57 protein-coding genes and 3 pseudogenes (1 of these 60 running past the window's edge) are annotated in these 55,883 nt (G+C 64.0%); 31 read left to right on the top strand and 29 right to left on the bottom strand.

All coding sequences use genetic code 11. The annotated features are described in order from the left end of the window. The 8 genes from X735_RS141050 to X735_RS141090 form a co-directional block, all read right to left on the bottom strand. A protein-coding gene (locus X735_RS141050; RefSeq protein WP_024501732.1) for a Ku protein crosses the window boundary here: on the bottom strand, positions 1-630 show its 5' portion. Its footprint begins 276 nt before the window's first position; the window shows 630 of its 906 coding nt (coding positions 1-630); the start codon lies at positions 628-630; its stop codon lies beyond the left edge, outside the window. 237 nt (positions 631-867) lie between these two features. After that, complete coding sequence (ligD, locus tag X735_RS141060; RefSeq protein ID WP_023813317.1) at positions 868-3,351, bottom strand: DNA ligase D; 2,484 nt, start codon at positions 3,349-3,351, stop codon at positions 868-870. Between the two features lie 45 nt (positions 3,352-3,396). Next, positions 3,397-3,621, bottom strand: a complete 225-nt coding sequence (locus X735_RS141065; RefSeq protein ID WP_023813316.1) for a hypothetical protein — start codon at positions 3,619-3,621, stop codon at positions 3,397-3,399. Positions 3,622-3,864: 243 nt separating this feature from the next. Continuing rightward, a complete protein-coding gene (locus tag X735_RS141070; protein ID WP_031213626.1) occupies positions 3,865-4,980 on the bottom strand; it encodes a glycosyltransferase family 9 protein in 1,116 nt (371 codons plus the stop codon). A gap of 157 nt (positions 4,981-5,137) precedes the next feature. Beyond that, positions 5,138-6,361, bottom strand: a complete 1,224-nt coding sequence (locus X735_RS141075) for a GNAT family N-acetyltransferase (RefSeq protein WP_031213625.1) — start codon at positions 6,359-6,361, stop codon at positions 5,138-5,140. A 12-nt stretch (positions 6,362-6,373) separates the two neighbouring features. Beyond that, positions 6,374-7,603, bottom strand: coding sequence for a GNAT family N-acetyltransferase (locus X735_RS141080; RefSeq protein WP_031213624.1), 1,230 nt, complete (start codon positions 7,601-7,603; stop codon positions 6,374-6,376). An 8-nt stretch (positions 7,604-7,611) separates the two neighbouring features. Next, positions 7,612-8,919, bottom strand: a complete 1,308-nt coding sequence (locus tag X735_RS141085; protein WP_031213623.1) for a hypothetical protein — start codon at positions 8,917-8,919, stop codon at positions 7,612-7,614. Beyond that, entirely contained in the window at positions 8,916-10,085 is a 1,170-nt protein-coding gene (locus X735_RS141090) for a glycosyltransferase (protein WP_023813311.1), read from the bottom strand. Before X735_RS141090 ends, X735_RS141085 begins: the two co-directional genes overlap by 4 nt. A 355-nt stretch (positions 10,086-10,440) precedes the next feature. On the opposite strand from X735_RS141090, the gene X735_RS141095 reads away from it, so the two are divergent. Next, a complete protein-coding gene (locus X735_RS141095; RefSeq protein ID WP_031213622.1) occupies positions 10,441-11,616 on the top strand; it encodes a DUF1972 domain-containing protein in 1,176 nt (391 codons plus the stop codon). Beyond that, on the top strand, positions 11,613-12,875 hold the full coding sequence (locus X735_RS141100; protein ID WP_023813309.1) for a cellulase family glycosylhydrolase: 1,263 nt from the start codon (positions 11,613-11,615) through the stop codon (positions 12,873-12,875). The genes X735_RS141095 and X735_RS141100 overlap by 4 nt, the downstream gene beginning before the upstream one ends. Here the strand turns inward: X735_RS141100 and X735_RS141105 are convergent. Then, positions 12,838-14,169 (bottom strand): VpsF family polysaccharide biosynthesis protein, encoded by a 1,332-nt coding sequence (locus tag X735_RS141105; protein WP_023813308.1) that lies wholly within the window; start codon positions 14,167-14,169, stop codon positions 12,838-12,840. The genes X735_RS141100 and X735_RS141105 overlap by 38 nt on opposite strands. A gap of 1 nt (position 14,170) precedes the next feature. Then, complete coding sequence (locus tag X735_RS141110) at positions 14,171-16,270, bottom strand: exopolysaccharide transport family protein (protein ID WP_031213619.1); 2,100 nt, start codon at positions 16,268-16,270, stop codon at positions 14,171-14,173. 249 nt (positions 16,271-16,519) lie between these two features. On the opposite strand from X735_RS141110, the gene X735_RS141115 reads away from it, so the two are divergent. The 4 genes from X735_RS141115 (at position 16,520) to X735_RS1000000168045 (ending at position 20,835) form a co-directional block, all read left to right on the top strand. After that, positions 16,520-18,034, top strand: a complete 1,515-nt coding sequence (locus X735_RS141115; protein WP_023813306.1) for a hypothetical protein — start codon at positions 16,520-16,522, stop codon at positions 18,032-18,034. A 118-nt stretch (positions 18,035-18,152) separates the two neighbouring features. After that, positions 18,153-19,337: an NAD(P)/FAD-dependent oxidoreductase gene (locus tag X735_RS141120; protein WP_023813305.1), complete on the top strand. Its 1,185-nt coding sequence runs from the start codon at positions 18,153-18,155 to the stop codon at positions 19,335-19,337. Between the two features lie 246 nt (positions 19,338-19,583). Beyond that, positions 19,584-20,615 carry a hydroxyacid dehydrogenase gene (locus X735_RS141125; RefSeq protein ID WP_023813304.1) on the top strand — a complete coding sequence of 344 codons (1,032 nt, stop codon included), beginning with the start codon at positions 19,584-19,586 and terminating at the stop codon, positions 20,613-20,615. Between the two features lie 103 nt (positions 20,616-20,718). Beyond that, on the top strand, positions 20,719-20,835 hold the full coding sequence (locus X735_RS1000000168045) for a hypothetical protein (protein ID WP_023813303.1): 117 nt from the start codon (positions 20,719-20,721) through the stop codon (positions 20,833-20,835). A 75-nt stretch (positions 20,836-20,910) separates the two neighbouring features. Here X735_RS1000000168045 and X735_RS141130 read toward each other — a convergent pair whose 3' ends face one another. Further along, positions 20,911-21,120 (bottom strand): hypothetical protein, encoded by a 210-nt coding sequence (locus X735_RS141130; RefSeq protein WP_023813302.1) that lies wholly within the window; start codon positions 21,118-21,120, stop codon positions 20,911-20,913. 655 nt (positions 21,121-21,775) lie between these two features. Between X735_RS141130 and X735_RS141140 the strand changes: the two genes are divergently transcribed. Continuing rightward, the gene (locus X735_RS141140) at positions 21,776-22,501 is read left to right on the top strand and encodes a Crp/Fnr family transcriptional regulator (RefSeq protein ID WP_031213618.1); all 726 of its coding nucleotides are present in this window, start codon (positions 21,776-21,778) and stop codon (positions 22,499-22,501) included. Here the strand turns inward: X735_RS141140 and X735_RS141145 are convergent, their stop codons facing one another. Next, complete coding sequence (locus tag X735_RS141145; protein ID WP_081734951.1) at positions 22,502-22,786, bottom strand: hypothetical protein; 285 nt, start codon at positions 22,784-22,786, stop codon at positions 22,502-22,504. 229 nt (positions 22,787-23,015) lie between these two features. On the opposite strand from X735_RS141145, the gene X735_RS141150 reads away from it, so the two are divergent. The 3 genes from X735_RS141150 (at position 23,016) to X735_RS141160 (ending at position 26,500) form a co-directional block, all read left to right on the top strand. Beyond that, positions 23,016-23,762, top strand: a complete 747-nt coding sequence (locus X735_RS141150) for a helix-turn-helix transcriptional regulator (protein ID WP_023813298.1) — start codon at positions 23,016-23,018, stop codon at positions 23,760-23,762. A gap of 163 nt (positions 23,763-23,925) precedes the next feature. Beyond that, entirely contained in the window at positions 23,926-24,231 is a 306-nt protein-coding gene (locus X735_RS141155; protein ID WP_023813297.1) for a hypothetical protein, read from the top strand. A 244-nt stretch (positions 24,232-24,475) separates the two neighbouring features. Continuing rightward, the gene (locus tag X735_RS141160) at positions 24,476-26,500 is read left to right on the top strand and encodes an acyltransferase family protein (protein WP_031213617.1); all 2,025 of its coding nucleotides are present in this window, start codon (positions 24,476-24,478) and stop codon (positions 26,498-26,500) included. Positions 26,501-26,572: 72 nt separating this feature from the next. Here the strand turns inward: X735_RS141160 and X735_RS141165 are convergent, their stop codons facing one another. Next, the gene (locus X735_RS141165) at positions 26,573-27,508 is read right to left on the bottom strand and encodes an HNH endonuclease (RefSeq protein WP_023813295.1); all 936 of its coding nucleotides are present in this window, start codon (positions 27,506-27,508) and stop codon (positions 26,573-26,575) included. A 99-nt stretch (positions 27,509-27,607) separates the two neighbouring features. Next, on the bottom strand, positions 27,608-28,201 hold the full coding sequence (locus tag X735_RS141170; protein ID WP_023813294.1) for a DUF6456 domain-containing protein: 594 nt from the start codon (positions 28,199-28,201) through the stop codon (positions 27,608-27,610). Between the two features lie 243 nt (positions 28,202-28,444). Here X735_RS141170 and X735_RS141175 point away from each other — a divergent pair, with 243 nt between their 5' ends. Together X735_RS141175 and X735_RS141180 are read left to right on the top strand one after the other, a co-directional pair. Continuing rightward, on the top strand, positions 28,445-28,726 hold the full coding sequence (locus tag X735_RS141175) for a DUF982 domain-containing protein (protein WP_023813293.1): 282 nt from the start codon (positions 28,445-28,447) through the stop codon (positions 28,724-28,726). Between the two features lie 108 nt (positions 28,727-28,834). Next, positions 28,835-29,143 (top strand): DUF982 domain-containing protein, encoded by a 309-nt coding sequence (locus tag X735_RS141180; protein WP_023813292.1) that lies wholly within the window; start codon positions 28,835-28,837, stop codon positions 29,141-29,143. 250 nt (positions 29,144-29,393) lie between these two features. On the opposite strand, the gene X735_RS141185 is transcribed toward X735_RS141180, so the two are convergent. Further along, the gene (locus X735_RS141185) at positions 29,394-30,044 is read right to left on the bottom strand and encodes a GcrA cell cycle regulator (protein ID WP_023813291.1); all 651 of its coding nucleotides are present in this window, start codon (positions 30,042-30,044) and stop codon (positions 29,394-29,396) included. 114 nt (positions 30,045-30,158) lie between these two features. Beyond that, the gene (locus tag X735_RS141190; protein ID WP_245273285.1) at positions 30,159-30,425 is read right to left on the bottom strand and encodes a hypothetical protein; all 267 of its coding nucleotides are present in this window, start codon (positions 30,423-30,425) and stop codon (positions 30,159-30,161) included. A gap of 212 nt (positions 30,426-30,637) precedes the next feature. On the opposite strand from X735_RS141190, the gene X735_RS141195 reads away from it, so the two are divergent. Further along, positions 30,638-31,342, top strand: a complete 705-nt coding sequence (locus X735_RS141195; RefSeq protein WP_023813289.1) for a helix-turn-helix transcriptional regulator — start codon at positions 30,638-30,640, stop codon at positions 31,340-31,342. 241 nt (positions 31,343-31,583) lie between these two features. Here X735_RS141195 and X735_RS141200 read toward each other — a convergent pair whose 3' ends face one another. Then, positions 31,584-31,886: a hypothetical protein gene (locus X735_RS141200; protein WP_031213614.1), complete on the bottom strand. Its 303-nt coding sequence runs from the start codon at positions 31,884-31,886 to the stop codon at positions 31,584-31,586. Between the two features lie 189 nt (positions 31,887-32,075). Here X735_RS141200 and X735_RS141205 point away from each other — a divergent pair, with 189 nt between their 5' ends. The 3 genes from X735_RS141205 to X735_RS141215 all read left to right on the top strand — a co-directional run bounded on the left by X735_RS141205 (position 32,076) and on the right by X735_RS141215 (position 33,708). Further along, a complete protein-coding gene (locus X735_RS141205) occupies positions 32,076-32,444 on the top strand; it encodes a hypothetical protein (RefSeq protein ID WP_023813287.1) in 369 nt (122 codons plus the stop codon). A gap of 89 nt (positions 32,445-32,533) precedes the next feature. Then, on the top strand, positions 32,534-33,130 hold the full coding sequence (locus X735_RS141210) for a hypothetical protein (protein ID WP_023813286.1): 597 nt from the start codon (positions 32,534-32,536) through the stop codon (positions 33,128-33,130). After that, positions 33,127-33,708, top strand: coding sequence for a hypothetical protein (locus X735_RS141215; RefSeq protein WP_023813285.1), 582 nt, complete (start codon positions 33,127-33,129; stop codon positions 33,706-33,708). Before X735_RS141210 ends, X735_RS141215 begins: the two co-directional genes overlap by 4 nt. Before the next feature lie 16 nt (positions 33,709-33,724). Here X735_RS141215 and X735_RS1000000168040 read toward each other — a convergent pair. Next, positions 33,725-34,206, bottom strand: a pseudogene (locus X735_RS1000000168040) (HIT family protein). Positions 34,207-34,327: 121 nt separating this feature from the next. Between X735_RS1000000168040 and X735_RS141225 the strand changes: the two are divergent. Beyond that, a complete protein-coding gene (locus X735_RS141225; RefSeq protein WP_023813283.1) occupies positions 34,328-34,909 on the top strand; it encodes a hypothetical protein in 582 nt (193 codons plus the stop codon). A gap of 29 nt (positions 34,910-34,938) precedes the next feature. On the opposite strand, the gene X735_RS141230 is transcribed toward X735_RS141225, so the two are convergent. The 4 genes and pseudogenes from X735_RS141230 to X735_RS141240 form a co-directional block, all read right to left on the bottom strand. Next, positions 34,939-36,225 carry a hypothetical protein gene (locus X735_RS141230; RefSeq protein ID WP_023813282.1) on the bottom strand — a complete coding sequence of 429 codons (1,287 nt, stop codon included), beginning with the start codon at positions 36,223-36,225 and terminating at the stop codon, positions 34,939-34,941. A 285-nt stretch (positions 36,226-36,510) separates the two neighbouring features. Beyond that, positions 36,511-37,532: pseudogene (locus tag X735_RS01000000166310) on the bottom strand (ABC transporter permease). Continuing rightward, positions 37,529-39,094, bottom strand: a complete 1,566-nt coding sequence (locus tag X735_RS141235) for a sugar ABC transporter ATP-binding protein (protein ID WP_023813280.1) — start codon at positions 39,092-39,094, stop codon at positions 37,529-37,531. The pseudogene X735_RS01000000166310 and the gene X735_RS141235 overlap by 4 nt, the downstream one beginning before the upstream one ends. 107 nt (positions 39,095-39,201) lie before the next feature. After that, a complete protein-coding gene (locus X735_RS141240) occupies positions 39,202-40,149 on the bottom strand; it encodes a substrate-binding domain-containing protein (RefSeq protein WP_013530574.1) in 948 nt (315 codons plus the stop codon). 346 nt (positions 40,150-40,495) lie between these two features. Between X735_RS141240 and X735_RS141245 the strand changes: the two genes are divergently transcribed. Beyond that, positions 40,496-41,194: a RibD family protein gene (locus X735_RS141245; protein WP_023813278.1), complete on the top strand. Its 699-nt coding sequence runs from the start codon at positions 40,496-40,498 to the stop codon at positions 41,192-41,194. Positions 41,195-41,280: 86 nt separating this feature from the next. Here the strand turns inward: X735_RS141245 and X735_RS01000000166305 are convergent. After that, positions 41,281-42,170 (bottom strand): annotated as a pseudogene (locus X735_RS01000000166305) (SDR family oxidoreductase). A 91-nt stretch (positions 42,171-42,261) separates the two neighbouring features. On the opposite strand from X735_RS01000000166305, the gene X735_RS141250 reads away from it, so the two are divergent. Continuing rightward, a complete protein-coding gene (locus X735_RS141250; RefSeq protein WP_023813275.1) occupies positions 42,262-43,095 on the top strand; it encodes a helix-turn-helix transcriptional regulator in 834 nt (277 codons plus the stop codon). Positions 43,096-43,132: 37 nt separating this feature from the next. On the opposite strand, the gene X735_RS0134925 is transcribed toward X735_RS141250, so the two are convergent. After that, positions 43,133-43,585: an SRPBCC domain-containing protein gene (locus tag X735_RS0134925; protein WP_031213613.1), complete on the bottom strand. Its 453-nt coding sequence runs from the start codon at positions 43,583-43,585 to the stop codon at positions 43,133-43,135. A 161-nt stretch (positions 43,586-43,746) separates the two neighbouring features. Between X735_RS0134925 and X735_RS141255 the strand changes: the two genes are divergently transcribed. After that, a complete protein-coding gene (locus X735_RS141255) occupies positions 43,747-44,499 on the top strand; it encodes a pseudouridine synthase (RefSeq protein ID WP_031213612.1) in 753 nt (250 codons plus the stop codon). Between the two features lie 128 nt (positions 44,500-44,627). Beyond that, a complete protein-coding gene (locus X735_RS141260; RefSeq protein WP_023813272.1) occupies positions 44,628-45,029 on the top strand; it encodes a VOC family protein in 402 nt (133 codons plus the stop codon). 29 nt (positions 45,030-45,058) lie between these two features. On the opposite strand, the gene X735_RS141265 is transcribed toward X735_RS141260, so the two are convergent. After that, positions 45,059-45,640, bottom strand: coding sequence for a histidine phosphatase family protein (locus X735_RS141265; RefSeq protein WP_031213611.1), 582 nt, complete (start codon positions 45,638-45,640; stop codon positions 45,059-45,061). A gap of 208 nt (positions 45,641-45,848) precedes the next feature. Between X735_RS141265 and X735_RS141270 the strand changes: the two genes are divergently transcribed. The 3 genes from X735_RS141270 to X735_RS141280 all read left to right on the top strand — a co-directional run bounded on the left by X735_RS141270 (position 45,849) and on the right by X735_RS141280 (position 47,196). Continuing rightward, positions 45,849-46,298, top strand: coding sequence for a universal stress protein (locus tag X735_RS141270; protein ID WP_023813270.1), 450 nt, complete (start codon positions 45,849-45,851; stop codon positions 46,296-46,298). Between the two features lie 107 nt (positions 46,299-46,405). Next, on the top strand, positions 46,406-46,681 hold the full coding sequence (locus X735_RS141275) for a DUF1778 domain-containing protein (RefSeq protein ID WP_023813269.1): 276 nt from the start codon (positions 46,406-46,408) through the stop codon (positions 46,679-46,681). Then, positions 46,678-47,196 (top strand): acetyltransferase, encoded by a 519-nt coding sequence (locus X735_RS141280; RefSeq protein ID WP_023813268.1) that lies wholly within the window; start codon positions 46,678-46,680, stop codon positions 47,194-47,196. Before X735_RS141275 ends, X735_RS141280 begins: the two co-directional genes overlap by 4 nt. A gap of 14 nt (positions 47,197-47,210) precedes the next feature. Here X735_RS141280 and X735_RS141285 read toward each other — a convergent pair whose 3' ends face one another. Both X735_RS141285 and X735_RS141290 read right to left on the bottom strand, forming a co-directional pair. Next, complete coding sequence (locus X735_RS141285; protein ID WP_023813267.1) at positions 47,211-47,960, bottom strand: sulfite exporter TauE/SafE family protein; 750 nt, start codon at positions 47,958-47,960, stop codon at positions 47,211-47,213. 21 nt (positions 47,961-47,981) lie between these two features. Continuing rightward, a complete protein-coding gene (locus tag X735_RS141290) occupies positions 47,982-48,188 on the bottom strand; it encodes a hypothetical protein (RefSeq protein ID WP_023813266.1) in 207 nt (68 codons plus the stop codon). A 138-nt stretch (positions 48,189-48,326) separates the two neighbouring features. Here X735_RS141290 and X735_RS141295 point away from each other — a divergent pair, with 138 nt between their 5' ends. The 7 genes from X735_RS141295 (at position 48,327) to X735_RS141325 (ending at position 54,113) form a co-directional block, all read left to right on the top strand. Beyond that, positions 48,327-49,190 (top strand): LysR substrate-binding domain-containing protein, encoded by an 864-nt coding sequence (locus X735_RS141295; RefSeq protein WP_023813264.1) that lies wholly within the window; start codon positions 48,327-48,329, stop codon positions 49,188-49,190. A gap of 132 nt (positions 49,191-49,322) precedes the next feature. Continuing rightward, positions 49,323-49,823, top strand: coding sequence for an Lrp/AsnC family transcriptional regulator (locus X735_RS141300; RefSeq protein WP_023813263.1), 501 nt, complete (start codon positions 49,323-49,325; stop codon positions 49,821-49,823). Continuing rightward, the gene (locus X735_RS141305; RefSeq protein WP_023813262.1) at positions 49,820-50,983 is read left to right on the top strand and encodes a saccharopine dehydrogenase family protein; all 1,164 of its coding nucleotides are present in this window, start codon (positions 49,820-49,822) and stop codon (positions 50,981-50,983) included. Before X735_RS141300 ends, X735_RS141305 begins: the two co-directional genes overlap by 4 nt. A gap of 109 nt (positions 50,984-51,092) precedes the next feature. Next, complete coding sequence (locus X735_RS141310) at positions 51,093-51,881, top strand: ABC transporter substrate-binding protein (RefSeq protein ID WP_023813261.1); 789 nt, start codon at positions 51,093-51,095, stop codon at positions 51,879-51,881. Positions 51,882-51,985: 104 nt separating this feature from the next. Further along, on the top strand, positions 51,986-52,657 hold the full coding sequence (locus X735_RS141315) for an amino acid ABC transporter permease (RefSeq protein WP_023813260.1): 672 nt from the start codon (positions 51,986-51,988) through the stop codon (positions 52,655-52,657). Then, positions 52,654-53,328, top strand: a complete 675-nt coding sequence (locus X735_RS141320; protein WP_023813259.1) for an amino acid ABC transporter permease — start codon at positions 52,654-52,656, stop codon at positions 53,326-53,328. The genes X735_RS141315 and X735_RS141320 overlap by 4 nt, the downstream gene beginning before the upstream one ends. Positions 53,329-53,384: 56 nt before the next feature. After that, positions 53,385-54,113 (top strand): amino acid ABC transporter ATP-binding protein, encoded by a 729-nt coding sequence (locus tag X735_RS141325; protein ID WP_031213610.1) that lies wholly within the window; start codon positions 53,385-53,387, stop codon positions 54,111-54,113. Between the two features lie 9 nt (positions 54,114-54,122). Here X735_RS141325 and X735_RS141330 read toward each other — a convergent pair whose 3' ends face one another. Beyond that, positions 54,123-54,626 (bottom strand): hypothetical protein, encoded by a 504-nt coding sequence (locus X735_RS141330; protein WP_128305598.1) that lies wholly within the window; start codon positions 54,624-54,626, stop codon positions 54,123-54,125. A gap of 211 nt (positions 54,627-54,837) precedes the next feature. Then, positions 54,838-55,883: arsenite efflux MFS transporter ArsK (arsK, locus tag X735_RS141335; protein ID WP_023813256.1), on the bottom strand; the 1,046-nt coding region annotated here is incomplete at its 5' end.

Raw genomic sequence — 55,883 nt, 5'->3', positions numbered from 1 at the left:
GTTCTTCGGATCGAAGGTGGTTTCCTTCTGCTTGATCAGTGCTTCGGCGAGCTGCAGCATTTCGGGATCGGGCTTGCCGGCTGGGATGTTGCCGAAATATTCAGCCGTGCCACGCACTTCGTTCGGATTCCTCAAGGTGCACACGAACATGCCGTTCTCGCGCGCGCCGATCGTCACCACCCGCTCGCGGCTCGACAGCACCAGGCGTGCGATCGCCAGCTTGCCGGATTTGCGCATGGCTTCGCGCAGCACGGCGAAGGTCTCCTCCGCCATCGCGCCGTCAGGCGCCATGTAGTAGGGCGCGTCCTGATAGATGACGTCGACCTCGTCCTCGTCCACGAAGGCCTCGATGTTCATCGTGTGATTGGATTCGATGCGCACCGCATCGAGGTCGGCATCATCTATGATGATGTACTGCTTGTCCTCGTATTCGTAGCCCTTGACCAGATCAGCACGCTCGACGAGCCCCAATTCGGGGTCGACCGGTTTCATGTTGATGCGGTTGTGGGTCTTCTTATGCAGTTGGTTGAACGAGATGCGCTCGCTGGCGCTGGTGGCGGGATATAACCGCACCGGACAGCTGACGAGGCTGAGTTTGAGGTAACCTTTCCAACTTGCCCTGGGCGCCATGAAACACTCCTACGCGGCCATGCACTGACATTCACTGCAGCGCTTTTCGTCCGAAGGACGAACGAGGCTGCGCAAATCCTACACCGACCCCGCACAATACAGGCAAATCCCTGACGAAATCTTCCGCCACGTCTTTGAGGTCGTGGCGGAGAGAATAATTCAAATTGTCGGAAGCGTCGATGGCGTTGGGTTCCTCGCCCCGCAACGCTCTCCTCCATTTCATGGGGGCCGAGGAACCTAGTTCTTCAAGGTCGGCAAATCCCGCGCGAACTCGTCGATCTCGGCCCACGGATCGCCCGACGTCGCCAGCAGCCCCGGCAGGGAGGAATAGTTCAGATCCTGCGGCGCATCGATGGATTCGAGGTCGCTCCAACTGACCGGCGTCGAGGCCGGCAGATTGGTGCGGGCGCGCAGCGAGTAAGGTGCTGCCGAGGTGTGGCCGCGCGCATTGCGGTGATAATCGATGAAGATGCGCTTCTTGCGGTTGTCCTTGCCCATGGTGGTGGTGAAGGTGTCAGGCGCCGTTGCCGCCAGATGCGTGGCGATCGCGCTGGTCGCCTGGTGCAGCTTCTTCCAGTTCTGCGCGCCCGTCACCGGCACGGTGATGTGGATGCCGCTGCCGCCGGAGGTCTTGGCGAACGGTACCAGCCCCAGGCGCTCCAATTCGCCCTTGATGTGCACGGCGGCCTCGACCACCTCGCGCCATGAAATCCCTTCTCCCGGATCGAGGTCGAGGACGATCTGGTCGGGCCTGTCGAGGCTGGTGCGGTGGGTGCCCCAGGTGTGGAACTCGACGACGCCGAACTGCGCCAGCGCCAGATACCCTTTCGCGCCTTCGACCGAGAGATAGGATTTGGTCTCGCCCTCGGAATTCGTCGCCTCGAATGTCACCACTGAGGGCGGCATGCCGGTGAAGGCGTGCCGCTGGAAGAAGCAATCCTTCGGCAGGCCGGTCGGGCAGCGCACCAGCGACACCGGCCGGCCGAGGATGTGCGGCAGCATGAAGTCGCCGACCAGCGCGTAATAGACCGCGATGTCGAGCTTGGTCGGGCCGGTCTTGCCGAACAGCCGGCGCGTCGGGTTGGTCACCCAGATTGTGGCAAGGTCGGCCTCGGCGATCAGCCGCTTGCGTTTGGACGAGACCGGCGTCGACAGGCCGACATCCCTCAAACCACAGAAGACGCCGTGGCGCAGCGCATTGTCTGAGGTGCGGTTGGCGTAATGAATGCGCGCCGACAGCAGCGGCCGCACCCAGTTCATCTCGCGCATGATTTCGCGCGGGACACCCTCGGGCGGGGTGGCGCCTTCCCGCAGCGGCTCCAGCCTGGCGAGCAACTCACCGGCGGTGGCGGCATCGAAACCGGTGCCGACCTTGCCGCGATAATGCAATTCACCACCCTCGAACTCTGCCATGCCGAGCGCCGCCAGCCCTTCGGCCGCATCGGAGATGGTGAAGCCGGCGATGACGAAGTCGTCCGACAGCAGTGCCTTGGTCTTGGTCCAGCTTTTGGTTCGGCCGCTCTGATAGATGGCCGTGGCGCGCTTTGAGACGACACCCTCCAGCCCAAGTTCCGACACCTGGTCGTAGAGCCCCTGCCCTGAACCTTCGACATGGTCGGAGAACTGGATGGCGGAATTGGCGCCGAGGCCCGACAGCATCTGCGCCAGCAGCGCCTTGCGCCGGACCAGCGGCGCCTTGGTCAGGTCCCAGCCGTCGAGGTGGAGAAGATCGAAGGCGTAAAAATGGAGCTTGCTGCCGGCGCCCTCGGCCAGCGCATCCTGCAGCAGCGCGAAGCGGCTGATGCCCCGGGCGTCGAGCACCACGATCTCGCCGTCGATGATGGCATCGCGGCAGGGCAGCTTCGCGAACGCATGCGGCAGGTCGCCATAGCGCTTCGTCCAGTCGATGCCGCCACGGGTGATCAGCTTGACGACGCCGCCAGTGAGATGCGCCATGGTGCGGTAGCCGTCGAATTTGATCTCGTGCAGCCAGACTTGTTGGGTGTCGTCGCCATCGGGTGGTTTTGGCACCTGCGTCGCCAGTTGCGGCTCGATACGGGCAAGCATGGGAGCCTTGAACACGCCCGGCAGCGTGCCGGGCTTCAGCGATCCCTGTCTGGGCGCGGGTTTGGTGGCGGGCTTCGCCGGCGCCGCCAGCTCCTCGATGCGCAATCCGGATTTGACGCTTTCCGGCCGGGCCGTGAGGATGTCAAGCGCGGTGTCGGCGGCGAGGTCGCGCTCCTTGAACAGCAGCCAGTTCTTCTTGTTTTCGTCTTCGCCGGGTTTCGGCTTCAGCCGGGTCAGCATCCAGCCGCCATTGAGCTTGTCGCCGGCCAGCCGGAACTTGAAGGCGCCGGTTCGCAAGCTCTTTTCGACGTCGTCCATCGGCGCCCATGTGCCGGTATCCCAGACGATCATCGGCCCGCCGCCATACTCGCCCTCGGGAATGACACCCTCAAAGTCGATATATTCGAGCGGATGATCCTCGGTCTCGACCGCCAGCCTCTTGTCGGCCGGATTGAGCGAAGGCCCGCGCGGCACCGCCCAGCTCTTCAAAACATCGCCGACCTGCAGGCGCAGATCATAATGGTCAGCGGTGGCGTGGTGCTTGTGGACGACGAAGCGGTTGCCGTTGCTGCTGACGAGCCCGCCAACCGGTTCCGGCGTCTTGGCGAATTCGCGTTTGGCGCGATAGGCTTTGAGCTTTGGTGGAGTCGTCATCGCCAGGATCGAAGCACGGCGGCCAGGAACAAGCCAGTCACGCTCTCAATCGTCAGCGGCCGGCGTCAACTCGAGCTCTGCCGGCGACAGTCCTTGCTGCAGCTGGCTCAGCCGAAATTCGTCGACCCAATAGGCCTCGCCATCGACCAGAACCCGGGCCTGGTAGGTGCCTGCCGAAAAACGCTGCGCGGTGATGTAGACCTTGTGACGATCGAGCGCCTTGCGCACCGCGGCGCGCTTGGAATTCTGACCTGTGACGGGACTGAACATGACACTGCCCTCGGTCGCCCCAGACACAAAACGCGGCCGCTACCGGCAGCCTGACGACTGGGGTCAAGGATGGCGGAGACGCGCCGTCCTGTCAATTTCGCGGACAGCGCAGGATGCGGCCCGGTTAAATTTACCAATCTTTTGAATATGCTTGGGCCTTGGCCTGAATCAAGACGTGAAGCACACGAAGATGAACTGTGCACCACCACGCCGCCAAAACTAGCGTCCGTCGCTGCCGCTCTGCTACGCGGCCGGCGTGCCCGAATGAGCAGATTTTTGAACTTCCATGCCGATGAGATCGAGTGTCGCCGCCGCAACATCGGCAACCTGGAGCCGCTGGACGCAATAGACCCCACCGGCGTTGTTTTCTTTACACAAACCTGGAGCGATGCATGGGCAAGGCATGGGCGGCTGGAGCGTCCGGTTGGAGACACCGAATGGGCCCCATTGCTCAGGCGACGTCAGACCGTACAGCCCCACCGCTGGAGTTCCGACAGAGGCCGCGATGTGCATCGGGCCGCTCTCATTGCCAAGAAAGATCGACGCTTCGGCCAACAATGCTGTCAAGACCTCAAGCGAGGCTTTTCCGACGACACTTGCGACCGGCGATGCTGCCATTTCAAGGATCCTTTGCGCGGCAAGCCCTTCATCCGGCCCACCAACGAGGAGGGATCGCAGCCCGGTTTTGGCGTATACCTCATCGATGACCGCAGCAAAATGTTGCGGCGGCCAGCAACGGCCTTCAAACCTCGCGCCGGCATGCACGGCCACATAGGACTTCTTCGCCAAAGCGTTTTCCGCAAGAAGCCTGGCACACTCTTCCTGGGCAGTCCTGGTCGGTTGCAGCCGAGGCGTTGGGTCCTGATAATCCAACCCGAGGGCGCTGAGTGGAGACAGGTTCCTGTAGAGATAATGCGGTCCGCCATGTCCGAAGGTCGCGGCGAGCACGTTTGCAAGCTGGATTTCCCAGAACTTCATCGGATGCTCGGAAGGATCGAAGCCGACGCGAAGTGGAGCCCCGATCAAGCGATGCATGATCCGCGAGGTTTTTGAATCGGTAAGGTCGATGCTAAGATCGAATTTCCGACGCCGCAGATCAGAGATGACGCCACGATGGTCGCTCAAACGCTTGAGCAGAGTCCTTCCTCTGCCACGGGATTCAAAGCCAACGGCCACATCGGCGATCCCTTGCGCGACAATGAACTGCTTGAGACCAGGCGCACAAAGCATGGTTACCGATGCTTGCGGATAAGCAAGACGCAGATTGCGAACCAAAGCAGATGTCAGAACGACATCTCCAATGTACTTCGTTTGAATAATGAGGATGGAACGAATCCCATCTCCTAAACTTGCATCCATCGATATGATCTGCCGAAAACGCCAACTTAAAAAATCTGCCGAGGACACTCATTTCTGAACGGCAAGCGGCGCTTTCAGATATAGAGCCAACCAACCCAGTCAACAAGCTTGCCGGCCTTGGTGCCTCTTTGCATCGGTCGTCGGCAAACGCTCGTCCTCAGTCCTTCAATCGCCGCAAGCGGCGCGTCAGGCCCTGGACGGCCTTGAGCAGCCGGGGACGCGACCGCGTCATGCCTTCGACCCGGCTGCGCAGCAAAATGGCTGCGTTCGCAGCCCTGCCCCGCACCGTCACCGGTTCGCAGATCTCGGCCAGTACCGAGCTCGAGGCACCGATATGTTGCTTGTAGCCCTGGCCGCCGACCGACAGGTCGAAATAGTCGAAGCCCCGCTCGCATCCCCACACCATCAGCTTGCCCATCGTCGTCAGGCCGGGTGAGACATTGGCGACCGTATTCTGGTCGATGCCGAGCAGGAGGGCGTGAAGTGTGCCTTTTCTCACCAAAACATAGATGGAGGCAAGCCAGGCTTCACCGACGCGTAGTCCGAAGAGCCGCACCGATCCGTTGGACAGGCCTTGTAGCGCCGCGGCGCGGTAGAAATCGACGACCGGGGCCTGCGTCAGGAGGTCGAAACGCCCGAGCTCACGAAAACGCTTGAGCCGCAGTTCCAGCAGTGCATCCAGGAGCTCCTCGGCCAGGTCAGGCGTATCGGCCTCGACCAGAGCGAGGCCACCAAGCTGTTCGAAGCCGCGGCAATGCTTGCGGAAGGCCTTGGCAAAGGACGGCTTGCAGATTCGCTTGATGAGCGTCTCCGGGTCGCCATGCAGGACGAGGCCGGAGGTGACCTGGATGGAGTCGCGCGCCACCGAAAGCAATGCCAGCGGATTGGCCACGCCGTGGACCTGCTGCGGAATTCCCGCGATATGGATGCGATCCGCCGATGGCAGCACGGCACGGACCGCTGCCCACATGGCGTCGGCACTCTGCCTAGTCCACGCTCTCCCATCCGCCAGCAGCGGCACCGCGTAGTCGCACACGCGGCAGCTCAGCCATTCGATCACGTGGTGGCCGAGAGCCCGGCGCCGCATCAGCGGCAGCAGCATGGCCGGCGCGCCGGTCACGGCGTCACTCACCTCGACGAGGACCAGATCCGCGTCTTTGGGCATCAGCCGTGCGGCGATTCCTTCGACCCAGGCATAATGCTGGTGGGCAGTGCAGACGCCGTGAGCTTCAAGGAGCAGCCATAGCAGCCTTACGGTGTCGAAGCTGGTGTGCAGCCGAGCCGTGAAGTGCGCGGTTGCATCAACGTTGGCGACAGTCGGGGAAAATGGCCCACCGGGCAAATCCCCTATCGGAGTCGTTCCCGCCGCGTAGCTTGCCACATGCTTCTCCCGTCATTCTGATCCCCCACGCAGGCGCCGCAAACCCCGCATCAGTCCCTGGAGCCTCTTCAGCAGCCGAGGTTTGGAGCGCACGAACACCTCGGCCCGGTTGCGGATCTCGATGGCTGCGCTCACGGCGCTGCCTCGCACCGTAATCCCGTGGCAAAGCTCGCGCAGGCCCGAACCCAAGGCACCCATATGTTCCTTATAACTCTGGTTGCCTACCGACAGGTCGAAATAATTGAAATCGCGCCCGCGCGCCCAGCTCATCAACTTGCCCATGATCAGAAGTCCCGGCGAGACATTGGGCACCGCGCCCTGATCGATTGAGATCAGCAGAGCATGAACGGTGACTTGATGGATCAGCAGGTATTGGACCGCGATAAGAGCTTCACCCACACGCAACCCGAAGAGCCGCACCGACCCATCCGACAGGCCCTCGAGAGCGGCGTTTCGATAGAAGTCGACAACCGCCGCCTGCGTCAGCAGGTCGAAGCGGCCCAGTTCGCGAAAGCGGCTGAGCCGCATCCGGACCAGGCCGCCGAAGATGACCTCCACCAGGGCCGGCGTGTTGGCTTCGACCAGTTCCACGCCGCCAAGCCGTTCGAGGCGACGCCAGTCCTTGTTGAAAGCCTTGACGAAGGATGGCCGGCATAGGCGCTTGAGGACGGTTTCCGGATCGCCGTCGATGGCGAGGCCGAAGCTGGTATGCAGGGAATCGCGCGTGGCCGCCAGCAGGGCTAGCGGATTGGCGACACCGCTGATCGATTGCGGAATTCCCGTGATCTGGATGCGGTCCGCCGGCGGCAGCACGGAACGCACCGCGGCCCACGCGGCCTGCGCCGATTGCGTCGTCCACGGGCTCGCATCGGCCAGCAACGGTGCCGAGTAGTCGCAAACGCCACAGCTCAGCCACTCGATCACCCGATGGCGGAAAGCCGGTCGCCGTATCAACGGCACCAGCATTCGCGGCACGCCTGTGACGCCATCGTTTACCTCCACGATGAGCAGTTCCGCACCTTGCGGCATCAGCCGCGCAACGATCCCCTCGGCCCAGGCATAATTCTGGTGGGCGGTGCACACACCGTCCGTCTGGAGGCGCAGCCAGAGCGGCCTCACCGCTTCCAGGCTGGTGTGGAGCCGCGCCGTGTAGGCATCGATGGCGACGACGGTGGCCGGATGGGAGGACTGGCCATCGGGCGAGCCGGCCACCGCAGCAATTTGCACCGCCTGGACTGCCATGTTTTTTCCTATCGCTTTGCCGTAGCGAACGGCAGCGTGCGCCGCCACGCGCCCAACCGGCTGTCGCGCGCCTCATCGGGATGCTCGATATTCCACATGCGGTGATGCGCGAAATACCACGATGCCACGAGCACGAACATCTCCGAGACGGCGGAACCCAACAACGCCCACGGCGGAGACGCGATTGCCAGCAGGGCCGCGATCAGCGCCAGGCCGACGACCGCGCCGCCCGTGGTGATGAACGCGACGATCCGAAAATCGCCGAGTATCTCAAGCACGATGCGGGGCATGATGTAGAGCATGATCGGGACAAAATTCGCGATCACGAAAAGCCCGATGAACCAGGTCGAAGCGTCCTGGAGAGCCTGGGATTCTATCATCGGCAGGACGAACATGATGGCGCATCCATATGCAAGGCCGCCAAACCCCATGACGAGCGCCCAGATCTTGGCCTGCGTCCAGACACGGCCTGTTTCATTGTTCCGCATCAGCCTGGCGAGATCCGGCTGCGTCATGTTGACGAACGCAAGGCTGATGATGCGCAGCGGGGCAAACAGCACCAGAACCGCCGCCAGAGGTGCGTAGGCGGCAGGACCGGCAATGCCGGCGACCAGCAGCGCCAGACATTGACCCTGGATGTTGGTGGTGGTCGCGCTGAATGCCGACCAGCGCAGCTGGGGCCAGAGCCGGACATAGCGTCGCCGCGTCGGCATGCGGAAGCTGATGCGAAGCGAGCGCCGAGCCAGCCGGACCAGGACGAAAATGCCGAACACATTTGCCGCGGCTAGTGCATAGAACACGGTCTGCAGCGGGTCTTGGACCAACCAGATCGACAGCCCGGTCAGGACACAGCCGGCGACTGTAAAAGCGCCATCGCTGATGGAGACGACAACCTGCTGGCGCCGTGCGAAGAAAGCCGTGCGCATATGGCTGCGCAACGACCAGGCACCGACGAAGCAGCCGGCGGCAATTCCGCTTGGGTCGCCAAGAACATGCATCAGGACTGCCGTGCCGACGGCCATCAGCAAAGCCACGATCAGCGCCGCCGTTCCGAACGCCACGTCATAGGTATCGACGCCGGCGCTGTTGGTGCTCTTGCTCATCCAGATGCTGGCGGGAACTGCGGTGAGCGACCTGATATAGGACAGGCCGACACCGCCCATCACCATGCCGATGGCGAAGAGGCCGTAGCCCTGCGCCGACAGCATGTGCAACAGCATGATGTTGAGGGCAAAATGAAAGCCGCTCTGCATCGCCTCGCCCCCGATCATCAGCACGAGGCGTCGAACCAGATGGCTCGGAAACGCTAACTTCACGGCCGCGTCTCCGCTTCGCGGGCGGCAGGCACCCTGCCCGGCCGCGCGATGGTCGTCTTCAGCTTGTCGGCGGCGATCGCGGTGATCGCCGCGGCCGCGACCGGCTCGCTGAAGATCGCCTCGTAGCGCGCGCGCCCGGCAGCGACAAACCCGCGCCAGGCCTCAGGGGCGAGGATGATCTCCTGCAATTTCGCGCCAAGGGCTGCTGCGTCGCCGGGCGGGACATGCCAGCCGGTCTCCCCGTCGCTGACCACTTCCACCAGCCCGCCGATCGCCGAAACAAGCGGCGGCCGGCCGTAAGCCATCGCCTCGATGGCGACGCGGCCCAGCGATTCCGGACGCCGCGACGGCACGGTGACGATATCGGCCCATCGATAATGCTCAGAGGGGTCGGGAATGAAAGGCAGGACTCTGACGCGCCCGGTAAGCCCCATGGTTTCGACCAGTTCGGCAAGCGCATGCTCGCGCTCGGTGCTTTCGAAGGCGCCGCCGACCAGCCGCACCTCGATCCTCGCCTGGAGTTCCGCCGGCATCGAGGCGATCGCCTCCAGCAGGATTTCCTGCCCCTTGATCCGGTTGATACGGCCAAGCAGCAGCACCCGCAATGGACGCTTGCCGTCATATGTCATCGGTTCGACCGCCGCCGGCCCGGCAACACCGTTGTAGACGACATACGCACGCGCCGCCTTGGGATCACCAAACGCGGCGCGTGTCGCGTGTGAATTGAAGATCAGATCCGCGTGGCTCCAGCGCATCAGGCCGACAAGTACCCTGCGCATGGCGCCTTCGGGGATTTCATGGATGTGCAGGACGGCCTTATGGGGAAGAAGGCGTGCGGCCAGCGCGTAGTCGGCCACGATCGAGGTGTTGACATAGACGAGGTCGCAATCCTTGAGGCGCCGCCACGCCCTGAACACGGCAACCGGCAATCGCGCCATCTCGACGGTAGCAAGGCGCGCAATGGCCTGGCGCCTCAGCACCCAGAGCGGTTCGAAGACGATCCGGCTGGCATGCGCTTCCAGAATCCGCACGATCGGCCCGCTACGCGGCAAAACCACTTCGATGTCGGCCGACGGAAACGCGGCGCGCAACGCGGCAACGCTCTCCGCGAAGCTGCGGTCAGAACCATAGAGTTCATAACCCTGATGAACGCAGGCAATCCGCATCTTTATATCCCGCCAGGTGCTACAACCATCGCGCTGGGCGATTGTGGCAGAAGCCCGTCCGCAAGAATCATGCCTGGTTCGATACGTCCGACTATCGGTTGATATGTCCGACTATCGGTTCGATACGCCCGACTGCCGGCCGTACGCCCCAGGCATTGCTTCGTTTCGATACAGCTACGCACAGAAGGGTTGACCGAGAATGAAACAACCATCGGCTTCAACACCGTTTTTTTACAACCCCGCGCGATGATCCCTCGCAAGATACTGAAATCGGGAGGTGGCACGGAAGTTGCCATCTGCTCATTATAAATTAAGCAATATCTAATATATGAGACATGTGAAAGTGCCGCCGGCCATGAAACCAGAAACGCCCGCCATTCTGATCCTGGGGACCCGCGGCATACCCGCGGCCCATGGCGGCTTTGAAACCTTTGCCGAAAAACTGGCGCTGTTTCTTGTCGGGCGCGGTTGGAAAGTTGGCGTCTATTGCCAAGATGAGGTCGAGCGGATCGACCAGAGGGTGCGCAGCGAAACCTGGCGCGGCATCGAGCTCATTCACATCCAGGTCGCCTCCAAGGGACCGCGCGCGACGCTGGAATTCGACTGGCAATGCGCCCGCAACGCCGCCCGGCAACCGGGTGTTTGCCTGGTGCTCGGCTACAATGGCGCGGTCTTCCTGACCTGGCTCAGGCTGAAACGACGCAAGATCTTCACCAACATGGACGGCATCGAGTGGCGCCGCCCAAAATGGGGAATGGCGGCGCGAACCTGGTTCTGGCTCAACGAATGGATCGGCGCATGGGCCTCGCATCGGCTGGTCNTGGTCGCCGATCATCCCGCCATCGCAGATCACCTGGCGACACGCCGGCCGCGCAGCGCCATCGCCACCATCGCCTATGGCGCCGATCCGGTGACATCAGCGCCCGAGGCGCCGGTCCGGGCGCTCGGCCTCGAGCCCGGGCGCTATCTGGTCTCGATCGCCCGCATCGAACCCGACAACAACATCCTGCCGATCGTCGAAGCTTTTTGCTCCGCCAAGCGCGACATGAAGCTGGTGGTGCTGGGAACGCTGTCCGACGACATCCCCTATCATGCCGCCATCCGCAAGGCGGCGAATGGCTCGGTGGTCCTGCCGGGCGCCATCTACGACCAGGCGACGGTCAAGGCGCTCAGATACCACGCCCGCGCCTATCTGCATGGCCACACGGTCGGCGGCACCAACCCCTCGCTGGTCGAGGCGCTGGCGGCCGGCAACATGGTGATCGCCCACGACAATCCCTACAACAGATGGACCGCCGGGGCTGCGGCGATCTACTTCACCGACAAGGACAGTTGCGCCAAGCGGATGCAGCAGGCGCTGGACGATGATGCCCTGGTCAAGGCCTGCGGCGTTGCCGCCAGGGCGCGCGCCCGCGAAGCCTTTCGCTGGGACGATGTCCTGCTTGCCTATGAAAATGAGGCCTATCATTTGCTCGGCATGACCGCCGCCAAGACCACCGCGATGGATCACGCATCGCCAGGAACCGTATGACAGGCTGGTCGCGCCGGCGGGTGCTGCGGACGGCGCTGTCCACCGCGGCGGCTCTCGGCTCGCTCCCGATCGCACCAATCGCTCGCGCAGCCGCCGGGCCGCGATTTCGGCGCGGCGTCAACGCCTGGCCCTGGTTCTCGCTGACGCGCGAATTTCCCGCTCCGCGCACCGACTATGACTGGCCGCCCTTCCAGTCGCAACGGCCGGTGCCGACCCCGGACGACCTGCGTCGGCTGCGCAGGACCGGGCTCGATTTCATCCGTCTGCCTGTTGATCCCGGCCCTTTCCTGGCCGCCGACGCCACCACGCGCGGCCGGTTGCTGGACATGCTGGACGCGGCTGTCACGGCCACCCTCCACGCCGGTCTCGGCATCATCGTCAACATCCAGGCCAATGCCGCCACCCATTATTGGAACCCCGACCGCATGGTCTCCAGCACCGCGGCGCCCGCCTTCGATCTCTACCGCGGGCTGGTCGGCGAGCTTGCCGGCAGGCTGGCGCGGTTCCAGCCCGGCAGGGTGGCGCTCGAGCCGGTCAACGAGCCGGCGCAGGCCTGCGCGTCGAACGTCTGGTCGCAGATCCAGCTTTCACTTCTGACGGCGGCAAGAGCCTCGGCCGCGACCCTGCCGCTGGTCGTCACCGGCGGCTGCGGCTCGATGGTGAGCGGACTGAACGCGCTCGATCCGGCACCGCTGTCCCCGTTCGAGCCGATCCTGTTCACCTTCCACTTCTATGAGCCCTATCTGTTCAGCCATCAGGGGGCACCCTGGATGCGCGAGCCCGTCTACCGGTCGCTCAACAATGTGCCGTGGCCGGCATCCGCCGGCTCGCTGGAGCAGACGCTGGCATCGGTCAGGGCGCGCATGGCGCAGGACACCGAAACCCCTGAAGACGCCAAGCAGGCAGCCTATGCCGAGACCGAGCGTGTGCTGAAAGTCTATTTCGACGCCCGGCCCGACCGCCGGTTTGTCGACAAATATCTTCGCCAGGTTCGCGACTGGGCCGACGGCCACGGCCTTGCGCCGGAACGCATCATCATGGGCGAGTTCGGCGCGCTGCGCACCGACGCCCGCTATGTCGCCGCGCCCAACCCGGATCGCGGGCGCTACATCGCCGATGTCAGGCGGAGCGCCGAGGAACTCGGCTTCGCCTGGGCACTGTGGGATCTCTTCGACGGCATGGGCATGATGGACGATACCACCCGGGCGGTGGACCCTGATATCATCGCGGCGCTTGGTCTGACCATGCCGGTGGACTGACCGGTTTGAAAGCTGCCCGCGCCGGCCGGTAAAGCACCAATGCCAGCACCACGAACTTGGTCAGCAGCGTCGTCTTCGACGCGACGCTTTCCGAAGTGTTGATCAGGATGACCCAGCCCAGCATCGGCAGCCAGATGCCGGCATGGCAGCGGCGCGCCACCTCGAACAGGAACAGCACGAAGCCGAACGTCAGCAAAAGGGTGAAGAAGGCGCCCTGATAGAGGACCGTGCGGATGATCGGGTTCTCGATGCCCTGTTCGAGACCGTTGATGCGGCGCAGGCTGTCGATCAGCTCGACATCCGGCCCCACGATCAGATCGCGCAATTCCAGGTGCTTGAAAAGCTCGAACATCTCGACGCGGGCATTGGCGCTTCCGCTGTCCGACACGAAGCGCTCCAGCAACGCGTCGAAAAAGCCCAGATATGCCGCCACTATGATGACGACCGGCAGCAGTGCGGCAAGCATGAAGCCGAGTGCCGCACCCAAGAGATTGACGCGGCCCTGGCGCAATTTGGTGGTGCCCTGAAAAAGCAGGTAGCAGCCGCCGAGCACCACCGTCGTCACCATCGCCGTGCGGCCGCCGAAGGCGACGAGTGCCGCGCATTGCAGGCCGATCAACCCTATCCGCACAGGCATCGACAGGGATCTGGCACCGGAGAGCAGCGCAAGCACATAGATCGACGTCACCATGGCATTGGCAAGCGGATGCCCCTGCAGCGCGCTCGAGCGCAGATCGGTGGTAAACGCCACGCCGTCCAGGCGATAGGGGAAGATAAGCGTCTTGGTGGCGAACTCGAAAAGGGCAAGCAGCGCATTCGCCGTCATGACCACGTGAACGACGGTCTGCAGCCCGGCGAAGGTCCGTTCGTCGTCCTCGCTGAGCATCAGGACCAGAAGTGCCGCGGCCACGAACGTATCGATCATGCCGGCCATGCCGGGCCGCTGCCTTGCGATGACGACGAACAGAAGCACGATCGATATGGCGGCCATCAGCGCGCTGGCCGGCCGCCTGTCGGCGAGATGGACGATATGGCCCACCGGATTGCCTGATGCGCAGGAACGCCAGGCAAACAGGAGGACGATGAGATAGGTGGACGGGTGGATCTTGGTCGCCGGGTTGCCGAACAGGCCATCATAATTGTAGCCGACCAGCCACAGCATGCCGCCCGAGATGCTGAACAGCACCGCTACCGCCGCGATCAGTCCGAAGCGCGTCAGCGCATCGAGCGACGTGCCGGCGCGGGGTGCGGCAACACCATGGTTCGAAGCGCTTGCGCTCCAACTGGCAGCCATATCAGGCGGCCTCGTCGACCAGCAAGGCGGCCGTTGGCAACCGCCCCATGACGGAAACCGCCTGCGCGGTCGTCGTGACGTCGCGCATCGGGGTGGCGTTCAGCGTGGCGACGAGCACGATCTCGTCGGCCATGGCGACCAGCGGCGAGGCATTGAGATTGTCGGCCAGCGCGCCGCCGTCGATGACGACGAGTTCGAAGCTCCGGCTGGCCCGCGCCAGCATCTGCTGCGCAAAATAGATGCCATGCGCTTCCTGGAAGACCGCCTTTGAGCGGCCCCTGCCCAGCACGGCAACGTTGCTGCCGGCTGCGTAATGGCTGACGGCCTCGAAGGCGTACTCGCCGCGCAGCACATCGAGGACTCCCGGCTGCGGATCCTTCTGGTCGCCGCCGGCATTGGCATCGATGAACAGCACACGGCTGCCCCTGGATGCCGCGGCATCGGCCAGCAGCCGCGCCACCCGGCTGCGCTGCGCGCCCTCGCCCGGCGACGATGTCACCAGGATGGAAGGCACCAGCGGCCAGTCCGCCGGACGCTGGCCCGAACTGAACATGCGCCTCAGTGCAAGGCCGACGACGGCGTCGGTCTTCTGGCTGGAGGCGACGGCGCGCGCCCCGCCGAAAGGCCACCAGCGCCGGCCAGTGCCCGACTTTGCCGGCACCACGCCCAGCACCGGCGCGTCGATGGCCGACTGCATCTGCGCGCTGGAAAGCACCGTCGGCGAGGAATATTCGGCGATCAACGCCAGACCGGTGCCGAGCCCAAGGCCGCCGAATATCGCGCCCAGCAACAGCAGCGGCAAAGGCGGCCAGCTCTTCTTCAAGGCGGGCATGGCGTTGGAGATGATGCGCGCATTGGTGCTGTCGACATTGATCTGCTCGCGCGTCTCCTGGGCGCGCTGAAGATAGTTCGAGTAGACGGAACGCAACGCCTCAAGATCGCGCTGCAATTCGCGCAGCCGCACCGAGGCCTGGTCGGTGTCGAGCGACTTGCTCTTCATGCCGGCGACCTTGGCTTCCAGCGCCTGCTGGTTGGCCAGCGCCCGTTCGTAGTCCGTCTCGGTGGCGGTGGCGATGCGGCCGAGCTCACGCGCGATCAGCTGGCGCGTGTCGCGCAACTGCTGCTGGGCTGCGATCAGCGAAGGATGACGAGGCCCCAGCTCCGTGCCGAGTTGCGAGACCTGGTCGACCAGCGTCGCCTCTTGCGCCCGCAGGCTCGAGATCACCGCCGAGCGCATCGCTTCCGAGGTCGCGTCCGCCGTGCCGCTCTGGCGGCGCATCTGGTCGACCTGCGCCTTTAGCGCCGCGGTGCGGCTCTGCGCCGCCGCAAGCTGCGTGTTGATCTCGGTCAGTTCCTGGTCGCTGACCAGATTGCCTGCCGCCATCACCATGTTGTTGGCGGACTTGTAGGCCTCGACGGCATTCTCGGCCTGCTGGACACGCTTGCGCTGCTCGTCCAGCCGGGCGGTGATCGACTCGGAAGCGTCCCTGGCCATTTTCGCGCGCGCGCTCGCCTGGTCGACCAGGTAGGCCTGCGCGATGGCGTTGGCCAGGAGGGCGGCCTTGTCGGCGCTCTTGGCGGTGACGATGACGTCGAGGACCAGGACCTTGTCGGCCCGCTTCACCGCCAGGCGCCGGCGCAGCGCGTCGAGTGTCTGCACCGACCTGTCGCCTTCGGCCGATGCCGAACCGAGCAGGCGCGACAGCAAGCCCTGCCCGTTGAATTCCGGATCCTGCGTCAGGTTTGTCGCCGCGATCGCCCGCATCAGCACGCCTGTCGACTGGACCACGCTGACCTGGCTCTCGACCTGCGTGATGCCGCCATCGGGTGAGATACGGCTGGGATTGACGTCGTTGGTGACCACCTGCAGGTCCTGCGGATCGATGAGGATTTCCGCCGCCGAGCTGTAGAGCGCGGGCGTAAAAAGACCGTAGAGAAGGGCGACCAGCGTCAGCAGCGCGACAGTGCCGAAGATCCAGAACCGGCGGCGCACCAGGATGCGCTTCAGGTCGCCCAGTTCGACAGTCGAAGCTGCGTATGATCCCGCGCGTGCCGCATCCGGAGAGTGTTGCTGAGGAACCATGGGCAGGGATGATTGCATGGCTGCCTCCGACAATACTCCATATGCCGGCAAGATCAGTTTGCGGCGATAACCTAGCTATTCCTCCAACTGTTAAAACATTGTTAATTATGTTGAGAGGTGACGTGAATTTTGGCACGCGGTTTGCTTAAAAATATACATATCGAGGTGTTGGCTACGCAGCGAGCGGAGACGGATGCAGATGGGGTTACAATTTGACCGGACCGGCCTGGCCGGCAAGGCCGGGCACCGCCTTTTCGGACCTCCACCATGCAGATAAGTCTACGCCTGGACGGCGACTGCGTCCGCGCCTTTCATCTCACGCTGCTGGAGCGCCTTGCCGCGCTCGGCGACGTCGAACTGTCCGTCGATGTCAGGCCGGCGGGCGGCGGCATTCCGCGCAGCGCCGCGGCCCTGTTTCAACTCGAAACGGCGATACACGGACTGGCCCATAATGGACTGGCCCATGACGGACTAGCCAAGCGTGTGCCGCTGTCAACGCTCGCTCCTTACCGGCCGCAGTCCCCCGCTTCGCCCGACCTGGTCGTCGACCTCTGCGGCGATGTCAGGCTGGAAAGCACACGGGTGTGGCGCGTCACCTATGACGGAGCCAGCGGCGAAGCGGCCTTGCTGGCCCTGATCCTCGCAGGTCGCACACCGCTTGCCCGCATCGAGGAGAACGGCGTTGCGATCGCCGCCGGGCGTCTGGGCACCGAATATGGCGGCATCGCGCTGGCGTCCTTCCAGGATATGCTGGCGCGCACAGCAAGCCTGATCGTAGCCGCCATGTCAGGCGCGGCAAAGTCGGTGCCCGATCTGCCAGAGCCGGCGCAGGCAGGCAGCCCGCCGCCAATGCCCTCGGCCGGCAAGCTTGGGGTCAGAGCCGGCAAGGCGCTGGCGCGGCGGATCGTCCAGAAGATCTATCACCTTTGCTACAACGCGCCGCATTGGAAGGTCGGCTGGCGGCAAACCGGGGGCCGCGATCTTTTCGACCTGCGTGCGCATCCGGCGTCGGGATGGCAAGAGCTGCCGGACGATGGCAGCCGCTTCTACGCCGATCCGTTTCCCATCCTCTACCAGGGCCAGCTGACCCTGTTCGTCGAGGACTATATTCACCGGCTCGGCAAGGCCATCATCTCCGCCGTGCCCTTCGGCCCGGCAGGCCCGCTCGGACGACCTGAACCGGTGCTGGATCTGCCCTACCATCTCTCCTACCCCTTCGTCTTCGAGCGCGACGGCGAGGTCTGGATGGTGCCGGAAAGCTGCGCCAACGGCACCGTCGATCTCTACCGGGCCACCGCCTTTCCCGGCGGATGGGTCAAGGAGGCGACGCTTCTGTCCGGTGTCGTCGCCAGCGACGCCACGCTTGTCGAGCATGGCGGCGCCTGGTGGCTGTTCGCCACCGTCCGCGACGGCGGCGGCGCCTTCTCCGACACGCTGCATCTGTGGTCGGCGCCGGATTTTCGCGGCCCCTGGACGCCGCATCCCAAAAATCCCGTGCTGATCGACATCGCCTCGGCGCGGCCGGCCGGCCGCATGGTCAGGCGCGGCAACGACCTGCTGCGCCCGGTCCAGGACTGCCGCAGGAGCTATGGCGCGGCGCTTGGCATCGCACGCATTTCTCACCTTGATTTGATCGGCATGGAGCAGGTCGTTGAAAACATCTTGCATCCAGGTGCGCTATGGAGTGGGCGTAAACTTCACACGCTCAACGAGGCTGGCGGCTTTGAGTTCATCGATGGCTCGGCGATCGCACCGCGCTGGAAGCAGCGGGCCCGCGATTAACCTAAACATTGGTTACTACCAGGCACGCGCTCCGGTTGCTTGCGGTTGATTCAGGTCCGGAAGATATTTTCTACCGGAGATTGTGAAACGTGCAGTTGCCACCAGAAAGGGCAGCAGAATGAGTATCTCAGAGGCCGGCCCGGCCGAAGTCGATGTGGCGATCGTCGGTGCCGGAATGGCTGGGACCACCTTAGCCATGCTGTTGGGAAAAGCCGGGCGCAAGGTGACGCTGATCGATCCGCACCGCGTCCACCACGAGGAGTTCCGGGCCGAGAAGATCGGCCTGGATCAGATGCTGCTGTTCGAAAAGCTCGGCCTCGATGCGACACTCAAGCGTCTCGTCACCTCGACGACCGACACGCATGTCTTTCGCCTCGGCCAGTTCTTCGCGCATGAGAAGAAGGCTGAATTCACATTCTCCTATGGCGCGCTGATCAATGGCCTGCGCGACGCCTTGCCTGCGCAAGTGCCGCTGACGGTCGGCAAGGTAACCGAGGTCTCGACTGGACCGAACCGGCAGCGGCTTGTGCTGGCCGACGGCACCATCATCGATGCCCGCCTGCTGGTGGTGGCAACCGGTCACGGCGAGGCGGTGCGGCGCGCCGTCGGGGTGCAGCGTATCGAGCAATCGAAGGCGCATTCATTGTCGATGGGATTCGACCTCGCCATCTCGCCGCGCGATTTCGGTCATCAGTCCGTCACCTGCTACAGCAGGCGGGCTGCCGACCGTATCGCCTACATCAGCATCTTTCCCCTCGGCGACAAGATGCGGGCGAACATGTTCCTCTATCGCAATGTGGCCGAAGCGTGGACGCGGGCGTTCCGCCAGGAGCCGCAAAAGATGCTCTGCGAACTGATGCCCGAAATAGCAGCGCGATGCGGCAACTTCGAAGTCGCTAGTCCTGTCGAGGTCAGGCAGATCAGTCTGAGCACCACGCAAGGCCATCGCCGCGAAGGGGTCATCTTCATCGGCGATGCTTTCTGCACGACGTGTCCAACGCCGGGCGTCGGCATCGGGCGCGTGATGACCGATGTCGACCAGCTCCATTCGGTTCACATTCCACGCTGGCTCGAAACACCAGGCATGGCGGCCGACAAGATCAACGCCTTCTATGACGATCCGGTCAAGGTGGCTGCCGATGAGGATGGCATGCGGGTGAGTTACTATGCCAAGTCGATTACCGCCGACCCCGGACTGGAATGGCGCGCAAGGCGCCTGCGCAACAACACCGCGCGCCAGCTGATGATCATCGGCCGCAAGGTCCGGCATCTGGGACAGCGGCGGGCGCCCAGCATGGCGTAAGCCCGCGCTCTCTCGGCAGAAAGGCGCGGGCCGATCTGAGGCCCCGATCTTCGGCAGGCGATGGAGGCACCACATGCCGCAAGCATCAACTTTTAGAGACGGCTAGTGTTCCGTCTGGCCCCGCTTGGTCCCGCCCAAGGGCTGTGCTGAACGCGCTTGCAACAGCGCCCCGTCTCGCCTCCCGGCGCGATGTTGTAAATCGTTTCATCCAGGGTATTTTGGCCATCGGGAACAGAGGGAATAGTCATGTCCAACAGCGCCTTGCCGCTGGTTATCAGTGCGCCGGAACCACGCACGCTCGACCTGATCTTCACAGCCCGGCAGCTGGGGCGGCTCAAGGCGCGCTATCGCATTGTCGAGACGACCGCTGACGGCGTCGCGAAACTGCCGGCCGACGTGCTGGCCGAGGTGCGCTACATCATCGGCCAGCCGCCCATATCGCCCGAAACGCTCGACCGGATGAAGGCGCTGCGCTGCGTCTTCAATGTCGAGACCAACCTCATCAACAACATGCCCTACGAGACCTTGTTCGCGCGCGGCATCCATGTCGTCACCACCGGCCTGGTGTTCGCCGAGCCGGTCGCGGAGCTTGGCCTTGCCATGGCGCTCAACCTTGCCCGCGGCATCGTCGATGCCGACCTCGCCTTCCGCCAGGGACAGGAACTGTGGGGCGGCGACGGCAACCAGACGGCGCGGCTCCTGTCCGGCGCCGATGTCGGCATCATCGGTTTCGGCGATCTCGGCCGGGCGCTCAACCGGCTGCTGTCGGGCTTCCGCACCCGCACCAAAGTCTTCGATCCCTGGCTGCCGCCATCCATCCTCATCGACAATGGCGTCGAGCCGGCCTCTCTCGACGAGGTGCTGTCGACCAGCGACTTCATCTTCGTCGTTGCGTCGGTGACCAGCGAGAACCAGGGTTTTCTCGGTGCCGACGCCTTTGCCGGCATGCGCAAGGGCGCCGCCTTCATCCTGCTCAGCCGCGCCGGCGTGGTCGACTTCCCGGCGCTGATGGCGGCGGTGAAGAGCGGCCACATCGTCGCCGCCAGCGACGTTTTCCCCGAAGAACCGCTGGCGCGGGACCATCCGGTGCGCACCCTGCCCGGCTTCCTGCGCTCGGCTCACCGTGCCGGCGCGCTCGACATCGCCTTCAAGCGCATGGGCGATATGGTGCTGGAGGACATGGACCTGATCGACCGCGGCCTGCCGCCGCTGCGCTCCAAGCGCGCCGAGCGCGAGACGGTTTCGCGCATGCGTTCCAAGCCGGCCGACAGGAATTGAAGCGTGGATTTTTGTCCCGGTCGGCCGACCCTCGACAAGGTCGGCTTGACAAGAGCGCGGCCGGCGACGACGCTCCCGCAATCGAATTTTGTGGAGGAAAGCCATGAACATGAAGAAGATCTATGAAAAACCGATGCTGCTCAAACGGCAGAAACTCTCTGCCGTGACGGCGCAGCAAGCCGCTTCAGGAGTGACAGGTCCGACAGGGCCGACAGGCTGACGCCTCGCGGCGTCCAATAAAGGCAGCATTGGACGCGCCTGCGGGTCGGCGGCGAAACGACAGTCGCTCGCAACTTCAGTGTTCATGGCTGCTCTTCGCTCTGCGGGCAACCGCTTCCATAAAAGAGCGCGCGGCAGCGTCACAAGCCGTTCTGGACGGTCCGTTCGCGGACAGCACGACCTCCGCGGCCTTCCGCGACATGCCGTATTTCCGGGCGAAGATCGCAGCGTCGTAAGGTTCGTTTTTGGCTGCCGGTGTCGCGGACGTGATCCTGGCCTTGGTCATTGGCGGGTCCGCCTGAAACTTTCGAGCAACTCGCCTTCATTGCGGCAGCCATTCTGAAACAGCGAAAACACTGTGGCTGCCAGCCGCTGTACGTCCGACTCCCCCGACACGCGGTCAAGTTTGCGCTCCAGGCAGACCCGATCGAAGACGCGCTGGCACAGCTGCAGATCGGAAGGATGGAAACCGGGATTGCGCTTATGAAGGCTCGGCATAAGAAGCCCCTTTCGGAGCAGCGACCACTTCCTTGACGCTGTCGGTCAAAAAATGAAATCGGACTGAGCAAGAGTCAACATCGGCCTCATCACAGTAAGTATCGTACAATTCTCCCGCCGGTCTGCCGAACGGTTCTCAGGCCCAGCGCGACATGGCGCTTTGTCATTAGCCGGCGGATTTTATTGGCCCTCACCGTGATCCGACGCTCTCAAGATATATGTCGGTTTTGTACCAAGTGGCGCTTGGTACGTTTCCGACACTAACATTCAGGCCGATCTTTTCATATGCGAACGGGCGTTGGGGGGCGCCGTGCTTCGAATTTCACATCGCATTCATAGCTTTATTCGTTCTGCGCCCCTATACATAGGCGATCGTCCGCACGTTTTTACGGGCACGGACGGCTGGGAGATTGGATGGCTCTTGCCCTGCATTGGGCCACGCCATGTCTGATCCCAACAAAAATCATCAATACCGAAACCAACTGCTGCGACGCATGCCTGCGGATGATCTGGCGTTGCTCGAGCCGCACATGCAGCGCTGCGACTTGCCGCTACGCATGATGCTTGTGACCCCGAATATTCCGATCGAGGCCGTCTACTTCATCGAACAGGGCATCGGTTCGGTGGTCGCCAGCACGGCGAGCGGCCAAGAGGCCGAAGTGGGCTTCATCGGCTTCGAAGGCATGACGGGATACTCCCTGGTGATGGGCGACGACCGTGCGCCGCATGCCTGTTATGTACAACTCGAAGGCGAGGCGATCCGCATCGAAGCCGGCGCATTCAAGGCAGCATTGGCGGCAAGTGCGACCATGCGCATGTTCCTGCTGCGCTTCATCAACGCGCTACAAACCCAGGCCGGCTGCACCGCGCTCGTCAACGCGCGGCTGAAGCTCGAGGAGCGGCTGGCGCGATGGCTGCTCATGTGCGACGACCGCGTGCCGGGCGAACATCTCGCCATCACGCACGAATTCCTGGCCATCATGCTTGGTGTCAGGCGGCCAGGCGTCACCGTTGCCCTTCAATTGCTCGAAGGCCGCGCGCTGATCCGCTCGCGTCGGGGCGAGATCGTCATTCGTGACCGCGCCGGGCTGCTGGAACTTGCCAATGGCAGTTACGGCGAAGCCGAGGCCGAATATGCAAGGCTGATCGGCGAGATCGGCGCGCCCTGATCAGGAGCGGTCGCCGCCGGCATCCGGCTTGCCCGATGTCGCTTTGCCGGGCGGCGCCGCACCGCCTTCAAATGCGCCTCGGCCAATCGGCCCATCCCTGCCGACCGGCAAGCCGGCATGCTCCAGACTTGCAAGCTTGCACTTCGTCTGCTCGGCCGCCGCTCCGACAAGGCAGTCGATGGTGAACATGGCACCGGCGTGCTCGCTTGCCGCGACCGCCTGGCGGATCTTCGTCAATTGCGCTTGTGTGTAGTCCAGAAGCTCGACCAGGCCGGTATGATCCAAACCGCCCTCCATTGCAGGATGTCGAGAGGCCGATCTGAGGTCGCTCTTGCCACCGAAATACGCCCATTTGCGGGGCTTGCATAGCCGGACTGTCAAAATCGTACAGTCTACGCGCCACGGGATCCTCGCCCTATTGGACAAAGGTCCATCTTCGCACCCTCGCTACGTCATGCAAGTGTATATAAGCTATCGCTTGAATACTGGTCCGTACGTCTGTCGGGGAGATGTCGTGCCAATCCGCGAGAATCTCGCCGCCAATCTCAGGCGGCTGGTCCAACGCCACGCTTCCGTCAGCGCGGTGTGCCGTGAGCTTGGCATCAACCGCACCCAGTTCGAGCGCTATCTGCAAGGCAAGGCGGTTCCCAACAAAGCCACCGCCAGGCTGATCTGCGACTATTTCAAGATCGACGAGGATGAGTTGTATCGTGAGCCGGCCGCCGCGGCAGCCAAGGGCGACAGCAATGCAACGTTGCGCGAGGCACTGTACGAGAACATGGTGCGGCCGCCGTCGCCCGCCATCGCCGGAGGCACCTATTTCACCTATTTTTCGATCCCCGGCCGGCCCGATTTTTTGATGCGCTCGGTCACCTTCGTGCGGCGTGAGGCCGATCTCGTCACCTTCAGGCGGGTAACGCGCTGGGCTCCGGGCGATGGCCAGGGTGGTTCGAGAATGCCCGGCAACCATTACGGCGTGGCGATCTCGCGCCTGAACTGGATCTATTTCACAGGCATCAACCGCCGCCAGACAAGCGAGCCCTCGATCATGACCGTACAGTGGGCGCCCATCTCCGAACCAGTTCTGGTCGGCAGGGCGATCGTCCTCACCGGATCGGGGCCGGCCTTTGTGTCGGTCATCATGCGGCAGGACGTCACCAGGATCAGCATGAGGCGAGCGATGCTGATGGCCCATATCGTCAGTCTCGACGACCCCAGCGTCGATCGGCTGGTGGTCAGTCTTGCACGCGAGACCCGCTAAACTCGCTTTCTACGGGAAAAATCGGGGAAAGTTTCAAGTTTTTCGACTATATTTTTCTTCGTTTCGGGATTTTTGCGCAAAAAATGCCGGAACTTTCACCCAAACCTGTCGTTTTCCAACTGATCGTTGCTTCGACGATCCCAAGCAACAGGAGGAGTACACCATGAACATCAAGATGATCTGTTTCGGCGCGATGACGCTCTCGATGGTTGCCGGCTCCGCGCTTGCGGCAGGCGACACCGGCACGTCGGCTCTCGACGATCCGGCCAAGATGCAGCCCTTCTACACCGATAGCGGCATGAAGACGATGGTCAGCAACGACGACTTCGTGAAAGCCTGGAAGGCCCTTACGCCGGACGACCAGACCGCGATGATGAAGGCCTGCGAGGACGAGGCGAAGGACGCCACTGCGGCCAACAGCCATCCGGAATTCTGCAGCAGCGTGAAAGCGAACGGCGGCAGCAAGTAGCAATCCAGCGAACCGATGAGAAACAGCCCCTTCGCGGGGCTGTTTTGCGTCTGCCGCAGGGCGCGCGGCCAAGCCCGCCACGCAACGATCAAGCCCGGCCGGCGCGCCGGCCCATTTCCATTCCTGCTATGTTGCACTGCGACAAAATTGTTTTATGTTGCACTGCGATAAATTTGTTGCATTGCGATATCAGCCTGCCCGGCCGACGTTGCGCAGGGGCTGGGCCTTGCACGAAGGAGCCGTCGTGGCAGCATCGTTCCGGTCGGACATACAAGGATTGCGCGCGCTCGCTGTCGGCGGTGTCGTCGCCTACCATTTCGGCCTCACCGCGCTCCCCGGCGGCTTTGCCGGCGTCGACATCTTCTTCGTCATCTCGGGCTGGCTGATAACAACCCACCTCATGCAGGAGATCGGCGAGACCGGCCGGCTCGACCTTTGGCGCTTCTATGCCAGGCGCGCGCGGCGGCTTCTGCCGGCAGCTTTGTTCGTCATCCTGGTTACGCTGGCCGCCGGCTACTTCATCCTGGCGCCGCAGGAGCAGGCGCTCTATTCGCGCGGCGCCATGTTCGCCTCCGCCTATGCCATCAATCTGTGGCTGCTGCGCTGGTCGTTCGACTATTTCGCCGCCGACGCCACCAGCAATCCCTTCATCCACTTCTGGTCGTTGTCGGTGGAGGAGCAGTTCTATCTGGCCTGGCCGGCGCTGCTTCTGCTGGCTGCCTGGCTGCGGCCGGGCCGGCGAACGGCCGCAGCCGTGATAGGCGTTGCCGGCCTTGCCTCCTTCGCCGCCTGCCAGTGGCTGACCAGCGCGGCGCCGGCCTGGGCCTTCTATTTCTCGCCGCTGCGCGCCTGGGAGTTCGCTGCCGGCGGCCTGGCGACGCTGGTCCCCATGGCTTTGCAGCAGCACCGCATCTGGCTGCGGGCCGCACTTGGCTGGCTCGGACTGGCGCTGATCGCGACGGCCTATCTCCTGTTGAGCGAGGACCTGCCCTTCCCCGGCTGGTACGCGTTGCTGCCGGTGGCGGGCACCGTGCTGGTGCTGCTGAGCGGCGTCGGCGGGTCGCAGACCAATAAACGGACCGGCTGGCAAGCCCTTGGCCCGGCTACCGCTTTGTCCCTGCCGCCCTTGCAATGGATCGGCACGCTCTCCTATTCGCTCTATCTCTGGCATTGGCCGGTCATCGTCTATGCCGGGATGCTGGCGCCGGACCTTTCCGTGCCGCAGCGCCTTGGCTGTGGCGTGCTGGCGCTCGCGCTGTCGGTGCTCACCTATCATTTGATCGAAGACCCGGCGCGGCGCGGCGCCTGGATGGCGGTGGGCGCCCGCGCCTTTCCCAGGGTCATTCCAGACGCAAAACCGCTTCGCGCTTTTCCCGGCCTTGTGCTGGTTCCCGCTCTGATGCTGACCGGCACCGGCGTGGCGGTCGCCTATGCCAACGCGCATCTGGCCACGCGCAATATCGGCCCCGAGCAGCGCGGCATCGAGCAGGCGGTCGAAAGACCTTCCATCGCGCGGGCCGTCGACAAGAACTGCCTGGCCGACTTCCAAACGGTGACGCCGAAACCCTGCATGTTCGGCCCGGCCGATGCCACCCGCACCATCGTGCTGTTCGGCGATTCGCACGCCGACCAGTGGTCGACGCCGCTGATCGAGGCGGCCAAGCGCAACGACACAAAGGTCATCACCTATCTTAAATCATCGTGCCGCGCCTCGCGGCTCTCCACCTTCAACACGGTGCTGAAGCGCGACTACACCGAATGCGACGCCTGGCGCGAGCAGGCCATATCAGAGATCATCCGCCGCAAGCCGCGCCTGGTGGTGATCTCCGAATTTTCCATCGGCAATCTGACCCGCGACCTGCCCGCCGCCGAACGCACCGCCGAAGTAGCGCGCTGGCAGGCCGGCCTGCGCTCGACCTTGCAGGCCTTCAGCCGGGCCGGTGTCGAGACGGCTGTTATCCGCGACACGCCGATTAACGCCAGCTTCGCCGGCTCCTGCGTGGCGCGCACCCTGTGGTGGCGCGAAGCCCCCTCGCCGCACTGCGATACGCCAAGGGCGGACGCCGCCAACGACAGCACCGCCGCCGCCGAGCGCGCCGTGGTGACCAGCGTACCCGACACCCGCTACATCGACCTCACCAACCAATTCTGCGGCCCGACCACCTGCCACGTCGTCATATCAGGCAAGCTGGCGTTTCGTGACAGGCACCATCTGGCGACGGGCTTTGCCGAGACACTGGCGGGGCCATTGGAGAGGGCCTTGTTTTAGAGGTTCCCTTCTCCCCGTCTATACGAGGAGAAGGTGCCGGCAGGCGGATGAGGGGCGGCGCGGCGCGGCAAATCAATGCGCCCCCGCGAACAGCTCGCGATGATGAGCCAGAAACGCCGGATGTGGCATCAACCGCGCATCCTTGGGCCAATGCAAACCCTGGGATTCCGGACGGAAGAGATTTCTCAATTCGCTCGGCACCCGGTTGTGCGCGACCAGCAGTCGATGGTTTTCGTCTATCGAAATCAGATGCCGATCGAACAGCCAATGCACGGTGGCCGATAGCGCGATGCCGTTCCGGACAACATCCGGCCCGCCGACCGCGACAGGTTTGATATGAGCGGCCTGAACCTCGGCCCTGCCGCCACCATTGATAATGCGCAAGCCGGTGACTGCGCATTTATCCTCATAAGCACGGCAGACTTCCAACCGGAAGGTGGCGTCGCGGATTTTGCGGTTCAGCAAGATCTGTTCGACCCGACGATCGACCGTCTCGGCAAAACCGGGCTGTCCGGCAAAACCAGGCTGGATCGGCCATGGAACATCCAGCGGCAGCATGTCGGGGCTGAGCCTTCTGGCGTTGGCAGGGTCAAGTGTCTCATTCAAACCAGCCAGCACGATGTTGTCGAAATCCTCACTCAGGATCGGGCGCATCGACTTGCCCTGCACGGCTTGGCCGACGTGGCTGGGGTCGAGAACCTCGCGCAACAGCGCCTCCGCGTAGCGGCCATCCTTAACGAAAGGCACCGGTGTAGGAAATTCGAGATAGTCCGTCACATGGGCATAGTAACGGTCGGATCGGTCAGGATCCGGCAAGACATCTGTTACACGCGCATAGGCGATATACGCACGACGGCCGCCATTGCGCTGCGGTTCGCGAAACAGCACCCAGTCGCCAATGGCGTTCCGGGCAGCGTCCAGATAATTGCTGCGAGCGGGGAATTGATAGCGGCGGGTGATGTCATCGTCGTAGCCAGAACCCGGCTTCACATCGAAAACGGCTTTCACGATTCTATTCCTGGGAATGCAAACGCCTAGGCTAGCGATGTTTTACGCATCGTGCGAGCCATCCGTTGCACCATCTCACCATCTCACCACCTCACCACCTCACCTCCTCATCATCATCCCGTAATGCACCGCCAGCAGATCCAGCCCCACCTTCAGCAGCTTTGTCACCACATTCCGGCCCTCGCCGGTCTGCTCGGACAGGCGCTTGAGGGAACCGTCAGCGCAGCAGACTTGTCGCACCACGGCGGCCACCTCCCAATGGCCTAGCGCTCTTGTGGCGGCGGCATAGGCCCTGCCGGCGTCGAGAACGCTGTCGGCGATGCCGCCGCCCTCGCGGCCGCCGTCGACGCGCTCGGTCCAGCGCATCGGCTTGACATCAGCCTGCTGGCTGCAGCGGAAATCCTCGCGGTAGCGCAGGCCTGCCTCGCGCTGCTGGCGCGACAGCGAGGTGATGCCGATAAGCGCATCGATGGCGCGCACCCGCACGATGCCGCCGGCGGCGGCGTGGCCGTCATTCGACACCTCGTAGACACGAGCAGCCTCCAGCGTTCCCGCCGCCAGCCGCTTGCGGCCGAAGGCGTCATCCCTGAGCGCGAAATCATGGCCGATCTGGCGGCGTATGCGCACCTGCTCGGCCTCACCCTTCGGCAATTTCGGCGCCTGCGGTTTTGCGGATTTGGTCTTTTTGCTCATGGAAGGCTCCTGGTTGGCTTGGGATGATGGAGGACGGCAAGGCGGCGATCCTTCGCGCTGTTGGGCATCTCCCCACATGGTCGGCAGGGCGGAGAGGGCCGCCGTTCGGTTGGCCTTCGTTGAACCGGAGGTCGTCGCCTCTTCGCCGCTGCGCCACCATCCTTGCCGCCCGGCATCCAGGCTGATGGAACCGGCGCGAGCTTTCGACGTTATGTCGCGTCCACGCCAAGGGGAGGTTCGCCGATGACAGCCTTCATGCCGGTTACCGTGCGCTTTTGCGACAACAAAACCATGCTGGTCAGTTCGGTGGCCGGCGCAGCCGAGGCACTGCGCCACCAATGGCCCGACAAGACAGCACCTGGTTATCTCGAGGCGACGCGGCTGGTTACGCTCGCCGTCGACGGCACCTGCTGCCAGCGCATCGCATTCGACGCCTTCACCAGGGCGGCCAAGCAACAGAACATACTGGTGGCCAGGCCCAAAAGCCGCGCCCATGACTGGCTGGACGCGGTGGCTAGTCCATGAGGATCGCCAGCCAGCCGAAAAATTGATGCAACCGCCCGCCAGCGGGGCGCGTTTAAGGATGCGGTAGACAGAGCCGCGCGCAAAGCGAAGGTGAACGCGGTGGGTACGATGAAAACCGGAGTGCCGCTCAAAGTGCGGGTGGAGGATGAGGTCGAAGAGATCGACAGCGTCAGCGAAGCCGCCGATTTTCTGCAGCGCTGGCCGCTGGAGCGACGCGGCCATGTCTACCGCAGCGCGCTTAACGCCTGCAGCGCGGCGATCGCCGCGCAGATTTCCGAAGCCGACGCCATGAAGGTGTTTACCGGCTTTGCCCGGGTGACCGGCATATTGATCGCCGAAGGCAACCCGGCGATGGCGATGGACGCAAGGAGCATGCAGAGCCGCACGCCCAAGCAGGGCCGGCAAATGCCGAAGTAAGGTTCTGGCGATTTTGCTCCGGGCTTGATTCATCTCAGATCCTCCACCTTTGTGCGGCGAGGCAGCCCCCTCACCCAGCCTCCGCTTCGCTCGGCTGACCATTTTGGGGCGAGCCACGTGTCTCGTCCGTCCTTCGGACCCCCGAGGGGAGAGGAGACTTGCACCGTCGGGTGCCCTCTCTTCTCCCCCACGGGGAGAAGGTGGCCGCGAAGCGGCCGGATGAGGCTGGCGCAGCAATGGGAGAGCGTGCTCATCCCGCCACAAATACGCGGCGCTGGAAGCGCGCCTGATGGTAGGTGCAATAGCTTTTCAGCGGCGTGGTGCGCATGCCGCAGCACAGCATGTCGGCGCCCGGCCGGCTGCCGGGCGCATCGTTTTCAGAATCCTCCTCCACCGTCAGATCCAGCGGCGCGCGGCAGCGTGAAAACAGGCAATCGATGAAGCGCATCGCCACGCCATGCGGCTGCCGGCCGATGGCCGCGCGCGGCGGCGCCGGCACCTCCAGGCGATAGGCTACGCCGTCGGCGATCAGCACGCCCGCCTCGCGCACGAACGAATGGGCGCGCCTGGGCCGGGCCACTTCACGCGCATGGATATCCTTGGCGGCAAGCACGCCATGCATCTTGCCGACGGCAGGCGTCGCATTCGCCGACATGCCATCGGCCCGCTTGCTTCCAGCGCGCTTGCCCCCGGCCTGTCTGGCTCGCGGCGGCGGCCCCTTGCCATTGGCAAAGCCGATCGCGCCCAGCATGGCGTTACGATGCACGATGCCGATGATGGCGTCGCGCGACACCGGACTGCCACGCAGCGCGGTGAACGCGACTGCAATCCTGGAGGCTGAAAGCCCGTCCTTCAGCCAGCGGCCGATCTCGTGCAATTCCGCGTCGCTATAGCTTGCCATATACCAGCTCCATCCAAAGTTCGGCCGCGCGCCGTCGGGCAGCGTCAAGGTTCGACCCGGTGGCCGGGCCGCAGTCAGGTTGTTTTTCAAGAGCCGGCTGTCAGCCGGCCAGCCTCAGCCGGATTGGGCCGATTTCCCGCCGGCAAGGTGCAAAAGCCGCGCCTCGGCCGTGTTTCTGTCCAGGGCGGAAACCGCCCTGCCCGTTAGCCTGTCCAACAGGATGACGGTGCCGTCCTCGGTGCGGATGCAGGATCGGCCAGCCGAAAAAACAGCGCCGGCGCCATGCCGGCCGAATTGGGGACCGGAGCCGCTGGGAGCGGCGGCTCCGGCCGTTCCGGTCGCCGGAAACAGGCGGACCGGACCCGAGGCTGGTGCAGTCAAGCACTGAGCCTCGGGCTTCACCCCGGCCGGGGAGGAGGACGGCCGGGGCGGAAGGGAATGGGCGGCGGTTATGACCGCCGGATGCGCCTCGCGTGAGGCCGGCGACTCGGCGCCATCAAAGCTGGACAGGTTTTGCATGACCGGATATAAGCATAACTCGAAAATATATGCAAGCCATTCTTTCATAGACGAGAGCCGCTTTCATCGCTCACATGGGCGCCATGGCAAAAACGGAACTGTCGATCAAGGTCGGGGCGGCGATCCGCAAGGCGCGCAAGCAGCGCGGCCTGGTCATGCGCCACATTGCGGAGCACAACGACACCGATGTCGCCGCCGTCGGCAACTGGGAAACCGGCCGCAATCTGCCCAAGACCGAGAACCTCCTGAAGACCGCCGCCTTCCTGCGCGTCGACCCGGTGGCGCTGGGCCAAGGGCAGGTCGTGTTTCTCGACGATGCCGGACCGGTCGCCGACGCGGAGATCGTCACCGATGCCGGTCCGCTGCCCGCCGGTTCGATGGATATCGAGGTGCTAGGCGCGGCCGTCGGCGGCGACGATGGCGATTTCACCTTCAACGGCGAGCCGGCAGGCTACGTCCAGCGCCCGCCGGGCGTGCGCAACCTGCCGAAGGTGTTCGCCCTGCACGTGCTCTCGGATTCCATGGTGCCGCGTTACGAGCCCGGCGACCTGATCTATTGCGGCGGCCGCGACGCGGTGCCCGGCGACCACGTGGTGATCGAGACCTTCCCCGAAGAAAACGAGCGCAACGGCAAGGCCTTCATCAAGAAGCTGGTCAAACGCACGGCGGGCGAGTTGGTGGTCGAGCAATACAATCCGCCGAAGACGCTGACCTTCAACCGCTACGCCATCAAACATGTCTGGCGCGTGATTTCGCTGAAGGAATTGCTGGGGTATTGAGGAGCGCTTCTTGCCTTCTCCCCTTGCGGGGGTGAAAGGCGGTCCGCACAGCGGACGAAAAGCCAATTGCTTGGCTTTTCGAGCCTTGAACGCCCTGAGCTTGCGAAGGGCCGGGTAGCGCAGGATCCACCTGCCGGGTCCCCGCTGCTTCGCAGCGCCCCGGCGTTCGCTGGCCTTTGATCGTGCCACTGGCACGATCAATTCGCTTACGCGAACCGGCCGTTCACCCTTTCGACAAGACTCAAGCCCGCCGCGCTCCCTCCAGCGGCACCTCGCGATCGCTCAGCATCTGCGCTTCGCTACGCACGCGCTGGCGCTCGTCGATGAAGGCCGCCTGGATCGTAACGGTCGCCCCCGGCAGTCCGTCGGCACGGCAGGCCGAGCAGACGATGCGGCCCGACAGAGCGGCAAGCGGCGTGTTCCTCGTCACGCCGAACCGCTTCAACTGATCGGGCCGCCACCAACGGTTGCGGCCGCAATCCGCGCACTCGACCGAGATCGAGGCGACATGCGCCATTGTTGGTTCCCTGCCCGGCAATGCCATCGCCCCTGCCTCGTCTTTGTTCCTGATTTGTTCGCATATTCCTGTGTTTTGCGCCCGGAGTCGAGTCGCAGTTTTCAAACTTTCCCAGAAGTTTTTCTTCTAAGATAATTTGAGTTATGCTTTCACGCTGGATATGCAAATGTGAGTCGGAGCACGAACCCGCCCATTGCATCAAACCCGGGAGCGATAATGGACGCCCTTGCCGCCGATTTTGCCCGTTCCTGCGGTTACGCCGGCGACAGCCTGGCCCTGCTTGAAGCCTTCGAAGCCATCCGCCGCAACGGCATCGCCCACGCCCGTCAGGATCACGTCAGGCGCAAGGCGGTGATCGACGCGTTGAAACCGTCGGAGGCGCTGTTCCTGGCCGCGATTGGCCCGGCCCTCTCGGCGGAGGAGGCCATCGAGGACGCCGTCCGCTTCATAGCCTGCTGGCGCAACATACCGCGCTGGCGCCAGGAGCGGCGCCTGCCCGACCTGATCAGGGCCAAGCAACAGCGGCTGGTGGCGCGGTATTTTCGTCGCCATGGCCATCTTCTATGGGCGCGCGAAGCAGCGTGAGGCTGGACCAGCCATTTGCGGGTTCCATCAGCAATTTTTTCTTTCTAGACTGCGCAGGGGTGGCTGATCGTCGACGTGCATAGTTTGGAATGTTCAAGACTGCCCGCTTAAAATTTCAAACCTGGATAACGGCCGGCGCGGGAACCATCGCCGCCCTGTTCGTCGCCGGCCTGATGGGCGCGTTCGGCGCCCTGCCCCCCCACGCCCCGCCGCAATTGCCGCCCGATGCCGGCATCGATGCCGGGCTTTGGCATCTCAAGCCGGTGCGTGCATATGTCAGCCGCGCCAAGGTCTATGGCGTGCCGCTGAAACCAGGCCAGAAGGCGCTGGTGCTGGAGGTCGACCTGACCAATCGCACGGCGCAATCCGACAAGGCCTATTTCAATGTCTTCACGCCGGACGGACTCGCTCTGCTCGACGGCCTGCCGATGATCGCGCTGACCCGTGATTCGACTCTGACGCCGGAACTGCATCCCGGCATGACCGAACGCATGGCCTATGTCTGGCCGCTTGCCGGCGACGCCATCGTGCCGGCAAATCTCAGCTTCGGCATCATCGCCGAGCTCTTCAAGCCGCGCGACAACCTTTACGGGACGCCCGGCTGGTTCAATCCCACTCGGCTCGGCACCGTCACCTTGCCCGTCGTCGACCTGCCCGTGGCAGACTCACGGAAAGGCGGCTCATGAATATCCGGGCCATCGGCAATCTCCTGATCCTCGCCACCACCGTGGCGCTGAGCTACGGCATGCAGGTGTCGAAGCCGCATTATGCCGAGCTCACCGCACCGATCCCGGTCGACGGCGCCGTCCACGACACGGTGCGGGCGCGCAGCTTCGCTGTCCGCCTCGACAGAGTGGTCTTTGCCCGCACGCTGAAGAGCGACCAGTTCGGCCAGGAGAAGCTTTTGACGACCAGCGGCCTGTGGGCGGTGGTGACGACCAGTCTCACCGCCACCAGCACCTCCACCACGGTCGCCGACGGCACCTGGCAAGGCCCGACCGGCCTGCGCTACCACCAGAGCGAACGGCTGGGCTACCGCCAGGACATGCCGCCGCATTCCATTGATCCGGGGTTGGAAAGACGCGGCCTGTTCATCTTCGAGATGCCGCCCGACCAGATCCCCGGCGCCAGCCTGCTGGTCGCCGCGCGCCGGTTCGGCCCGCTCGACGCCCAGGCCCGCATCAGCCTCGACGCGGTGCCGACCGGCGCCGATGGCCAGCCAGCGGATGTCTTGCCGCAATACGATCTTGATGCGCGACTGTAGGAAGGGGCGCGCAAGCCTAACTGCCCATGACCTGGCGCAGCAATGCAATCACTTCCGCAACAGAAGGACCTTCGACAGGGGGTGGATCGGCCCGCTCACAAAATTCCCTCCAAATAAACAGCGTGAGTTCCGCGCCATCGGTGCCCGGTTCGCTTGACGCATCAGTGAACTGTTCAAGGATCGATATCGATGGTCGGACCAGAAGAGCCGTTCGACCCAGTCATAGACAGGTATCAGGTGAAAATGGAACGAATGACCCGGAGAATGGCCGTAGCGACTGATGTAGAGCCGGTTAGGCCGCAGCCGCGACGTCAATGCCTTCTGAGCTTCCGCAAGCAATGGGCCCAATTCGGCCAGAGCCGCTTGCGGCAGTTCCAAGAGGTTGTTGGTCGGCAGCTTGGAACCAAGCACCAGGTACCCGGGCAGAGCAGAGTCAGTCCGGTGGCTCAGGAGCCAGAAATCCGTCGCGGAAATCTGAAACGGTTCGGGACTCTGCAAATTTTGTTCTCCGATGCAGGGAGCTCAATCGTTTCAGAGTAACCCAGCTTGAACCCAAAGCAATTCCGCAGCGCAGTTTGCGCTCGAAACTCTCAACACTGAGCAAGACCAAGGCAAAGGCATGACCGCAGTTTCGACCGATCTCGAACCAGCCGCCGACGAAGGCCGAGAGACCGAGAAAAAATGGCGCCGGCGCGGTCTTGCCGCGCTCGCTATCCTGCTGCCGCTGACGCTGGCCGAGACCAGCTATGACAGCGTCCGTGAATGGCTGCACGGCGACGACCTCATCGCCAGGGATGTCGAGTTCGGCCAGTCCGTGCCATTCGGCGGCAGCGAGTGGCGGCTGGCCGATCTGCGCGGCGGCAAGGCCGGCCGCTTGCCCGACCACGCCTTCGCCGTCATCGCCACCTTTGCGGTAACGGTTGGCGACCCCGATCTGCAAAAACAGTGGCTGGGCTGCAAGGTGATACTGACCGACGCCGCCGGGCGCCGCTGGCTGTCCGACTTCATCTCCGGCGTCGGCCTGCCGGACGGCGTGATGAACTGCACCTCGGCGATCTTCTCCGGCGCCAAGAAGGGCGAAATCATCACCGTGGGCGAAACCTTCATCGTGCCCGAGGACGCCATCAAGACCATCCGCCCGGCTGTCGGATTGGGCAGCGAGCGGCCGTGGTTCCTGCGCTTTCAGAGGCCGCCGAAGTGAGCGTCCTTCTCCCCGTAAACGGAGAGAATTCACTTCCCCGCCCGCTTCGCCATCGAAAACGCTGTCTCCAGCACGGCGGCGAGAAAGCATATGCGCAGCGGCTCGATCAGGATGCCGGTGGAGGAATCCTGGAACGGGCTGCCGAACAGCAGCGTCACGCCATGCGAAAAAATCTGCCAGACGTCGAGCTCGTGCGGACCGATCAGCCGCGTCGTGCCCAGCCATAGCCAGGCAGCGCCCCAGTCGAGCAAGCGGTAGCCGACGACCAGCGTGCACAAAAGCACCAGACTGGAGCTGACTGTCAGCCGAACCCCGTTGGCGATCGGCAGATAGCGCGAGCGGTAACCGGCGATGAAATGCTCGACGAAATCACGCAGGAATTTCGGCAGGCCGACATAGCGCCGGCCGGCGCGCTCCAGCCGGCCGTGCACGCGCATCAGGGCGGCATCGTCGCGCACGTCATAGCCATAGATCAGCGCCGCCATCACCAGCCAGATCAGCGGCAGCAACATGAAGAAGAACAGGTTGACGGCAACCGTCGATGGCGCGATCGACTCGACCGGCACCATGGGGGCGGCCGAGGCCATCGGCACCGGGTTCGCCAGCCCGTCCACTGAGGCCTGCAGGGCCGACCAGAAATTGCGGCTCATCAGCCATTGCAGCGCCGAGTCCTTCCAGCGGCTGATCACATAGAGGCCAACGAAGATCCAGTTGGTCTCGCAGATCACCACGACGATCTGCCAGAACGAGGCGGCTTTCGTTTTCGTCTGCATGAATTTGGCCAGCCGGTGGATCAGCCAGGACACCGCCACCGAGACCAGCAGCCAGCGCGAATCGAGCACGTCGAGCACATTGGCGCTCTGGCCGAAATCGGCCTGGTCGAGCGTGGCGCGCGAATATTGGCGAACGATGTCGCCCAGAAATCCCCAGGCCGCGTAATAGGCGAAGAACGGCAGCAGCGCGATGGTGATCATCCGCACCAGCCGCGAGCCGCGCCGGTCCACAGCACCCGGCTCCTTGACGGCTTGCGCCTCGGTGGTTGCGGCCTTGTCCGCGCTGCGCTGCGCGGCCAGCACATGCGGCAGGCCGGGGCGCAACACATGGAACATCGCCACCGTCACCACCAGCTGCGCCAGCGCCACCAGCGTCAGCATCGCCAGCCCGGCGAAGTGATTGGCCAGCGCCACCTTCGCCGCGAGCTGCATGAGGAGATCGCCGACCAGCACGCCGGCCAGCACGAGTGCCACGAGTTGCGGCCAGAACCGCCGCAGCAGCGAAAAACTCAAGGTGATCGGTCTGATGATATCGGCAAACATGAGGTTCTCTCACGATGCCACCCGCCCCAGGTCTTTCTAGCAAAGCATGCTTGTTTTGCAAGAATGGGGGTCCCTAGCAAGCGCAGGTGCGAGGCACCCCCCTCTGTCCTACCGGACATCTCCCCCGCAAGGGGGGAGATTGGACGTCATGACTGCTTTCGCCAATTTTCAACGTTGAAGAGAAAGCGGCGAGGACGAAGCTGCCAATCTCCCCCCTTGCGGGGGAGATGTCCGGCAGGACAGAGGGGGGTGCCTGGGCGCCAACCGCTCCTCCCCCTTTGCTCCTCACCTTCTCACCCGCGATTTCAGCCACCGGTCGAACGCCACCGCCAGGATCAGGATGAGCCCGATGACGATGCTTTGCGTGTAGGACGAGACGTTGTTGAACTGCAGCCCGTTTTGCAGCACGCCGATGAGCGCGGCGCCCACCACCGTGCCGCCGACAGAGCCGATGCCGCCGAACAGCGAGGTGCCGCCGATGACGACGGCCGAGATGACCGTCAGCTCGTAGCCAATACCGGCGACTGCTTCGGAGGAGTTCAGCCGCGCCGACAGCACGAAGGCGGCAAGCCCGGCAAAAAAGCCGACGATGACATAGACCGAGATCAGGATGCGGTCGACGCGCAGGCCCGACAGCCTTGCCGCCTCGGCATTGCCGCCGACGNGACGGCATAGACGGCTCGGCCGTAGCGCGTGTAGCGCAGCACGATGTGGCACAGGATGGCGGCCGCGGCGAAGATCAGCGCCGGCACCGGCACGGGGCCGATCAGCCCGGTTCCGAACCAGCGCATCGAGGCGTCGAAGCCCGAGATCGGGCCGCCGTTTGAGATGGTCAGCGTCAGCCCGCGAAACACCGTCAGCCCGCCCAGCGTGACGACGAAGGGCGGCACTTTTAGCCGGGTGATGACAAGCCCTTGCACCCCGCCGGCAGCAGCGCCCACAACGACGGCGGCCAAGAGTGCTGCGAACCAGCCGAACCCTTGCGTGCCGCTCGTCGACAGCGACAGCGTGTTGGCGGAGCCGCCCTTGGCGACCACGGCGGCGACCATACCGCAGAAGGCGAGCAGCGAACCGACCGACAGGTCGATGCCGGCGGTGAGGATGACGAAGGTCATGCCGAGCGCAATCAGCCCGGTGATCGAGATCTGCCTTGTGATGTTGAACAAATTGATCGGGTCCATGAAGCTCGGCTTCAGCACCGTGAAGACGATGATCAGCGCCACCAAGAACAGCAGCGGCCCGAAGCTCATCAAAAGCCGCGCGAAGTTGACACCGCCGCGCTGATCCTGTTCCCCCGCCACGCTCATAGTATCTCCTTGCGGTCGAGTGCCATCAGTTCCATCAGTCTTTCCTCGTTTGCCTCGACGCCCGGCATCTGGCCGGTGATGCGTCCCCGGCGCATGGTGACGATGCGGTCCGACACCGCAAGCACCTCGGGCAGCTCGGACGAAATCATCATCACCGCAATGCCGCGCGCCGCAAGCTGCACCAGGATCTGGTGCACCTCTGTCTTGGCGCCGACATCGACGCCGCGAGTCGGCTCGTCGACGATCAGCACTTTCGGATCGCGCGCCAGCCAGCGCGCCAGGATCACCTTCTGCTGGTTGCCGCCCGACAGGCCTTCGATCGCCTGCTCGGCCGAAGCCATGCGGATCGACAGCATCTTGCGAAACCCGGACAGCGCATCGCGCTCGCGCCGCTCGGCCATGAAGCCGAAACCGTTGCTGAAGCTGCCCAGCGAAGCGATGGAGAAATTCGGCAGGATGCCCAGCGCGGCAAAGATCGCCTGGTGCTTGCGGTCCTCCGGTAGCAGGCCGATGCCGAGCGCAATGGCGTCCGCGGGTGATGCCGGGGCGATCGGCTTCCCGTCGAGCGTGATGGTGCCGGCCGCGATGCGGTCGGCGCCGAAGATGGCGCGCGCCAGTTCCGTGCGGCCGGACCCCACAAGCCCGGCGACGCCGAGGATTTCACCGGCCTTGAGGTCGATGTCGACGCCGTCGAGCACGATGGCGTGGGGCGCCTCGGGGTCGCGAACGGTGCGCAGGCCGCGCACCGACAGCACGATATCGCCGGCCACCGCGCGCTGCGCCGGCCGGGCGTAGAGCTCGGACGCCGCGCGGCCGACCATCTTCTCGATGATTTTGGGCAGCGCGATCGGTCCGCCCTCGCGGTTAAGATGCCCGGCCAGCCGCCCGTCGCGCAGCACCGTCATGCGATCGCATATGGCGGACGCTTCCTCCAGCCGGTGGGTGACGAACATGATGGCGACCTTGTCCTTGCGCAGCCGACCCATGATCGACAGCAGCCGCTGCACCTCGGTCTCGGTCAGCGCCGAGGTCGGCTCGTCCATGATGATCAGCCGGCTTTTCAGCGACAGGGCGCGGGCGATCTCGACCAGCTGCTGTTCGGCCACCGACAGCGCCGACACCGGCGTCATCGGATCGATGGAGAGGCCGACGCGGGCGATGATCGAGCGCGACTCTTGCTCCATGCGCCTCCAACTCACCAGCCCGAGCGGACCGAGCGGCGCGCGGCCGATAAAGATATTCTCCGCCACAGTCAGCGTCGGGATCAGGCTCAGTTCCTGGTAGATGGTGACGATGCCGAGCCGCTTGGCATCCTGCGGGCTGGATGGATGATAATCGGCACCGTCGAAAGTGATGCGGCCGCCCGACGGCGGCATGACGCCCGAGAGGATTTTCAAGAGCGTCGACTTGCCGGCGCCGTTTTCGCCCAGCAGGCCGAGGATTTCGCCGGGGCGGATGTCGAGCGAGACATCGCTCAGCGCGGTGACGCCGGCGAAATGCTTGGTGATGCCCTCGACGGCAAGCAGGATGGGCTCGGGCGATGCGGCTTCAGCTGGCGACAATGGTTGCTCCCGGATTGCAGTTCATCACGGCTCCATCAGCGCTTGAACACCCCCCTCTGTCCGGCAGGACAGAGGGGGCGCTGTCCCGCCAGCCTTGCCAAATCGCCCTACTTCGTCTCGCCAATCCTCTCCGCCTTGTCGAGATTGTCCTTGCCGATGACGATCGGCGTCAAAAGCACCAGCTTCTCCTTCGGCTCGGTCTTGTCCTTGGCAAAGGCCACCGCGATGCGCACCGCGGTGCGCGACTGCTCGCCGGGAAACTGCTCGACGGTGCCCGCAAGCTTGCCGTCGCGCACCGCGACCAGCGCTTCCGGCAGTGCATCGAAGCCGTAGATCTTGACGTCGGTGAAGTTGCGAGCGGCGCAGGCCTCCATGGCGCCCAGCGCCATGTCGTCATTGGCGCAGACGATGGCGTCGGGCTTGCCATTGGCGGCAAGGCCGGCCTCGGTCACCGACAGCGCCTCGGCGCGGGCGAAGTTGGCGGTCTGCTCGAAGACGATCTGATACTTGTCCTTCAAGGGATCGAGCACATTGTGCACGCCCTTGTTGCGGTCGATCGCCGGGCCGGCACCGGGCTGGCCCTGCAGATGGAACAGCTTGGCGCCGTTCGGGAACGCCGCCACCACGGCGTTGGCTTCCGCCTCGCCGCCCTTCACATTGTCGGCGCCGACATGCGCGAGGATGCCCTCGACGCCGTCGACGCGGCGGTCGATCGTCACTACGGGAACGCCGGCCTTGACCGCTTCCTCGATGGCCGGCGCCAGCGCATTGACGTCGAGCGGCGAGATGACGATGGCGTTGACCTTCTGCACCAGGGCGGCCTCGATGTCGGCGGTCTGCTTGGTGGCCGAGTTCTGGCCGTCGCTTTCGGTCAGATTGACGCCTTGCGTGGCGGCTTCCGCCTTGATCTCGTTCAGCATGTGCACGAAGAACGGAAAGCCGAGACTGGGCACCGAGCCAAGGATGGTGAGCTTGTCCTGCGCAAACACCGAGGGCGCGGCAACCATCATGGCGCCGAAAGCCGCGGACGACAGCAGGAATTCACGTCTGTTCATGGGATCCTCCTCCACAAGAACGCACGACCCGAAAACCGGATCGGTTTCAGGAAGGATCATGCGTCGGTTCAAAGTGTGGAGCATCCTCCCTGCGCCCGAAAACGCATGCCGCTCCAGCTGGCCGCCGCTGTAAAAAGAGCCTCCCACCGACGCCTGCGCAGGGATGCTAACCCAGCGCCAACCATTTGTGCAACCTCGATATAACAGCGCCGTCCGGCAAAATTATCGGAATTGTCGGATTTTTGGATCGTGGGCTGGCATCTCACTGAGGCGTCTGGCTTCCATTCCCTCGACCCGGCACTACCTTGGATTGACCCGCGAAGCTTTTGTGATTTGGAGAACCCGTATGAAGCTGCAAGTCATCTGCCATATGCTCGCATCACTCGACGGCAGCCTTCATCCAAGCCGCTACACGACAAGTCCGGACGGGACCCAGGCGGATTGGTCGAGCCTCTACGAGCATATCCACAATGATCTCGCGGCTGACGCCTGGATCGTCGGCCGCGTCACCATGGCCGAGATGAGCAAGGCCGGCGCGCATCCGCCGGCCAATGCCGGCAAGGTCGACCGGCCCTATCATTTCGCGCAAAGGAATGCGGGCAGCTATGCCGTGGCGCTTGATGCCTCGGGCAAGCTTCATTTTTCCAAACCCGACATCGGCGGCGACCATGTCGTGGTGCTGCTTGGGCATGATGTCGCCGACAGCCACCTGGCCGAGCTCGCCGCCGACGGCGTATCCTATATCATGTCGGAAGCGGCGGACATCAATCTCGCGGCGATGCTCGAGGTGCTCGGCAGCGAACTCGGCATCCGCCGGTTGCTGCTCGAGGGCGGTGCCGGCATCAACGGTTCCTTCCTTGCGGCCGGGCTCGTCGATGAACTGAGCCTTCTCGTGGCGCCCGCGATCGATGGACGCGCAGCAAACCAGGCCTTCGTCGAGTTTGGCGAGAGCGGCCTGGCGAGCAAGATGCAATTGTCCCTGAAGAGCTGCGAGGCGCTGGCGCATGGGCTCGTCCATCTGCGTTACGCAGTTACTCCTGGATGAGGGCTGACCGCCTCGTACAGAAGGGCCGGCAATCTGACTGATTACCGGCCCCTGTATCGTCAGCTTTAGGCCGATGCTTCAGTCAATCAAGCGGCGTATTGCATGGCATCGAGATCGGCGATCAACGTCGGGCCGGTCGGGTGCCAGCCCAATCGTGCCTGTGTCAGCGCGCTGGAGGCCGGCAGGTCCATGGTGGCGAACATCGCCATCCAGCCGAAATGCTCCGCCGCTCTTTCCGGCGCGATGGAAACGACCGGCAATTTCAGGCCCCGGCCAAGCGCCTCGGCGATGGCCCGCACCTCGACGCCTTCCTCGCCGACCGCGTGATAGCGCGCGCCCGGTTGCCGCTTTTCCACGGCCAGCCGGTAAAGCCGCGCGGCGTCGAGGAGATGGCCCGCGGAGAAGCGGTTGCGGCCTTCGCCGACATAGGCCGAGACGCCTTTTTCACGCGCGATTTCGATGAGCGGCGAGATAAGCCCTTGCTTGACCGGATTGTGGACCTGCGGCAGCCGCACCACCGACACATTGATGCCGGCGTCCAGCAAGGCATTGCCGGCCAGCTCCGAGGCGATGCGCGGATTGGGATGGCCGGGATTGAAGACGTCCTCGATCGCCAGCTCGCCATGCCCGGGGCTGCCCATGCCGACGCCGGAGGTGATCACCAGCGGCCGGTCGGAGCCGGCCAGGGCGGCGCCGAGTGCGGCGATGACGCGCTTGTCCTTTTCGCAATTTTCGGCAAACCGCGAAAAATCGTGGTCGAACGCCGTGTGATCACAGCCTCCGCCTTGGCCGCGCCGTCGCGCAACCCCTCGGGATCCTCGAGCGTCCCCCGGAGCACTTCGGCGCCCGCGGCGGCCAGCGCCTCGGCGCCGGCGTCGGAGCGGGTCACGCCGACCACCTGGTGGCCCGCCTGGATGAGTTCGGGAACCAGCGCCGAACCGATGAAACCGGTCGCGCCGGTGAGAAAGATACGCATGCAAAATCTCCTGCACTAGTTGCCTGCGTAATATTGCTGGTCTATTATTCTATTAAAGTAGTGATCTTATCATGGTATAATGACTAACAGGATGCCCTCCAATTCCGCCGGCTCGCTGGCAGCGTTCCTCAAAGACCGGCGCACGCGGCTCGATCCGGCTTCCTTCGGCTTTTCGGGCCGCCGACGCACGCCGGGACTGCGCCGGGAAGAGGTCGCCCAACGCGCCAACATCAGCCCGACCTGGTACACATGGCTGGAGCAGGGCCGCGGCGGCGCACCCTCGGCCGATGTCCTCAATCGCATCGCCAAGGGGCTGCTGCTGACCGAGGCGGAGCGCGAACATCTTTTCATGCTCGGGCTGGGGCGCCCGCCCGAGGTCCGCTACAGGGGCGTCGAGGGTGTCAGCCCACGGCTGCAGCGCCTCATCGACACGCTCGATGCCAGCCCCGCCATAGTCAGGACCGCCACCTGGGACGTCGTTGCCTGGAACTGCGCCGCGCGGGTCGTGCTGACCGACTATAGTGCCCTGCCCGAGGGCGAGCGCAACATCCTGCGTTTCATGTTCCTGCGCCCCGCCATCCGCGCCAAGCAGCACGATTGGAAAAACCTGGCCCGTTTCGTGGTCGCTTCGTTCCGTGCCGATGCGGCACGCGCCGGCGCTGTCTCCGAGGTGCGCGAACTCGTCGACGAGCTCTGTAGCGCCAGCCCGGAATTCGACGCGCTGTGGCGCGAAAACGACGTGCTCAGCCACGGCGACGGGACAAAGCGCCTGAAACACCCGGAACTCGGCGATATCGAGCTGGAATATTCGGGCTTCGCGGTCGACGGCCGGCCGGATCTGAGCCTGACCGTCTACAACCCGGTCGACAGCGCCGTCGCCGACCGTATTCGCGCGCTGGCTCTCGCCCGACACCCCAAAGAGTAAGGGCCGGACGGCCCGTCCGCGGGGATGACGCCCGCCCTCAAGCGCGCTCGCAGACCGCTTTCAGGATCTGCAAGGTCGGCCCCCAGTAGAGATTGGCATGCGGACGGATCGCCGGTTCGGCGAAGTCGCTGAGCGTCAGCGTCAGCGTCGTTCCCCCACCCACCGGCGTCAGATCGAAGCTGACCACGGTGTGGTTTTCGGGCACGTCCGCCAGCCGCGAGGCCGACAGCGTGCTCCAGTAGCCATACGCGAAGCTCTTTTCAGGCTCAAAAGCGCGGACGGTGCCATGGTTCTCGAACGGCATTCCGTGCAGCAGTCCGCGCATCACGATCGCGCCGCCGGCATGCCCTTGCAGGCTGACAGTCAACTCCTCGTCGGACATCCATTGCGGGATCATTTCTGGCATCGTCAGTATCCGCCAGACCTTGGCCGGCTCGGCACTGATGACGACGGTCTTGGTGATCGGCGAGATGTCGAGAGACTCACTCATGCGAAGCAAGTTTATCGCGGATGCGGCGGCGACAATATCGCCGGTCCAAGAACTGCGGATGCCGCCACTGCCCCCTTGCTTTGCGCACGATTGCAGCAGCGCGTCTTGCGAAGCCATTGCAGCCCGTGGCATTTGTCGGCTCCACCAGCACAGACGGCAGCATGACACCACGGCAGACACGACAAAGCGGCAGGCAGGCGGCGCCCGGCGTCAGCCTGAACCGGGCGCTGTCGAAGCTCGGCCTGTGCTCTCGCACGCAGGCCGAGGTGCTGATCGCCGAAGGCCGCGTGCGTGTCGGCGGCAAGGTCGTGCGCGATGCAGCCCTGCGCGTCGACCTCGACCGTGACCGCATCGTTGTCGACGACAGGCCGGTGGTTGCCGAGCGCAAGGTCTATCTCGTCCTCAACAAGCCGCGCGGGCTGGTCACCACCCGCGACGACCCGCAACAGCGCGACACCGTCTATGCCTGCCTGGAAGGGCTCGACCTGCCCTTCGTCTCCCCGGTCGGTCGCCTCGACAAGGCGAGCGAAGGCCTGCTGTTGATGACCAACGACACCCGGTTTGCCAACCGGCTGATGGATCCGGCCTCGCATTTGCCCAAGACCTATCACGTGCAGATCGGCATGGTGCCGGACGCAGCGATGCTGGACAAATTCCGCGCCGGCGTGACCGTCGATGGCGAGACCCTGAGCGCCAGTTCGATCGAACTTTTGCGCAGCGGCGGCCGCACCGCCTGGCTGGAGATCGTACTCGACGAAGGCCGTAACCGCCACATCCGTCGCCTGCTCGCCGCGCACGGCGTCGAGGTTCTGCGCCTCATCCGCATCGCTATCGGCCGCCTGCCGCTCGGCGACCTCGCCAAGGGTACGGCACGGCATTTGACGCCGGAGGAACTGGAGCTGCTGGCGGGGTGAGCCCCGCGTATCGTCGATGTCGGCGGCCTTGCATCCGCGCCACCTCCTGACAGGAAGCTGTCAGGAGGCCTGGCCTATAGGTGACTCATGGGCCGGGCTGCGGCTCCAGCAATCCAGGAGCAAAACAAATGAATTTCGTCTCTGTCCGCATCATCACGTCGGACGTCCAGCGTCTCGTGCGCTTCTATGGCGAGATCACCGGCATGCCCGTGACTATGTACACAGAAGACTTCGCCGAACTCGCGACACCTGCCTGCACGTTGGCAATCGGCAGCACGCGCACCTTGATGCTGTTCGGCGGCGACATCGCCCGCCCCGCCGACAACCACACCGTCATCCTTGAGTTCCGCGTCGGCGACGTCGATGCTGAATTCGCCAGGCTCTCGGACCTACTCAGGGATGTAACGGTGCAAAAGCCGACCACAATGCCCTGGGGTAATCGCTCGCTGCTGTTTCGCGACCCCGATGGCAATCTGGTGAATTTCTTCACGCCGGTAACCGCCGAGGCGATCAGGAAATTCGACAGGTAGGGGGAGCGGTACCGCCGGCCGATGCCGCACTACTTCTGGTTCCATTTCCGGATGACCGGCTCGCTCAGATCATGCTCGTAGCCGAGCACGCTGATGCTTGCCGTATCGAGCACGAACAGCGCGCCGCCTTCGGGCGGCAGCCCGATCCAGCGCGCCGCCAGCACGCGCAAAAAATGCGCGCTGGAAAACACCAACATGTCGGCATTGGCCTTGCGTAACCCGTCAATGATCCTGTCGGCCCGCGCGCCCACATAGGCCGCCATCTCGCCCTTTGGACAACCATCGCGAAACACATTCCAGCCGGGGCGCTCGGCCAGGATCTGTTTTGTCGTCAGCCCCTCATAGGCGCCATAGTCCCACTCCTGCAGATCGTCCTTCTTGACGCTCTGCGCGCCGAAGCCGGCCAATACGCTGGTGTTGTAGGCGCGCTGCGACGGGCTCGACCATACGGCCGAAAAGGACAGGCCCTTGAGCCTATCCGCGACGCCCCGCGCGGCGGCCTCGCCAACCGGGGTCAACGGCATGTCGGTGCGGCCGGTATGCTGCCCCGAAAGGCTCCATGCCGTCTCGCCATGCCGGACCAGATGGATTTGGGGATACACGCTGCTCATGAGATGCCTTTCGATGTGGTCCGGCACCTTAAGCAACGATGCGGCAAAGGGGAATCCGCTTGGTACAAAACTGCGTGGTCGCCTGGCCTTGATCCGCGGCGGGCCGGCCCTGTGATCATCCTGGTGCCGCAACTATATCAAGGCCAGCCTCTACAAGGCTCCCGCCACCACAAGGGCACGGGCCCTTGCACAACAAGTCGAGATCATCATGTACAAACATCTGCTCATCGCCACGGACGGATCGGAACTGGCCGACAAGGGCGTTGCCCACGGCCTGACATTGGCCAAGGACCTCGGCGCCTCCGTCACCTTCGTTACCGTCTCGGAACCATTCCCGATCTTCGCCTGGGGCGGCGCCATGGCCGGCTATGCCGCCGGCGATGAGCTCGTCGCCTACAAGGAAGAGGCAGGCCGCTATGCCAAGGAAGTGCTCGCCAAATGCAAGGCGTCGGCGGACGCCGTTGGCGTGGCCGCGGAGGTGGTCCATGTCGAGGACAAGCGGCCCGCCGAAGCCATCCTGGAACTGTCGCAGGCCCTGCGCTGCGACCTGATCGTCATGGCCTCGCACGGCCGTCGCGGACTGGGCAAGCTGCTTCTCGGCAGCCAGACGGCGGAAGTGCTGTCCTACACGGAGATTGCGGTGCTGGTGGTGCGGTAACAGATTTGGCCCAGCGCGCTCCTCACATGCCCGTGAGGCTAAAGCGATAGGATTTATATTGTACGGATTCAATCCGTACCATATAATAGCAGACAAAGGAGATAGCCATGCCTCGCAACGTCGGTGATAACGGTCGAATCGATTTCCGGATTCCGCCCGAAGCGAAAGCCGTGATCGCACGTGCGGCCGCCTTGTCGAATGTCGGCCTGACCGAGTTCGTTACGCGCTCCGCACTGCGTGACGCCCAGGCTGCGATCGAACGCGCCGAACATCTTGCGCTGTCAGAACGGGACAGTCTGCGCGTCCTCGACCTGCTTGAAAACCCGCCCTCCCCGACCAACCGCCTTATCCGCGCCGCCAAAGCCGGCCAGACTCTCGCGTGAACTCCGTCACATGGCAAGAAGTGCCGATCGGGAGACAACATAACCGTGCCGCCTTCGACTGTGGCGACGCGGACCTCAACATCTATTTGCAGCGCTTTGCGCGTCAAAGTCATCAAAGCGGTGGCGCAAAAACTTTCGTCGCCGTGACGGCGCAAGATCCTTTGCGCATCCTCGGCTTCTACTCTCTCAGCCCGGCTTCGATCGACTTTGCCAGGACCCCGGCAGTCGCCAAACGCGGCCTTGGCCGCTATGACGTGCCGGTCTACCGTCTGGGTCGGCTCGCCGTAGACCGTACGATACAAGGCCGCGGCCTTGGCGGCGGTTTGCTGCTCGCCGCCGGGAAGCGCTGTATGGCAGTCGCGGAGGAGCTCGGCGGCGTTGCCTTGCTAATCGATGCCAAAGGTGACCAGGCTGCCCACTGGTATGAAGGTTACGGTGCGATCCGTCTGGATGACGCGCCGCTGTCCCTGGTCCTGCCTTTCGCCGCGATCGCCAAGGCGATAGCTGCATTCTGAACGCCTGCCGCAAGCTACAGAATACCGTCCTCCACAAGATAGACACCCAGCGCCAGCAATCCGACGAAGAACACTTTCCGGAAGGTCTCGATGCTCATCCTCCGGCGCAATGCCTGGCCGGCGAACATGCCGGCCAGCGCCGGCGCAAGGGCTGCGACCGATCCCGCCAGTTGCGCGCTCGGCGACGCCAGGGCACCGGTCCTGAACAGCCCGATGGCGAGCGCCGCCGTCGACACGGTGAAGGATAGGCCGAGCGCCTGGATCAGGTCTTCTTTCTCCAGCCGCAGCGATTGCAGATAGGGCACTGCCGGGATGACGAAGACGCCGGTGGCGCCGGTGACCAGCCCGGTCGCCACCCCGACCAGCGGTGACATCAAGGCTTCGTGGCGCACCGGCGTGGTGAAGCCGGCCTTGGCGAGGCCGAGGATCGCATAGAGCACCAGTGCGGCGCCCAGCCCGGCCGAAGCCGCGCCCGTATGCGTGCCGGTCAGCAGCCCGGCACCGGCAACGGTGCCGAGCATCACGCCGGCCATCATCGTCCATAGCCGCTTACACAGGCCGCCGAAGGACGGGCCGGTCAGCAATTGCCAGAGATTGGTGACCAACGACGGGATCAGCAGCAGCGCCGCGGCCTGCGCAGGCGGCATCGTCACCGCCAGCAGGCCCATCGCAACGGTCGGCAGCCCCATGCCGACGACGCCCTTGACGAAGCCGGCGGCGAGGAACACGGCGCCGATCCAGGCGAGGACGCCGGCGCTCAGCATGGTCGTATCTTCAAGGCGGGATCAGTCATGCAGCAGCATATCGGTTGCGTCGGCATCCAGGCTGGCGGCCTTTGCCGGCGCCGCATCGCGGCTGGTGGATACGACCGTCGCCGCGCATCCCCGCAGGCCTGATCCCGCTGGCGCCATGGCAAGGCCAGCCACGGCAATGGCCAGCACGATCGCCGTGCTTTCGAGAATGCCGAGCCGGCCTGACGTTCGTTTGTTCATCACAATTCTCCTTCGAAACTGTTTGACGAAGATCCCGGCCGATCACAATGTGGAAGTTGTGCTGCCAACCTTCGGCCAGGACGAAGGCTGGAGGGCCGATCGCCTTCCCGGGCGCTGAATATTCGCAGGAGCAAAAGAATGCGCTTCGATCTGGTCGATCTCCGCCTGTTCCTGCTGGTGGCCGAACGCGGCAGCATCACCCATGGCGCCGAGCTTGCCGGCCTGGCCCTGGCGTCGGCCAGCGCCCGCATCAAGGGCATGGAGGAGCGGCTCGGCGCGCCGCTCCTGGAGCGCCGCCGCCGTGGTGTGGTGCCAACGCCGGCGGGACAGGCGCTGCTGCATCATGCGCGCGCCGTGCAGAACCAGATCGAGGCCATGACCGGCGATCTGGCCGCCTATGCCACCGGCCTGCGCGCCCGCGTCCGGCTGCTGGCCAACACCGCCGCTACAGCCGAGTTGCTGCGCGACATCCTGCCGGCTTTCCTTGTCGCCCATGCCCAGATCGACATCGATCTCGACGAGCGCCCCAGCCATGAGATCGCGCAAGCCGTGGCCAATGGTGCGGCCGATCTCGGCATCGCCGCAACCTGGGCCGGCCTGTCGCATCTCGAACAGAAACCGTTCTTCACCGACCGGCTGGTGGTGATCGCCGCGCGGAACCGGCCCGGCCTTGAAGGCCGCACCGTCAACCTCACTGAGGTTCTCGGCGAATCTTTCGTCGGCCTCAGCACCGGCCATGCGCTGCAGGAGCACATCACGCGCCAGGCGGCCCGCCTTGGCGGCCATCTGCATGTCCGCATCCGCGTGCCTGGCCTCGACAATGTCTGCCGGCTGGTCGCGCAAGGCGCCGGCATCGCCATCGTGCCGGAAAGTGCGGCGGGTCGTTCCGTGCGCACACTGCGGCTGACCGACGACTGGGCGACGCGCCAGCTCAACCTCTGCGCCCGCCGCTTCGAAGAGCTGACGCCACAGGCAAAACTGTTGGCGGCAGCGCTGGTCTGAGCCCTGACAGCGACCACCTATCACCAGTAGCGCTGAATCATTGCCTTGCTTTTCCAATATCCGTGACGTAGCTTGTTTGCACATTGGCAAAAAAACCGCCAAAGTTTTTTCCTTTTGTGAAAGACGGGGACTTTGCGAGAACATCTCGATCTGACCGATCGGCGGCTGGTCAAACAGCTGTCGCAGGATGCACAGCCGGGCATCAACCGCATCGCGGAGATATTGGCGATTTCGGTGCCGACGGTGCGCACGCGGTTGCGCAACCTGCTCGACCGCAACCTGCTCAAGATCGTCGGCCTGCTGAATCTGACCGAGCGTCCCGAGCTGATCTCGGCCATTGTCGGCATCAATGCCCAAGGGCGCGGCCGGGCCCGCGAACTGGCGCAGCGCATTGCCGAACTGCCCTTCGTCAACTCGGCCTCGGTCGTCACCGGGCGCTTCGACATCATCGTCGACGTAACCGTGGCGGGTGACGTCGCCGACCTCTACCGCGTCACTAGCGAACTGATCCCGGGTGCCGGCGAGCCCGGCGAAGTCGTGCGCAGCGAAACCTTCGTCGTCATGGCGTCCTGCAACAAATGGGTCAGCCTGCCGGAAGGCTGCTGGTCGGACGACCGCAAGGAGCCGGCATGAAGATCGCGGTACTCGGCGGCCTCGGCCTGCAAGGCCGGGCGGCAATCGCCGACCTTGTTGCCAGCGACGGCGTCGAGGAAATCGTCTGCGTCGACACCGCAGCGGATGGCCCGGCCCGGCTTGCCGGCCTGACCGATCTTGCCCGTGTGCGCTTCGTCGTGCCTGAAGGCGCGATCGGCCCGGCGCTGGCCAATGTGCTTGATGATGTCGACGCCGTCATCGACCTGTTGCCGCAGCCATTGATGCGCGAGGCGGTGCAGGCCGCGATCGCCACGCGCACGCCGCTGGTCACCACCAACTACGCCAAGTCGATCGCCGATCTGGCGCCGGCCGCCGAACAAGCCGGCGTCTCGATCATGACCGAATGCGGGCTCGACCCCGGCATCGACCTCGTACTCTACGCGCGCGCCGCCAGGCAGTTCTCTTCGATCACCGCGATCGATTCCTATTGCGGCGGCATCCCCGAGCCGAAGGCGATGGCCAAGCCGCTGTGCTACAAGGTGAGCTGGAATTTCGACATGGTCCTGGTCAGCCAGAACCGCGACAGCGTCATGATCGAGGGCGGAAAGCGCGTCGCGGTGCCGGCCGGCCAGCAGCACGAAAACCCTTTCATCCATGAGATCGAGGTCGCGGGCCTGGGCAGGCTGGAAGCGTTCCCAAATGGCGATGCGCTGCATTATGTCGAGATGCTGGAGGCAGCCAAGGGTCTGCGCCGTTCCGGCCGCTACACGCTGCGCTGGCCGGGATGGTCGGCCTTCTGGGCGCCGCTAAAGGAGCTCGGTTTCCTCTCTGAGGACAAGGTGCCCGGCACCTCCAACAGCCCGCGCGAATTCCTCGGCCGGCTGCTCGGCCCGCAACTGCAATATGGTCCCGGCGAGAAGGACCTGTGCGTGATGCGCAATGTCTTTTCCGGCCTCGAAAGCGGCCGCGCCAAGACGGTGACGTCGGACCTGATCATCGAGCGGGACCTGGCTTCGGGCCTGTTCGGCATGAGCCTCGGCGTCGGCTATCCCGCCAGCATCGTGGCGCAGATGCTGGCGCGTGGCGAGATCACCAAACCCGGCCTGCTCAACCCGCTGCTGGACGTGCCCGACGAACCCTTCTTCGACGAGCTTGCCAGACGCGGCATCAAGGTCACCGAGACGGTGGCCTGGGACTGAGGATTTTCGAACGGTGGCTGCCGCCGGCAACGGCGCTGCCGCTCAAAAAGCACCCCAAAGGGTGAAAAACAACGAAGACATGGAACAATAAAACAAGGAGGACTACCAAATGAAGATTGCCAAGCTTTTCATCGCCGGACTTGCGCTCGCCGGCCTTACCACTGCTGCCTCAGCCGGAACACTGGACGACATCACCAAGCGCGGCGAACTGCGTGTCGCCGTGCAGACCCAGGGACCCCCTTTCTCGCTGGTTGGCGCCAATGGCGAACGCACCGGCAGTTCGGTTGAACTGGCCGAACTGATGGCCAAGGAAATGGGTGTGAAAATCACCTTCCTCGATTTCGACTGGGATGGTCTGATCCCGGCGCTGCTGTCAGGCAAGGCCGACCTTCTGGTCGCCGACATGACACCGACGCTGGCGCGCGGCATGAAGGTCGCCTTCACCACGCCTTACATGTACACCGGCAGCACCGTCTTCACCAAGGCCGACAGCAAGTTCAAGACCACCGAAGACTGCAAGGCCAAGGGCACCAAGATCGCCGTGCTGCTCGGCGCCACCGGCGAGAAGGAAGCCAAGAAAGCCTTCCCCGACGCCGACATCAAGAGCTACAAGGGCGGCGGTCCGCTGCTGCTCGACGCCGTCAACAACGGCCAGGCCGATTGCGGCGTCAACGACGTCTCGGCGGTCAAGGGCCAGTCGACCGCCTATCCGGCCGGCAGCTTCACCATCATGCCGGACCTTCTGTCGAAGGAGCCGCTTGCCTTCGCCACCCGCTATGACGAGCCGGACCTGCTGGTCTGGATGAACCTGTTCCTCAACCAGGTCACCATCGATGGTCGCCTGCAGAAGAACCTCGACTACTGGGTCAATTCCGACGCCTGGAAGAAAGACCACTAAGCAGCGATAAACCCAGGCGGTTAGCGCGCGTCTCAAGCGCCGCGAAACCGCCTGGAATTTCGCTTCATCCGTCGTTTCCTGCACTCTGGGGATTGCACCCAACGATGCTCGAAAATTTCAGTTTCCGCACCATCGTCGAATACCTGCCGCTGTTCGGACAGGGCCTGATCACGACCGTCTGGCTGTCGGCGCTGTCCTTTGTCGGGGCGCTCATCGTCGGCATCGTGCTGTGCGCCATGAATCTGCAGCGCGGCTGGCTGTTTCGTGTGCCGGCCAAGGCTTATATCGATGCGGTGCGTGCCACGCCCTTGCTGGCGCAGCTCTATTTTCTCTATTTCGGCCTGCCCCGGCTCGGCTTCGTCCTGCCGGAACTCGTCGTCGGCATCCTCGCGCTGTCGTTGAACAGCGGCGCCTATATCGCTGAAATCATTCGTGCCGGCATCCTGTCGATCCCGCGCGGTCAGGTCGAAGCCAGCGTCGCCTCGGGCATGACCTATGTCCAACGGATGCGCCTGGTCGTGCTGCCGCAAGCCTTCAAGGTGACGATCCCGCCGCTGCTTGGCCAAGCCATCGTGCTGGTCAAGGATTCCGCCCTTCTGTCGCTGATCTCGGTTGCCGAACTGACGCGCGCCGGCCAGTTGCTCGCCTCCGACCGCTTCATGCCGGCCGAAGGTTTCCTCACCATCGCCGCCTTCTATCTGCTGCTCTATTACGGACTGAAGGGACTGGCTGGCGTCTCCAGCCGCTGGCTCGGCACGGCGGGGGCGCGGACATGATCTGGCAACAACTGCAAAGCCTCGCCGGCTCCTATCCGCTGGCCCTGCGCGGCCTCGGCATGACCGTGATGCTGTCGCTGATCAGCCTTGTGCTCGGCACCTTGCTCGGCTTCGGCCTCGGCATCCTGCGCACCGGCGGCAACCAGCTGATCTCGGGCTTGATCGGGGCCTGGGTCGACCTGATCCGCGGCACGCCGTTCCTCGTGCAGATCTTCCTGATCTTCTTCATCCTGCCGGAGTTCGGCATCGAGCTTGACGCCTTCACCGCCGGCATCATCGCGCTGACCAATCTGGCCGCCTGCTTCATCTGCGAGATCGTCGTCGCCGGCATCCGCTCGGTGCCGACCGGCCAGGTCGAGGCGGCGCTGGCGTCCGGCCTGTCGCGCTGGCAGCGCATGCGCCAGGTGGTGCTGCCGCAGGCCATGCGCATCGTGCTGCCGCCGCTGGTCGGGCAGTATGTGCTGCTGATCAAGGATTCTTCCGTCGTGTCGGCCATCGGTCTCACCGACCTCACCCGCGTCGGCTGGCTGGTGGTGCAGCGTGTGCCCAACGGCCTCTTGGTCTTCTTCCTCGTCGGCGTCGGCTATTTCATCGTATGCTATCCCCTGATCATGCTGGCCCGTCGGCTGGAGCAGCGCATGGGCGCGGCACATGGCGAGGTGCAGTTGTGACTTCCAACCCCAAAGGTCCAGAAATCATGACCACAACGGGCCTTGCCAAGACCGGTATGATCGACTTTCGCGGCGTCAACAAATGGTTCGGCTCGCTCAACGTGCTCAAGGACATCACGCTCAGCGTCGAGCCGCGCGAAGTGGTCGTCGTCTGCGGCCCGAGCGGCTCGGGCAAAAGCACTCTGATCCGCTGCGTCAACGGCCTGGAGGCGATCAAGAACGGCGACCTCGTCGTCGACGGCCAACGCCTGGGCGACCCCGCCACCAACATGACGCAGCTGCGCACCGAGATCGGCTTCGTCTTCCAGTCGTTCAACCTCTACCCGCATAAGACGGCACTCGAGAACGTCACGCTAGCCCCCATCCATGTCCGCAAGATCCCGCGTGCCGAGGCTGAAAAAGCAGGCCGTGAATTGTTGGCCAAGGTTGGCCTCGCCGACAAGGTCAATGCCTATCCCGCACAGCTCTCCGGCGGCCAGCAGCAGCGCGTGGCGATCGCGCGTTGCCTCGGCATGCGGCCCAAGATCATGCTGTTCGACGAGCCGACCTCGGCGCTCGATCCCGAGATGATTTCCGAAGTGCTCGACGTCATGGTGGCGGTCGCCGAGGAAGGCATGACCATGATGGTGGTGACGCACGAGATGGGCTTTGCCCGCAAGGTCGCCCAGCGCGTGGTGTTCATGGACGCCGGCGCCATCGTCGAAAGCGGCACGCCGGACGAGTTCTTTTCACACCCCAAGACCGACCGCAGCCGCGCTTTCCTGAGCAAGATTCTCAGGCATTGATGTCACGCCTTATAAGACATGCTTCTTTTTCGGTGTATCGACGAACCTCCGTTTGGGCAATGCGGGGCTTCCGTCATTGACGACATAGCGCAAACGCGCTGCAAGCCGTGCTTCCGCTTCAGGCCAATCCTTGAGACTTACCGGAAGCCGCGCGATGAGCTTCAGTTCGCGATCGTAAAGATCCACATGGACGAAAGGAATAGCGACGACAACGACAATGACTTGTCCAAAGCCTGCCAACTCGGAGAGTGGGATCGTTTTGTTTCTGAAGAGACGACGGTAGATGATGTTTTCGCCTTCGATGCTCCAACGTGCGTATTGGACAGCAATCCCGGCCACCATGAGACCGACAAGGAAAACACCGATGACCACTCCGGACCAAAGCTCGGCCGGGGTCTGCGCTTCGGGATGCGTGAAAATACCATAGATCATGGCTGCCAATGCGCCCCCGGCGCCCAGACAAACAAACCATCCCAGCGTTCGTTTTGCTGACCCGGTCTTGAATACGATCATTCTGCATAAGATTCCACCTGGTTCACTGTGACCGCGGGTAGCGGGAACCCCGCGACGCATTCGATGTCGAGCCGGTCTTCCCGGCGCTCCATAAGAGCCAGGTTTCCGTCGGCAGTACACTGCGGTAGATGCAAAAGGGATTGCGGTCGATCCCCACTCTCAGCGTTCCGGACCCTTTTGCAGACCATCATGATCGGCGCCAGGTGCCAAGTCACGCGAGATGGGTCACGAACGCTGGCAGGCCGCCCCGCCGTCTGAGCAGCACGATGGCGAGGAAGGCGATCACGCCGCTCGCGGCGACGACGACCAGCACCCACAGCGAATTGGCGACGGATGTCCGCGCCATCATGAAGGCGAGCGCGAACGGCGCGAAGGCCGAGGTGAACTGACGGGCAGCGCTCGCCCATCCGAGCCGCGCACCATAGCCCTCGCGGCCGAAGAGTTCGAGCGGCAAGGTGCCGCCGACGATGCTGGTGAGGCCGGAACCAAGGCCGAACAGCAACACGAACAGGAAAGCGCCTGGCAGCCATGGCGTCGTCAGGAGCAGTGCGCACAGCCCTGCTGTGATCAGCGATGCGGCGATGACGGCGAGGTGCGTCTGCTGCAGCCGCCCGCCAAACAGCATGTTGATCAGCCGGCTGGCGACCTGCGCCGGCCCGAACAGGGTCGAGACGAAGAGGCCTGCGGTTCCGAGCCCCAGCGCCGCCGTCAGCGGCACCATGTGGATGAGGATCGCCGACAGCACGAAGCCCTCGGTGGCGAACCCCGCCAGCATGAGCAGGAAGGCGGTCCGGCCGCGCCGCGCATCGAGCCGCGTGCCCGCTTCATCGGGGGCGGACCCGCGCTCTTGCGGCATGACTGCTGCATGGCGGCGCGACAGGCGCATCAGCCACGCGTGGATCGGCAGGCATAGGCCGAGATTGAGAGCGGCGAACAAAAGATAGACCTCGCGCCATGTCAGATGCGCATGCAGCGCCGAAGTCAGCGGCCAGAACAGGGTCGAGGCGAACCCGGCGATAAGCGTCAGATGGGTGATGCTGCGCTGCGGTCGGGGAACCCCGATCTGCACGATCGCAACGAAGGCGGCGCTGTAGAGAACGAAGCTGGAGGCCAGTTCCATCGCCAGCAAGGCCACAACGAAGCTCACGCGGTCGGGCGCGACGGCGCACAGCGCCAGCGCCACGGCTGCCGCCACCGAGCCGACGGTCATGATGCGGCCGGCGCCGAAGCGGTCGGCCCACCGCCCGGCAGTCGGCG

It is taken from the genome of Mesorhizobium sp. L2C084A000 (genome assembly GCF_000502875.1).
Classification (GTDB): domain Bacteria; phylum Pseudomonadota; class Alphaproteobacteria; order Rhizobiales; family Rhizobiaceae; genus Mesorhizobium.
The sequence above is the reverse complement of the archived record's forward strand: the minus strand, read 5'-3'. Positions and strand labels throughout refer to the sequence as shown.

Excerpts from the sequence above, each read along its gene's own strand:
- X735_RS141315 (WP_023813260.1), top strand. The coding sequence starts at position 51,986 with ATGCTCGAAAATTTCAGTTTCCGCACCATCGTCGAATACCTGCCGCTG.
- X735_RS0134925 (WP_031213613.1), bottom strand. The coding sequence starts at position 43,585 with ATGAGTGAGTCTCTCGACATCTCGCCGATCACCAAGACCGTCGTCATC.
- X735_RS141290 (WP_023813266.1), bottom strand. The coding sequence starts at position 48,188 with ATGAACAAACGAACGTCAGGCCGGCTCGGCATTCTCGAAAGCACGGCG.
- X735_RS141170 (WP_023813294.1), bottom strand. The coding sequence starts at position 28,201 with ATGAGCAAAAAGACCAAATCCGCAAAACCGCAGGCGCCGAAATTGCCG.
- X735_RS141195 (WP_023813289.1), top strand. The coding sequence starts at position 30,638 with ATGGGCGCCATGGCAAAAACGGAACTGTCGATCAAGGTCGGGGCGGCG.
- X735_RS141245 (WP_023813278.1), top strand. The coding sequence starts at position 40,496 with ATGAAGCTGCAAGTCATCTGCCATATGCTCGCATCACTCGACGGCAGC.
- X735_RS141240 (WP_013530574.1), bottom strand. The coding sequence starts at position 40,149 with ATGAACAGACGTGAATTCCTGCTGTCGTCCGCGGCTTTCGGCGCCATG.
- X735_RS141250 (WP_023813275.1), top strand. The coding sequence starts at position 42,262 with ATGCCCTCCAATTCCGCCGGCTCGCTGGCAGCGTTCCTCAAAGACCGG.
- X735_RS141320 (WP_023813259.1), top strand. The coding sequence starts at position 52,654 with ATGATCTGGCAACAACTGCAAAGCCTCGCCGGCTCCTATCCGCTGGCC.
- X735_RS141325 (WP_031213610.1), top strand. The coding sequence starts at position 53,385 with ATGATCGACTTTCGCGGCGTCAACAAATGGTTCGGCTCGCTCAACGTG.
- X735_RS141255 (WP_031213612.1), top strand. The coding sequence starts at position 43,747 with ATGACACCACGGCAGACACGACAAAGCGGCAGGCAGGCGGCGCCCGGC.
- X735_RS141185 (WP_023813291.1), bottom strand. The coding sequence starts at position 30,044 with ATGGCAAGCTATAGCGACGCGGAATTGCACGAGATCGGCCGCTGGCTG.
- X735_RS141110 (WP_031213619.1), bottom strand. The coding sequence starts at position 16,270 with ATGCAATCATCCCTGCCCATGGTTCCTCAGCAACACTCTCCGGATGCG.
- X735_RS141265 (WP_031213611.1), bottom strand. The coding sequence starts at position 45,640 with ATGAGCAGCGTGTATCCCCAAATCCATCTGGTCCGGCATGGCGAGACG.
- X735_RS141215 (WP_023813285.1), top strand. The coding sequence starts at position 33,127 with ATGAATATCCGGGCCATCGGCAATCTCCTGATCCTCGCCACCACCGTG.
- X735_RS141200 (WP_031213614.1), bottom strand. The coding sequence starts at position 31,886 with ATGGCATTGCCGGGCAGGGAACCAACAATGGCGCATGTCGCCTCGATC.
- X735_RS141275 (WP_023813269.1), top strand. The coding sequence starts at position 46,406 with ATGCCTCGCAACGTCGGTGATAACGGTCGAATCGATTTCCGGATTCCG.
- X735_RS141080 (WP_031213624.1), bottom strand. The coding sequence starts at position 7,603 with ATGGCAGTCCAGGCGGTGCAAATTGCTGCGGTGGCCGGCTCGCCCGAT.
- X735_RS141285 (WP_023813267.1), bottom strand. The coding sequence starts at position 47,960 with ATGCTGAGCGCCGGCGTCCTCGCCTGGATCGGCGCCGTGTTCCTCGCC.
- X735_RS141120 (WP_023813305.1), top strand. The coding sequence starts at position 18,153 with ATGAGTATCTCAGAGGCCGGCCCGGCCGAAGTCGATGTGGCGATCGTC.
- X735_RS141225 (WP_023813283.1), top strand. The coding sequence starts at position 34,328 with ATGACCGCAGTTTCGACCGATCTCGAACCAGCCGCCGACGAAGGCCGA.
- X735_RS141270 (WP_023813270.1), top strand. The coding sequence starts at position 45,849 with ATGTACAAACATCTGCTCATCGCCACGGACGGATCGGAACTGGCCGAC.
- X735_RS141105 (WP_023813308.1), bottom strand. The coding sequence starts at position 14,169 with ATGGCTGCCAGTTGGAGCGCAAGCGCTTCGAACCATGGTGTTGCCGCA.
- X735_RS141090 (WP_023813311.1), bottom strand. The coding sequence starts at position 10,085 with ATGCGGATTGCCTGCGTTCATCAGGGTTATGAACTCTATGGTTCTGAC.
- X735_RS141100 (WP_023813309.1), top strand. The coding sequence starts at position 11,613 with ATGACAGGCTGGTCGCGCCGGCGGGTGCTGCGGACGGCGCTGTCCACC.
- X735_RS141175 (WP_023813293.1), top strand. The coding sequence starts at position 28,445 with ATGACAGCCTTCATGCCGGTTACCGTGCGCTTTTGCGACAACAAAACC.
- X735_RS141065 (WP_023813316.1), bottom strand. The coding sequence starts at position 3,621 with ATGTTCAGTCCCGTCACAGGTCAGAATTCCAAGCGCGCCGCGGTGCGC.
- X735_RS141140 (WP_031213618.1), top strand. The coding sequence starts at position 21,776 with ATGTCTGATCCCAACAAAAATCATCAATACCGAAACCAACTGCTGCGA.
- X735_RS141155 (WP_023813297.1), top strand. The coding sequence starts at position 23,926 with ATGAACATCAAGATGATCTGTTTCGGCGCGATGACGCTCTCGATGGTT.
- X735_RS141305 (WP_023813262.1), top strand. The coding sequence starts at position 49,820 with ATGAAGATCGCGGTACTCGGCGGCCTCGGCCTGCAAGGCCGGGCGGCA.
- X735_RS141260 (WP_023813272.1), top strand. The coding sequence starts at position 44,628 with ATGAATTTCGTCTCTGTCCGCATCATCACGTCGGACGTCCAGCGTCTC.
- X735_RS141115 (WP_023813306.1), top strand. The coding sequence starts at position 16,520 with ATGCAGATAAGTCTACGCCTGGACGGCGACTGCGTCCGCGCCTTTCAT.
- X735_RS141295 (WP_023813264.1), top strand. The coding sequence starts at position 48,327 with ATGCGCTTCGATCTGGTCGATCTCCGCCTGTTCCTGCTGGTGGCCGAA.
- X735_RS141130 (WP_023813302.1), bottom strand. The coding sequence starts at position 21,120 with ATGACCAAGGCCAGGATCACGTCCGCGACACCGGCAGCCAAAAACGAA.
- X735_RS141310 (WP_023813261.1), top strand. The coding sequence starts at position 51,093 with ATGAAGATTGCCAAGCTTTTCATCGCCGGACTTGCGCTCGCCGGCCTT.
- X735_RS141070 (WP_031213626.1), bottom strand. The coding sequence starts at position 4,980 with ATGGATGCAAGTTTAGGAGATGGGATTCGTTCCATCCTCATTATTCAA.
- X735_RS141330 (WP_128305598.1), bottom strand. The coding sequence starts at position 54,626 with ATGATCGTATTCAAGACCGGGTCAGCAAAACGAACGCTGGGATGGTTT.
- ligD (WP_023813317.1), bottom strand. The coding sequence starts at position 3,351 with ATGACGACTCCACCAAAGCTCAAAGCCTATCGCGCCAAACGCGAATTC.
- X735_RS1000000168045 (WP_023813303.1), top strand. The coding sequence starts at position 20,719 with ATGAACATGAAGAAGATCTATGAAAAACCGATGCTGCTCAAACGGCAG.
- X735_RS141125 (WP_023813304.1), top strand. The coding sequence starts at position 19,584 with ATGTCCAACAGCGCCTTGCCGCTGGTTATCAGTGCGCCGGAACCACGC.
- X735_RS141205 (WP_023813287.1), top strand. The coding sequence starts at position 32,076 with ATGGACGCCCTTGCCGCCGATTTTGCCCGTTCCTGCGGTTACGCCGGC.
- X735_RS141230 (WP_023813282.1), bottom strand. The coding sequence starts at position 36,225 with ATGTTTGCCGATATCATCAGACCGATCACCTTGAGTTTTTCGCTGCTG.
- X735_RS141180 (WP_023813292.1), top strand. The coding sequence starts at position 28,835 with ATGAAAACCGGAGTGCCGCTCAAAGTGCGGGTGGAGGATGAGGTCGAA.
- X735_RS141210 (WP_023813286.1), top strand. The coding sequence starts at position 32,534 with ATGTTCAAGACTGCCCGCTTAAAATTTCAAACCTGGATAACGGCCGGC.